General features: G+C 47.5%; 44 protein-coding genes. 24 read left to right on the forward strand and 20 right to left on the reverse strand.

Going from position 1 to position 53,393, the window contains the following annotated elements; genetic code table 11:
• On the reverse strand, positions 1–782 hold a 782-nt coding region (locus tag F458_RS0117955; protein ID WP_018983175.1), incomplete at its 3' end, for a transposase.
• A gap of 603 nt (positions 783–1,385) precedes the next feature.
• A complete protein-coding gene (moaA, locus tag F458_RS0117960; protein ID WP_018984831.1) occupies positions 1,386–2,354 on the reverse strand; it encodes a GTP 3',8-cyclase MoaA in 969 nt (322 codons plus the stop codon).
• 270 nt (positions 2,355–2,624) lie between these two features.
• On the opposite strand from moaA, the gene F458_RS0117965 reads away from it, so the two are divergent.
• From F458_RS0117965 to F458_RS0117980, 4 genes are all read left to right on the forward strand, one after another.
• Complete coding sequence (locus F458_RS0117965; protein ID WP_018984832.1) at positions 2,625–4,598, forward strand: acyltransferase family protein; 1,974 nt, start codon at positions 2,625–2,627, stop codon at positions 4,596–4,598.
• Positions 4,599–4,661: 63 nt separating this feature from the next.
• Positions 4,662–6,449, forward strand: a complete 1,788-nt coding sequence (locus F458_RS0117970) for an ABCB family ABC transporter ATP-binding protein/permease (protein ID WP_018984833.1) — start codon at positions 4,662–4,664, stop codon at positions 6,447–6,449.
• Positions 6,446–6,661 (forward strand): DUF3820 family protein, encoded by a 216-nt coding sequence (locus F458_RS0117975; protein ID WP_018984834.1) that lies wholly within the window; start codon positions 6,446–6,448, stop codon positions 6,659–6,661. Before F458_RS0117970 ends, F458_RS0117975 begins: the two co-directional genes overlap by 4 nt.
• 72 nt (positions 6,662–6,733) lie before the next feature.
• The gene (locus tag F458_RS0117980) at positions 6,734–7,096 is read left to right on the forward strand and encodes a hypothetical protein (protein WP_018984835.1); all 363 of its coding nucleotides are present in this window, start codon (positions 6,734–6,736) and stop codon (positions 7,094–7,096) included.
• Positions 7,097–7,108: 12 nt separating this feature from the next.
• Here the strand turns inward: F458_RS0117980 and F458_RS0117985 are convergent, their stop codons facing one another.
• From F458_RS0117985 to azu, 5 genes are all read right to left on the reverse strand, one after another.
• Positions 7,109–8,449: a class II 3-deoxy-7-phosphoheptulonate synthase gene (locus F458_RS0117985; RefSeq protein ID WP_018984836.1), complete on the reverse strand. Its 1,341-nt coding sequence runs from the start codon at positions 8,447–8,449 to the stop codon at positions 7,109–7,111.
• 126 nt (positions 8,450–8,575) lie between these two features.
• Positions 8,576–9,319: an ATP-binding cassette domain-containing protein gene (locus F458_RS0117990; protein ID WP_018984837.1), complete on the reverse strand. Its 744-nt coding sequence runs from the start codon at positions 9,317–9,319 to the stop codon at positions 8,576–8,578.
• Positions 9,316–10,284 carry a FecCD family ABC transporter permease gene (locus F458_RS0117995; RefSeq protein ID WP_018984838.1) on the reverse strand — a complete coding sequence of 323 codons (969 nt, stop codon included), beginning with the start codon at positions 10,282–10,284 and terminating at the stop codon, positions 9,316–9,318. The genes F458_RS0117990 and F458_RS0117995 overlap by 4 nt, the downstream gene beginning before the upstream one ends.
• Positions 10,281–10,748: a low molecular weight protein-tyrosine-phosphatase gene (locus F458_RS0118000; RefSeq protein ID WP_018984839.1), complete on the reverse strand. Its 468-nt coding sequence runs from the start codon at positions 10,746–10,748 to the stop codon at positions 10,281–10,283. The genes F458_RS0117995 and F458_RS0118000 overlap by 4 nt, the downstream gene beginning before the upstream one ends.
• Before the next feature lie 228 nt (positions 10,749–10,976).
• The gene (azu, locus tag F458_RS0118005; RefSeq protein WP_018984840.1) at positions 10,977–11,432 is read right to left on the reverse strand and encodes an azurin; all 456 of its coding nucleotides are present in this window, start codon (positions 11,430–11,432) and stop codon (positions 10,977–10,979) included.
• Positions 11,433–11,630: 198 nt separating this feature from the next.
• Here azu and pepE point away from each other — a divergent pair, with 198 nt between their 5' ends.
• Positions 11,631–12,344, forward strand: a complete 714-nt coding sequence (gene pepE / locus F458_RS0118010; RefSeq protein WP_026294785.1) for a dipeptidase PepE — start codon at positions 11,631–11,633, stop codon at positions 12,342–12,344.
• Here pepE and bioD read toward each other — a convergent pair.
• The 4 genes from bioD to bioB are packed head-to-tail and all read right to left on the reverse strand — an operon-like array spanning position 12,324 to position 16,012.
• Positions 12,324–12,992 (reverse strand): dethiobiotin synthase, encoded by a 669-nt coding sequence (gene bioD / locus F458_RS0118015; RefSeq protein WP_018984842.1) that lies wholly within the window; start codon positions 12,990–12,992, stop codon positions 12,324–12,326. The genes pepE and bioD overlap by 21 nt on opposite strands.
• A 1-nt stretch (position 12,993) precedes the next feature.
• The gene (locus F458_RS19895; RefSeq protein ID WP_018984843.1) at positions 12,994–13,764 is read right to left on the reverse strand and encodes a methyltransferase domain-containing protein; all 771 of its coding nucleotides are present in this window, start codon (positions 13,762–13,764) and stop codon (positions 12,994–12,996) included.
• The gene (gene bioF / locus F458_RS0118025) at positions 13,761–14,924 is read right to left on the reverse strand and encodes an 8-amino-7-oxononanoate synthase (protein WP_018984844.1); all 1,164 of its coding nucleotides are present in this window, start codon (positions 14,922–14,924) and stop codon (positions 13,761–13,763) included. Before bioF ends, F458_RS19895 begins: the two co-directional genes overlap by 4 nt.
• On the reverse strand, positions 14,924–16,012 hold the full coding sequence (bioB, locus tag F458_RS0118030) for a biotin synthase BioB (RefSeq protein WP_018984845.1): 1,089 nt from the start codon (positions 16,010–16,012) through the stop codon (positions 14,924–14,926). Before bioB ends, bioF begins: the two co-directional genes overlap by 1 nt.
• A 98-nt stretch (positions 16,013–16,110) precedes the next feature.
• On the opposite strand from bioB, the gene bioA reads away from it, so the two are divergent.
• The 3 genes from bioA (at position 16,111) to F458_RS0118045 (ending at position 18,487) form a co-directional block, all read left to right on the forward strand.
• Complete coding sequence (gene bioA / locus F458_RS0118035) at positions 16,111–17,376, forward strand: adenosylmethionine--8-amino-7-oxononanoate transaminase (RefSeq protein WP_018984846.1); 1,266 nt, start codon at positions 16,111–16,113, stop codon at positions 17,374–17,376.
• Between the two features lie 34 nt (positions 17,377–17,410).
• The gene (locus tag F458_RS0118040) at positions 17,411–17,935 is read left to right on the forward strand and encodes a DUF2937 family protein (RefSeq protein WP_018984847.1); all 525 of its coding nucleotides are present in this window, start codon (positions 17,411–17,413) and stop codon (positions 17,933–17,935) included.
• Between the two features lie 270 nt (positions 17,936–18,205).
• Complete coding sequence (locus F458_RS0118045; RefSeq protein ID WP_018984848.1) at positions 18,206–18,487, forward strand: hypothetical protein; 282 nt, start codon at positions 18,206–18,208, stop codon at positions 18,485–18,487.
• A 24-nt stretch (positions 18,488–18,511) separates the two neighbouring features.
• Here F458_RS0118045 and F458_RS0118050 read toward each other — a convergent pair whose 3' ends face one another.
• Both F458_RS0118050 and F458_RS0118055 read right to left on the reverse strand, forming a co-directional pair.
• Positions 18,512–19,630 carry a GNAT family N-acetyltransferase/peptidase C39 family protein gene (locus F458_RS0118050; RefSeq protein WP_018984849.1) on the reverse strand — a complete coding sequence of 373 codons (1,119 nt, stop codon included), beginning with the start codon at positions 19,628–19,630 and terminating at the stop codon, positions 18,512–18,514.
• The gene (locus F458_RS0118055) at positions 19,630–21,096 is read right to left on the reverse strand and encodes a RimK family protein (RefSeq protein WP_018984850.1); all 1,467 of its coding nucleotides are present in this window, start codon (positions 21,094–21,096) and stop codon (positions 19,630–19,632) included. The genes F458_RS0118050 and F458_RS0118055 overlap by 1 nt, the downstream gene beginning before the upstream one ends.
• A 291-nt stretch (positions 21,097–21,387) precedes the next feature.
• Here F458_RS0118055 and F458_RS0118060 point away from each other — a divergent pair, with 291 nt between their 5' ends.
• Positions 21,388–22,362, forward strand: a complete 975-nt coding sequence (locus tag F458_RS0118060) for a calcium/sodium antiporter (protein ID WP_018984851.1) — start codon at positions 21,388–21,390, stop codon at positions 22,360–22,362.
• Here the strand turns inward: F458_RS0118060 and F458_RS0118065 are convergent.
• The gene (locus F458_RS0118065) at positions 22,359–22,661 is read right to left on the reverse strand and encodes a hypothetical protein (RefSeq protein WP_156824294.1); all 303 of its coding nucleotides are present in this window, start codon (positions 22,659–22,661) and stop codon (positions 22,359–22,361) included. The two genes, F458_RS0118060 and F458_RS0118065, sit on opposite strands and share 4 nt — an antisense overlap.
• Positions 22,662–22,983: 322 nt before the next feature.
• On the opposite strand from F458_RS0118065, the gene asnS reads away from it, so the two are divergent.
• The 8 genes from asnS (at position 22,984) to F458_RS0118105 (ending at position 35,292) form a co-directional block, all read left to right on the forward strand.
• On the forward strand, positions 22,984–24,381 hold the full coding sequence (gene asnS, locus F458_RS0118070) for an asparagine--tRNA ligase (RefSeq protein ID WP_018984853.1): 1,398 nt from the start codon (positions 22,984–22,986) through the stop codon (positions 24,379–24,381).
• 192 nt (positions 24,382–24,573) lie between these two features.
• Positions 24,574–25,722: a paraquat-inducible protein A gene (locus tag F458_RS0118075; RefSeq protein WP_018984854.1), complete on the forward strand. Its 1,149-nt coding sequence runs from the start codon at positions 24,574–24,576 to the stop codon at positions 25,720–25,722.
• Entirely contained in the window at positions 25,715–27,361 is a 1,647-nt protein-coding gene (pqiB, locus tag F458_RS0118080; protein WP_018984855.1) for an intermembrane transport protein PqiB, read from the forward strand. Before F458_RS0118075 ends, pqiB begins: the two co-directional genes overlap by 8 nt.
• Positions 27,358–27,951: a PqiC family protein gene (locus tag F458_RS0118085; protein WP_018984856.1), complete on the forward strand. Its 594-nt coding sequence runs from the start codon at positions 27,358–27,360 to the stop codon at positions 27,949–27,951. Before pqiB ends, F458_RS0118085 begins: the two co-directional genes overlap by 4 nt.
• 117 nt (positions 27,952–28,068) lie before the next feature.
• The gene (locus F458_RS0118090; protein ID WP_018984857.1) at positions 28,069–29,220 is read left to right on the forward strand and encodes an efflux RND transporter periplasmic adaptor subunit; all 1,152 of its coding nucleotides are present in this window, start codon (positions 28,069–28,071) and stop codon (positions 29,218–29,220) included.
• An 11-nt stretch (positions 29,221–29,231) separates the two neighbouring features.
• Complete coding sequence (locus tag F458_RS0118095; protein WP_018984858.1) at positions 29,232–32,375, forward strand: efflux RND transporter permease subunit; 3,144 nt, start codon at positions 29,232–29,234, stop codon at positions 32,373–32,375.
• A gap of 124 nt (positions 32,376–32,499) precedes the next feature.
• Positions 32,500–32,982, forward strand: a complete 483-nt coding sequence (locus F458_RS0118100) for a GNAT family N-acetyltransferase (RefSeq protein WP_018984859.1) — start codon at positions 32,500–32,502, stop codon at positions 32,980–32,982.
• 177 nt (positions 32,983–33,159) lie between these two features.
• Complete coding sequence (locus F458_RS0118105; protein WP_018984860.1) at positions 33,160–35,292, forward strand: M3 family metallopeptidase; 2,133 nt, start codon at positions 33,160–33,162, stop codon at positions 35,290–35,292.
• Between the two features lie 237 nt (positions 35,293–35,529).
• Here F458_RS0118105 and F458_RS0118110 read toward each other — a convergent pair whose 3' ends face one another.
• Positions 35,530–36,846 carry a TrkH family potassium uptake protein gene (locus F458_RS0118110; protein WP_018984861.1) on the reverse strand — a complete coding sequence of 439 codons (1,317 nt, stop codon included), beginning with the start codon at positions 36,844–36,846 and terminating at the stop codon, positions 35,530–35,532.
• Positions 36,847–37,536: 690 nt separating this feature from the next.
• Between F458_RS0118110 and F458_RS0118115 the strand changes: the two genes are divergently transcribed.
• Positions 37,537–37,962, forward strand: coding sequence for a Dabb family protein (locus F458_RS0118115; protein ID WP_018984862.1), 426 nt, complete (start codon positions 37,537–37,539; stop codon positions 37,960–37,962).
• 187 nt (positions 37,963–38,149) lie between these two features.
• Here the strand turns inward: F458_RS0118115 and F458_RS0118120 are convergent, their stop codons facing one another.
• Positions 38,150–38,458 carry a hypothetical protein gene (locus F458_RS0118120; protein WP_018984863.1) on the reverse strand — a complete coding sequence of 103 codons (309 nt, stop codon included), beginning with the start codon at positions 38,456–38,458 and terminating at the stop codon, positions 38,150–38,152.
• Positions 38,458–39,006 carry a YaeQ family protein gene (locus tag F458_RS0118125; protein WP_018984864.1) on the reverse strand — a complete coding sequence of 183 codons (549 nt, stop codon included), beginning with the start codon at positions 39,004–39,006 and terminating at the stop codon, positions 38,458–38,460. Before F458_RS0118125 ends, F458_RS0118120 begins: the two co-directional genes overlap by 1 nt.
• Positions 39,007–39,778: 772 nt before the next feature.
• Between F458_RS0118125 and F458_RS19900 the strand changes: the two genes are divergently transcribed.
• From F458_RS19900 to F458_RS0118140, 3 genes are all read left to right on the forward strand, one after another.
• The gene (locus F458_RS19900) at positions 39,779–41,692 is read left to right on the forward strand and encodes a TonB-dependent receptor (protein ID WP_026294789.1); all 1,914 of its coding nucleotides are present in this window, start codon (positions 39,779–39,781) and stop codon (positions 41,690–41,692) included.
• Positions 41,680–42,609, forward strand: coding sequence for a TonB-dependent receptor domain-containing protein (locus F458_RS20270; RefSeq protein ID WP_026294790.1), 930 nt, complete (start codon positions 41,680–41,682; stop codon positions 42,607–42,609). The genes F458_RS19900 and F458_RS20270 overlap by 13 nt, the downstream gene beginning before the upstream one ends.
• A 68-nt stretch (positions 42,610–42,677) precedes the next feature.
• The gene (locus F458_RS0118140; protein ID WP_018984865.1) at positions 42,678–44,624 is read left to right on the forward strand and encodes a glycoside hydrolase family 97 protein; all 1,947 of its coding nucleotides are present in this window, start codon (positions 42,678–42,680) and stop codon (positions 44,622–44,624) included.
• A gap of 147 nt (positions 44,625–44,771) precedes the next feature.
• On the opposite strand, the gene F458_RS0118145 is transcribed toward F458_RS0118140, so the two are convergent.
• The 3 genes from F458_RS0118145 to F458_RS0118155 all read right to left on the reverse strand — a co-directional run bounded on the left by F458_RS0118145 (position 44,772) and on the right by F458_RS0118155 (position 47,862).
• Positions 44,772–44,978 (reverse strand): helix-turn-helix domain-containing protein, encoded by a 207-nt coding sequence (locus F458_RS0118145; RefSeq protein WP_018984866.1) that lies wholly within the window; start codon positions 44,976–44,978, stop codon positions 44,772–44,774.
• Positions 44,979–44,992: 14 nt separating this feature from the next.
• Entirely contained in the window at positions 44,993–45,595 is a 603-nt protein-coding gene (locus F458_RS0118150) for a hypothetical protein (protein WP_018984867.1), read from the reverse strand.
• A gap of 278 nt (positions 45,596–45,873) precedes the next feature.
• Positions 45,874–47,862: a hypothetical protein gene (locus F458_RS0118155; protein WP_018984868.1), complete on the reverse strand. Its 1,989-nt coding sequence runs from the start codon at positions 47,860–47,862 to the stop codon at positions 45,874–45,876.
• A 363-nt stretch (positions 47,863–48,225) separates the two neighbouring features.
• On the opposite strand from F458_RS0118155, the gene F458_RS0118160 reads away from it, so the two are divergent.
• From F458_RS0118160 to F458_RS0118170, 3 genes are read left to right on the forward strand one after another with little or no spacing between them, the layout of a single operon-like run.
• Positions 48,226–51,591, forward strand: a complete 3,366-nt coding sequence (locus F458_RS0118160; protein WP_018984869.1) for an ATP-binding protein — start codon at positions 48,226–48,228, stop codon at positions 51,589–51,591.
• A 15-nt stretch (positions 51,592–51,606) separates the two neighbouring features.
• Complete coding sequence (locus F458_RS0118165) at positions 51,607–52,092, forward strand: hypothetical protein (RefSeq protein WP_018984870.1); 486 nt, start codon at positions 51,607–51,609, stop codon at positions 52,090–52,092.
• Positions 52,093–52,151: 59 nt separating this feature from the next.
• Positions 52,152–52,673 carry a hypothetical protein gene (locus tag F458_RS0118170; protein ID WP_018984871.1) on the forward strand — a complete coding sequence of 174 codons (522 nt, stop codon included), beginning with the start codon at positions 52,152–52,154 and terminating at the stop codon, positions 52,671–52,673.
• The last annotated feature ends 720 nt before the right edge of the window (positions 52,674–53,393 follow it).

Raw genomic sequence — 53,393 nt, forward strand, 5'->3', positions numbered from 1 at the left:
CTCGAAGTGTCGAAATGACGGGCGGTATCCTTCACTAATTGAAGATAATCCTGTAAACAGAAAGGTATTGCATGGCCTGTGCGCTGGTTCTTCGGCCCGGTAAACGGGAACAGGTCACGGGGTTGCTTATGCAATCTTGCCGCTTCGATACGTTTTTGAATACTGGTGTAATCTGATTGTTCCGGATTAGCGGCTATATTCGCGCGTACAGGGTTTAAGTCCACATACACCATGCAGGCGGCCAACGCTGTTTCATCCATTAGCGCCTGAGACTTAAAGCGCCCCTCCCAGAAACGACCGGTACAATCGTCTTCTTTATTGGCCTGACGAGCTATATATTCATTTAGCAAACGCATAAACCAGCTGATATCGTAAAGACGTTCCCGGTATATCTTTGCGCTTTGTCCAACCGTTTTTATCTCAGCTTCTGACATTGTCTGGCGTTGCGACAAACTCAAAAACTTGCGGGTCAAAATTGTTCCCCGGTGCAGCATATGCCAGCGATGCAATACTTCTTCGGTCGTCCAGCTCAGCGCTTTGTGTTTATCAACATGTAAGACAACATGGGTGTGATTACTCATCACTGCGTAGGCGCACACATCGATGGCAAAAACCTTTGCCAGTTTGAGCAGTCTTTGTTCAACCCACCCGCGTCGGTGTTCGTAGCTTTGACCGGTGAATTTATCTGTGCCACACAGAAAAGCCCGGCGTACACACCGGGAAACGCAGTGATAGTAGGGGGTCTCAGCTAAAGAAATTTGTGATTTGCGAGGTGTGGGCATTTTCATTTCACATACAAAATCTACATCAGGTTACTTTGCCCGAAGTCTCAAAATGTGAATACTGTACCCAGGAATAGTCGTGCCTGTACAAAATTAGGTTGCGGGGAGGGAATATTATGGCTGTCCAAAATGAGGTCTTGTTGGGTGTCCGGACTGATATGTGTCTTTGTATAAGCGAGCGCCATGGCTTGTAGTCGCTACGCGCAATGCCTGGCGTCGCGGCCGCATGAGCAATAACATCGCAAAAATCACGGCGTGAGGCTCGCCTCCAGTGATTCTTACTTTAGATGTGCCCATCTGTGCAAACGCTGATATGAGTGTCTGAATTTCTTCTATGAATCCTGTACCCAGGAATAGTCGTGCCTGAACAAAATTAGGTTGCGGGGAGGGAATTTTATGGCTGTCCAAAATGAGATCGTCCAAAATGAGATCTTGTTGGGTGTCCGAACTGATATTGCGAACTGATATGAGCTGATATCGACTGGGATCTGTAAGAGGTTCTTCTCCTACAGATTGTAGAAAGTTGCAGTTCTTCGCAAATTATAATTGTTCGGACGAATATCACTGACTCATAGGCAGGCCACTATCTATATTCGGTGAGAGCTACCCTCCCAGCATCGCCAGATTTCTGGTGGCACCGGTTTTTCCTTCTTGCAAGAAGTGAGAAACACTTTTGTCTGACAGTGCTTCGGTAATGAATTGCTTAACACCCTGAACGTCACCCTGAGCAAGGTAAGGCCGGATATCCAGCCCTTGCTCGCTGAACAGACACAAATGCAATTTGCCATTGGCCGCGACACGAAGACGATTACAGCTTTTACAGAAATCTTTACTATACGGCATTATCAGCCCAATACGGCCGGCGTAATCAGGATGGTAATACTCCTGTGCCGGGCCTGCATTTTTTTCACGCAGTAAAGGCTGCCACCCTTCTTCTATCAGCTTGCGGCGAATCGGTTCTCCCGAAACATGCTGGCGGGCAAAAAACTCATGATGATCACCGGTCTCCATCAACTCTATAAAGCGAAGGGTGACTGGCGTTTTTTTCAGCCAGGCAAGAAAGCGGTTTAATCGATTAGCATTGAAATCCTGCAGCAAAACTGTGTTTATTTTGACCTTTATTCCGGCTTCCACTGCGAGATCAATGCCTTTGAGAATTTGCTGAAGTTTATCCTGCCCTGTAATAGAGGCAAACTGATTGGGATCCAGGCTATCAATACTGATATTTACCTGGTCCAACCCGGCGTCGGCCCACCGCAGTCCGTCTTTGAATAAGCGCGCGCCATGGCTCGTAGTCGCTACACGCTCAATGCCTGGCGTCGCGGCCGCATGAGCAATAACATCGCAAAAATCACGGCGTAAGCTTGGCTCGCCTCCAGTGATTCTTACTTTAGATGTGCCCATCTGTGCAAACGCTGATATGAGTGTCTGAATTTCTTCTAACTGCAAAAATGCACTATTTGGCGGCCCATCGTAGCCATCTGGTAAACAGTACTGACAGCGAAAATTGCAGGCTTCCGTTATTGACAGTCTGAGGTAATGAAAACGCCGACCATAACTATCTTCTAACAAAGCAACCTCTCTTTCATATTCTTACGCTCACTGTGCCACGGCCACCAGATAAAAAAAAGCAAATCGAACGATAGTGTGGCTATTAATATTCTGATACGTAAGCCGTCACGTTAAGATTACCCGCCCCTTACCCTTGCCTTCTAAATAGCCTAAAACGTGATGAACAGACTCTGGCACTATACCTGCTAGGAATACCCGAAAGCACATTAAAGTGTCTTAGCAAATAACATCGCTATTAGGGCGTTTTATTCAGCGAGGAATACAGTATACATGGAACACAGGTATTTTGGTGCAATTGACGGAGTGCGCGCGCTCGCTGTTCTCTCAGTAATGTTGTTTCATCTGGAGCCGACACTTCTTCCCGGCGGTTTCACTGGTGTAGATATATTTTTTGTAATTTCCGGTTATGTAGTTGCCCGATCTCTTGTTAACCATTCTCACAGCCATTTTTTCGCTTACATTGTCGCATTTTACCAACGCCGGATTTTACGCTTATTTCCGGCATTACTTGTCTGCCTGTTTATAACATCTGCAATTGTCGTTTTATTTATTCCCCAGGCGTGGCTGAGTCAATCTATCGCCGAAACCGGCTTAGCAGCATTTTTAGGCTGGAGTAATATTGCGTTGGCCGGTAACAGCGAAACATATTTTTCTCCGTCGGTAGAATTTAACCCCTTTGTTCACACCTGGAGCCTGGGCGTTGAAGAGCAGTTTTATGTTATTTTTCCAGTCCTGTTTTATTTTTACCTTAAAGGTAAAAGCCGTCTTACGCTTGCTGGATTGGCTGTCATCTCGTTTATTCTTTCGGTGAAACATAGCAGCTCTGATGCAAACGCGGCGTATTATTTGCTCACGAGTCGGTTTTGGGAGCTGGCCGCCGGTGCGCTTTTATGTCAATGGCATGGTAGTCAGCGTTTTCGCTATGGCGGACACGGGAATATAGCAGCTGCATTAGGCCTTATGCTTGTTGTCACAGGTTTTGTATTTGCCAGCAAAACAGCCTTTCCGTTCCCCTGGGCCCTGTTACCTGTAACAGGTACTTTGCTATTAATCCACCACATTACATGCGCTAAATCAGCAACCTTTACAAGCCAGTTATTTGCTATCTCCGGAGTTCGCTATGTTGGCAAGCTATCTTACTCGCTTTATCTGTGGCACTGGCCAGTTTATACGTTTTTCCGCTGGTCGATTGGGCTGCAAACTCCGTTAGAGTGGTCTGTGGCTGTCTTCATCACGTTTATTATGGCGCTGATATCTTATCACTTGGTTGAGCAGCGTCTGGGGAAACTTTCGAGTATCACTGCAACATCGGCCGGCCGCACTGTAGGTTACGGTATGATAACTATTTTGGTGAGTTACGGCACTGCCACCTATGCCTTTGATCATCAGAAATTGTTAAGCCAGAGCGTTACCAACAATCGCTATGTGTGGTATCCCTACTACTCTCATTCGTCACATCTTGAATCCGGTAACAGTCTTTCCAACCGTACAATTTATGTTATCGGCGACTCCCATGCCGGCGCTTATGGAACTATGCTACGAATGCTGGCAGATGAAACAGGTATAAAAACCCAAATACATAGCCAGGGCGGCTGTGGGGCGGTAAACATGCGAGAACCTGTACTTACCCAGGATAGTCGTTGTGCTGATAAACTTGAGCAATGGTTACAGAGCATTGAGCAACACGCTTCCCCTGACGATATAATATTCTTCGCTACTTTAAAGGCCTACCGGCTGACTAACCAATACCGTATGTACCCGCGCAGTAAAACAGAGCTTCTGGCCCAGGTAGAGAGCGAAGCCGCCAGACATAATCGCCAGGCAGCGTATACCGAAAGTGTGGTCATCATTGAGCGCATGAACAACATTACGCCTAATATTATTACCGATGCCCCAAAACCGGTATTTTCTTATATTCCGTTTCGTTGTAGCGACTGGTTTAACCATACCAATCCAACGTGTAAAGGTGGCCCGTGGCAAAATCGTCAGTATATGGAAACACTACGCCAACCTGTTATGGAGAGCCTTCACAAAGTAAAGCGCACTGTGCCTAATCTGCATATCTGGGATCCGCTTTTGCAGTTATGTGATAAGCAGCGATGCCCGGTTTACGACGGCAATAAAACCCGCTATTTCGACGGCGATCATTTATCAGCGCATGGCAATCGTTTGCTCTACCCCTCGTTCAGAAAAGCTGTGCTTTCGTTAATAGAGCCGACACAGGCCGCGGGAGCAGCCCGATAAGTAGCAGCCTTGCGTCTTCTGCGATACCATACGCCGGTTACTTTATTCACCGTCGGTCGAATCATGCCCCCTAGCCGTTTTAATGTATCCGCAGACGCGCCCGTGCGCTGGCAGACAGTTTCGCAGTTACTGCCTTACTTACTGGAGTTTAGAGGCCGGGTTGCGCTAGCGATGTTTTGTCTGATACTGGCCAAACTCGCCAGTATCGGGTTGCCCTACGCAATGAAATACACGGTGGACAGCCTTGATGTCGATGACCTTTCCACTGTGGTACTGGCGGTACCGCTGGCTCTGGTCGTTGCATATGGTACATTGCGATTTTTAAATACCATTTTAAGTGAGGTACGTGACACACTCTTTGGCAGAGTCACCGAACGGGCAATGCGCCGCCTTGGCCTCAAAGTCTTCAGACATTTACATGCTCTGGATGTAGGGTTTCACCTTACCCGGCAAACCGGTGGTCTTTCCCGGGATATTGAACGTGGAACCAGTGGCATCAGCTTTTTGCTAAGATTTCTGGTGTTTAACATTTTACCCACCTGCCTGGAAATCGTCATCGTCGTCGCCATACTTCTTACGCAATATGGCGCTTCGTTTGCGGGAATTATCCTTGCTGCTGTGGTGCTCTACGTAGGCTTTTCAATAAAGGCCACCAACTGGCGCACCCGCTACGTACATGAAATGAATCAGGCCGACTCAAGTTCTAACACCAGAGCCATCGACAGCTTACTTAACTTCGAAACGGTCCGGTATTTTAACAATGCTGAATATGAATCCCGCCAGTACGATGAGTCGCTGGCCGCCTGGGAAAAGAGCCGTCGCCGAAACCGTCTGTCCTTATTTGCCTTGAACGGCGGTCAGGCACTGGTTATCGCGCTGGCCGTTACCGCAATGATGCTCAATGCCACACTAGGTGTCATAAATGGCGAGATGACGCTGGGCGATTTTGTGCTAATTAATGCCTTTACGATGCAGCTATTCATTCCTTTAAACTTCCTTGGTTTTGTGTATCGCGAGATCCGTGGCGCAATGGCAAATATCCACAACCTGTTTAATCTTCTTGAAATAAAACCATCCGTTACAGACGCGCAAGATGCCACTAAACTAGCGGTGACAGACGGCCATGTCCGGTTTGACAATGTAGTCTTCAGCTACGAAAAAGAGCGGCCTATTTTAAAAGGCGTGTCCTTTGATATTCCTGCGGGAAAAAAAGTAGCTGTGGTAGGCAGCAGTGGTGCGGGAAAATCGACCATTGCCAAGCTACTTTTCCGTTTGTACGACCCGGTGAATGGCTGCATCACCATTGATGGTCAGGATATCAAAGGGGTGACGCAGTCAAGTTTGCGCGATGCGCTGGGTATAGTTCCGCAAGACACCGTACTATTTAACGATACGCTATTGGAAAATATCCGCTATGGGCGGCCAGATGCCAGTGACGAAGAGGTCGAAGAAGTCATCCGGCTGGCTCATCTAACAGCCTTTGTGTCCAGCCTTCCAAGCGGGGTGAATACCCAGGTGGGCGAACGCGGCCTTAAGTTATCCGGCGGTGAAAAACAGCGCGTGGCTATTGCCCGGGCTTTACTTAAACATCCTTCCGTAATGATTTTTGACGAAGCAACATCTTCTCTGGACAGTCAAAGTGAAAGTGCTATTTTGCAGGCGTTACGGGATGCGGCGCGCGCCCACACAAGTTTGGTTATTGCACATCGGCTTTCTACTGTAACCGATGCTGACACCATATTGGTACTTCACGAGGGGCAAATAGCAGAGCAAGGCACCCACAGCGAGCTACTTGCACAAGAAGGCCGCTATTATCGTTTATGGATGGCGCAACAGGATGGCAATCAATGAACCCTAACCAGGTTAAGGAAGCAGTCAATCAGATCATGCCGTTTGGTAAATACGCAGGCCGGCGCTTGTTTCATCTTCCGGAACCGTATCTGGTTTGGTTCCATAGTCAGGGTTTTCCGCCCGGCAAACTAGGAGAGCAGCTCGCGTTGATGTATGAAATCAAGCTCAATGGACTCGAACAAGTAGTAGCTCCACTTCTTGCGGCAGAATAATTAACGATTCTCTTTACGTAACGACGGTTGTCAGCATAAGCACAAATACTGTACACTTATACATAGGTAACTATGAAACAGTGTGCGCTTATGTTTGTCAGACCTAAACGGCAAAAACAAGTCATTATCGACCGCCAGATCCTACATTTACACCGTGTGATGGCAGAAAAGTGCCTGGCTAATCCTGACTATTTCACAGGTATCCAGATAAATCTGAACCAGCGCTTTGAAGAAGGTATGCTCAGTTATGGTAGCTATTTACTCTGGCAAGGCATACTGGAAGCAAGACAGACCCCGGATACTTTCCGGCAACTGTTATTGTCAGACGATACGAGAACTCGCGCTTTGCGCCGTAAAACGGTATTCACAGGGATACTAACTGAACAGGAAAGAGAGGCTGCACTGACGACATATATCGCCAGTGAAATGGCCTGATAAAGTGATGGATCAGTTGCGTAAGTGGTCGGCGACTAAAAACGCCATTTCCAATACCTGATCTGCATTAAGTCGTGGATCACATTGTGTTTTGTATGCCTGCGCTAAATCATCATCACTGATTTTATAAGCACCACCAGTGCATTCAGTTACGTGCTGGCCGGTCATCTCAAGATGAATGCCACCAGCATGGGTGCCTTCGGCAGCATGTGCTGCGAAAAACTGGCGAATTTCGCCTAAAATCGCGTCAAAGTTGCGCGTTTTATAGCCATTGCTCGCTTTAATCGTATTCCCGTGCATAGGATCAGAGCTCCACACCACGTGTTTTCCTTCCTGTTTCACCCGGCGCAGTAAACGAGGCAAGTTTTTTTCCAGATTTCCTGCCCCCATACGCGTAATGAAAGTCAGGCGCCCGGGGTCGTTTTCAGGGTTTAACGTGTCAGTCAGCCTGATAAGTTCGTCCTCGTCCATCCCGGGTCCGACTTTGACCCCAATGGGATTATGGATACCACGGAAAAACTCTACATGCGCGTGGTCAAGCTGTCTGGTCCGCTCTCCAATCCAAACCATATGCGCTGAACAGTCATAGGGTTTACCGGTTAACGTATCAACACGTGTCAGCGCCTGCTCATAATTTAGCAATAATGCTTCATGCGAGGTAAATAAAGATGTTTCATGCAATGCCGGTGTATTGGTGGCATTAATACCAATCGTATCCATAAACTGCAAGGTATCCTGAATACGGCGAGCGATATCCTGATACCGTTCTTTCAACGGATTGTTTTCTACAAACGCCATATTCCAGCGATTAACCTCATGTAAATCTGCCAGGCCGCCCTGGGCAAACGCGCGCAGTAAATTCAACGTTGCAGCACTTCGGTGGTAAGCATCCAGTAATCGATTAGGATCGGGGCGACGGGCCGCAGCGGTAAACTCGAGATTGTTGATAATATCGCCACGGTAGCTCGGTAGCGTCACGCCGTTAATGGTTTCTTCGTTGGAAGAACGTGGTTTGGCATACTGTCCGGCCATACGTGCTACCTTGGTGACCGGACAACGCCCGGCAAAGGTCAGAACAATAGCCATTTGTAGAATAACTTTGAACGTATCGCGAATTTTTGGCGCGTTAAATTCGTCGAACGACTCAGCACAGTCTCCGCCCTGTAATAAAAAGCCCTTTCCTAAACTAACATCGCCAAGTTGTCTGCGCAGTTCACGGGTTTCAGCAGCAAATACCAGCGGCGGATATTTACTCAAGGTGTCTTCTACAATGGCGACCTGGGCTTTATCTTCATATTCTGGTTGCTGTAAGATCGGCTTTGATCTCCAGCTATCGGGCTGCCAATTATCCACGCGGGCTCCTCAACTTATGCTTTAATATTTGTGTGTGTCCGAATCGGCTGAATGTATTTTCGATGCGATTTATGTCTGAATCAGAAATAATACCGACCGGATTGGGTCAGCTTACCATAATTCTATTTATGCAGAAGGCCATTGGGGCTGTATTTGTAAAGCGTTTTGGTTATTTGTTATGTCAAAACCAATATTAAAACATGCTTTGAGCTTTGCAGCGGTCAACGTGGTCTCAACAGGACCGGAGGCAATGCAGTTCCCCGCTTTTAACAACACAACCTGATCAGCAAAGCGAGCGCTTAAATTGAGATCATGGCTACTCATCAAAACGGTATTCCCCATTTCACAAAGGGTGCGTAAAAACAACAGCAGGCTTTGCTGATGGCGCACATCAAGCCCTTGTAAAGGCTCATCCAGACAGAGCATCGCTTTTCCATTTTCCAGCGCCGACCAGACCTGTCCCATGCATCGCACCAGATTGATTCGTTGTTGTTCTCCGCCGGACAGTTGGCTTACCGGCCGGTGAAGTAAATGCGCTATGTCCAGCGCGTTAGTCAGCCGCTTGTCCAGGGCTCCATTATCTGAATAGAAGTCGATATAGTCACCAGCCGGTATATCAAATGCTGTTGTATTTGCCTGCTCATGAAAGCCACGCAGCGTCGCCAACCGGCTTAAGGGTATTGCATCAAGTGGTTGACCATGAAATTTGCAAGCGCCGGTTTCACTGTCGAGCAGCCCCGCACTAACCCGTAACAGCGTAGATTTACCCGCGCCATTTTCACCCAGAATGTGGCAACTGGTGCCAGCTTTGACGTATAAATTTTTGATTTGCAAACGGCGATTTACGCGCACGTCAGATAAGATAATCATGACATTTTCCACTGGCCTTTATACAACGCCAATAGCAGTAACGGTCCGCCAATGGTTGCCGTCACCATGGAAACCGGCAGCGTCATCCAGCTGGTAAGTTCACTACACAGCGCAACCAGCAGCAACACAAGTGCACCCGTTAGAGCGCAAGCGGGCAACAAAGTACGATTATCATAACCAATCAGCATCCGCAAAAAATGCGGCACCAATAAACCTACAAATGCAATGGAGCCGGCAATTGAGACGCAAGCGCCAACGCCCAACGCACACACGATAAGATTATTGCGCACCAGGCGGGATGGCTCAGCACCGGCAGCCGCAGCAAGGGTCGCCCCGCCATATAACCAGTTCAGTGTTTTCGAATGAAAAATTTGATAAGACAGGCTGAGCAGAATAATCGGGCCGGCCACAGCAAGTATCCACCAGTCAGTTTGATGCAAACTGCCCATCAGCCAGAAGGTCAGGTTACGCAGCGCCTGCGCATCAGCAAGCAAGTACAGCCAGGCTATCGCCGCACCAGCGACTGTGGATATGGCAATTCCGGCCAGTATCACTGCGGTAGCTGACGCCTGCAAACGACGCGCTACCATATAAATCAGCCAGGTCGAGCACAGCGCTCCGATAAAGCAGGCTACGGGGAGTAAATAAAAATAATTGATATCGCTTGAGGGAAATAGCAGTAATACCACCGCCGCCATCAGGCTGGCACCACTGGAAATACCGATGATACCAGGATCAGCCAGAGGATTATGAAGGGTGACCTGCAAGGTGGCAGCACTCACCGAGAGGCCGGCGCCCACCAGCGCAGCGGTCAAAATGAGCGGAAGCTGCAACTGGACCATAATATGCCATAATGTCTGATGAGCGAGTTCGCCGTCTAAACTGTCTTTGGCCAGAATAATGACTGCAACCAGCAGGCAAAGCCCCACAAGGCTTGATAAAACTGCGCGGGGAGAAGATGTCACAGTTTGCTCTTTATATCCTCTATCAGCCCTTCACTGGCTTGCTCAATCAACTCCAGAACTAATTCGAATCCTTTTTTACCGCCATAATAAGGATCAGGCACTTCATCATAAGTACTGTCGGCGAAATCCAGAAAAAGTTTTATTTTCTCATGATAAGCCGGCTCACTCACTTTTTTTAAGTTCTCAAAATTACTTTTATCCATCGCCAGAACATAATCAAATTTTTCAAAATCAGACGCGGCTACTTTACGACAAGAAATTCCCGTAAAATCGTACCCCTTGGCTTTACCCGCCGCTTGCGAGCGTTTATCCGGTGGATTACCGATATGATATCCATGCGTGCCGGCCGAATCGATACCGACAGAAATACCTGCTTCTTTAGCTTTTTGACGAAAAACGGCCTCGGCCGTGGGTGAGCGGCAGATATTGCCCAGACATACAAATAAAACCGAGGGTGTACTCAAAACGTCATCCTTTTTACTGCTATTGTCGTTCAAACCGGACTATCAAAAAAACACCGGGGTAGCTGACAAGTATTGACACATCGGCCGTCAGAAATTGCCCCAGGTATTAGCTTGCCATATCAGATAGCTTTCATAAATCATTTCTGGCGGATGCTGCGATTTTTTTCTGATTTAAAAAGAAAAAAGGCAGATAAAATCTGCCTTTTTTACTAATAAAATTGCACGCTCTTATTGCACTTTAAGCGTTCCCTTCATCAGGCTGATGTGGCCTGGGAAAGAACAGAAAAATGTATAATCTTCAGACTTATTTAAGTCGCTTACCGAAAAAGTGACCGAAGACTCACCGCCACCGCCAATCAAATCGGTATTGGCGATGATACGCTCATCATCAGGCTTTAGATAACCATTATCAATGCCGGCTGCCATGCCATCTGTAGCTACAGCTTGCGCCTCACCGGACTCTGTCAGTACCCAGTTGTGACCCATAACCGCCTTTTCCATCTTGCCGGTATGGGTCAGCGTGAGCGTAAATTCCTCACATGAAGCCGGTACCACAATCTCTTTTTTGTTGTACTGCATAGCATCATTGCTTTCAATGGTGGTTTCGCACTCGTTAGACTGCGCGCTGACTGCTCCTGACGCTAACAGCGCTGCACCGGCAAATAAACTAGCTATTTTTTTCATTACAGTTCCTCTTAATTCACATGTAAAAATGTAGGGTACAAACCAAACAGGTTTGGCTGTCCATTAATACATTCACTTACGAGTAATTCAGACGATAGGCTCATTTTACCCGGCAATTCTGACGCAGGTTTAATGGTTTGCAGATATACTGGTGAGCAGCAAAATGAGATAGTCTTTATCACTTTTACGGAGGCAGTAATGCACGCACATGTATTGATGTTAAGCAGTTCACGGGCAGGCAGCGAAGACTACCTTGAGCATGCAAAATCTTTTTTGTTTGGCCACCTTGGCGATAATCGCGAGATCTTATTTGTCCCCTATGCTGGGGTAACTGTGAATTGGGACGCCTATTGTGAAAAGGTTGCCCAAGCGCTACCTGAATTCAATATCAGGGGTTTGCATACTTATGATGATCCTGCAGCTGCGCTGAATCAGGCAAAAAATAACCATCAGGCGATTGTGGTCGGCGGCGGTAACACCTTCAGTCTTCTTCATACTCTATACCAGCAAGATCTGATGGGGACATTAAAAAGCGTGGTAACCAATGGCACCCCATATATAGGCTGGAGTGCTGGTGCCAACATTTGTGGTCTGACAATTCGCACCACCAATGACATGCCTATTATCGAACCGCCATCGTTTGAGGCCCTGGGTTTTATCAACTGCCAGCTAAATCCGCACTACAGTAATTTTGCCCCCTCTGGTCACAATGGTGAAACCCGGGATCAGCGCCTGGCCGAGTTTACTGCCCTCAATCCCGAGACAGCAGTTATCGGTATTCCAGAAGGAACAGCGCTCAGTCTGACAGAAGGCAGACTCACGCTGCTGGGTGATGTGGAAGGATTTGTGTTTGTAGGTGAGGAAAAAACCGCTATACAACCCACTGCTGATTTAAGTGAGTATATTCGTTAACCGGGATCGCGTGGTGAGCTCATCATCATAGGGTATTTCAGCCAGTAGCGGGGCGTCGATAGCTTGTTTTAAGGTGTTCAGATTGTCCTTATAATACGGCATCGGTGTGGCTGACAGGCAATTAGCCACCCAGCCGTGAGGGGATAAGCCAGTCTGAGCGATGGCCTGAACAGTCAGTAGTGCATGATTCAGACAGCCAAGGCGCATTCCTACAACCATAATGACCGGTAGCTCCAGCACCTTTACCACGTCTGGCATCCAGATGCCGTTTCCCAAAGGTAACTGCCACCCTCCGGCTCCTTCCATTAATAGCAGGTCAGGATTGAAGCTGGCCAGAGTCTGATAACCGTCAATGAGCTGCTGCACAGTCAATACTATACCGGCCTCAGCAGCAGCAATATGCGGCGCAATAGGCGGCAGCAACGCCACGGGATTAACCTGCCCTAGCGTAGCACCCACATTACTAGCCTGCCACAGCGCCTGTGCGTCTTCATTGACAGGAACGTTATCGATAATGTCGCATCCGGCTGAAACCGGTTTATATCCGACGACCCGCTTGCCCGCAAAGCGCTGGGTTTCCAATAGCTTGGCAGTAAAATAGGTTTTACCAACCTCGGTGTCGGTGCCGGTGATAAAAAAAGACTGCATGTTATTTCTCCAGGGTCAGGTGGGCAATGCGATACGTTAGTGGCAACTTACCTGAAGGGGTAAGATATTTTTGATAGGCCTGGTTCAGCGCACGCAGATCCTGTCGCGTTAATGTATTCACAGTGACTGCCCCGGATCGGGCCCCGGCACCCACCGCCTTTATGGAGCGCAACAAGCCCAGAATATCGTTAAACTCATCCACGTATTCTTCGCATCCTGCCAGGCGAACGGTAAAGCCTGCCTTGTGCGCAGCATTTACCCATTCTGTGAAGGATGCCATGAGATTGGTGGTCACCGCTAACCCACAACGCTGGCGGCTTTGATTAAGCTGAGTAAACGAACCATCCACCATAATACTTAGTGCTGCAGTACCGCCAGGAACCAGCACTCGATTAATTTGGTCCATGACTGTATCGCTATTGCTGCACCACTGCAGTGCCATGCTGGAAAAAATACAGTCAAAGGATGCATCACAAAATGGCAGATGCTGCGCATCGCCGACGCTGAACACAAGCTCAGGATAGCGTTCCTGCGCTACCTGGACCATACCCGGTGCTATATCGATACCCTGAGCGGTGAAACCCATTTTATCCAACTGTGCAGTATTTTTTCCGGTACCACACCCCACATCCAGCAAATGTCCTGAGCTCAACGGCAGTAACTGCATTGCGTGTGATGCAATCCGCTGTTGTATGTGAGCAATGTCATCATATTGAGTGGCCGCGTGGCTAAAATTTCGCGCTACCTCGCTACAAGCGGCTTGTACGTTCATGACAGATTCGCCCTGGCTAGTATCAGCGCATCCACTAATGCATCAATATCCTTTGTCGTATGCGCAGCGCTTAGTGTCACCCGCAGCCGGTCGGTTCCCTTAGGAACGGTTGGGTAACGAATGGCGGGTACCCACATCCCGCGGGTTTGCAAAGCATAGCTTAACGCCACGGCTTGCTGGGGGCCTTCGGTCATAATAGGCTGTATCGCAGTTTGCGAATCGCTGAGCTGCAGACCACATTGTTTAGCCTGGCGCCTGAAGTGTTGAACATTTCTGCGCAACTGTTGCTGGCGACGTCCGTCCTGCAGCTGTTCCAAAGAATACAGTGTAGCCACGGCCTGGCCCGGCGGCATGGATGTGGAATAAATATAGTGGCGCGCGGTATTGATTAGTAGCTCTATGAGCTGTTGGGACCCGGCGACGAATGCCCCGGCGGTGCCAACCGCTTTGCCAAATGTACCCATCAATACTGGCACATCCTGTTGGCTTAGCGCACTGGCCTGCGCGCACCCCAGTCCGTTATCACCAAGAATGCCAAAACCATGGGCATCATCGACCATCAGCCAGCTGTTGCTCTGACGGGCCATCTCACAAAGCTGGAGAAGCGGCGCACTGTCACCATCCATACTAAAGATGCTTTCTGTGGCAATCAGCCGGTTAGGCTGTTGGGTGTTTTCCAGCAACGCGTGTAAATGGTCAAGATTATTATGCCTGAAACGTCGAAAAACAGCATTGGACGCCATCGCCCCGTCAATGAATGATGCATGCATAAACTTATCAGCCAAAATGGTGCCCGGCTGACTGAATAACGCCTGAATTATTGCCTGATTTGCGGCAAAACCGGAATTGAACAGTAACACAGCATCACGCTTAAGGTGTGTGGCCAGATAAGTTTCAAGGCCACTGTGGGCCTGGGTATAGCCGGTGACAAGCGCAGAAGCGCCACTACCTCCACCAAATTGCGCCAGCCCCTCCACCCAGGTTTGCTGTAAACCCGGATCATGACGCATACCAAGGTAATCGTTGCTGGCAAAATTCAGATAATGCTGACCTTCAATACAGACAATGCCATCTTTTTCGTAATCTACCGTAACCCGTTGGCGCTGGTAGCCCTGATGCGACAGCTGCGCCAGTTTTTCAGGGATCCAGTCAAATGCCATCAGATATGCGCTGCCGGCGTTTTAGTTGCATCATAGAATAAGTCTGCAGTATTACGTTCAGCAATCTCTTCGTGCAATGTTTGCGCATGGGCTTCATCGGAATAGTCCCGCGTACGCTCTGTATTGATGCCTAGCTTTTTAAACAAACGAACGTCCTCATGGGTGTCCGGATTAGATGTAGTTAACAGTTTGCAGCCATAGAAAATAGAATTCGCACCGGCCATAAAGCATAGAGCCTGCATTTGCTCGTTCATATCTTCCCGGCCTGCAGATAAACGAACATGAGAAGCCGGCATCATAATTCGCGCAACGGCGATGGTGCGGATAAACTCAAACGGCTCCAGATCATCAACGTTATCCAAAGGCGTTCCTTCCACCTTTACCAGCATGTTGATTGGCACACTTTCGGGCTGTTGTGGCAGATTGGCCAGCGCAATCAATAGCCCGGCGCGATCCTTGCCGCTTTCGCCCATACCGACAATGCCACCAGAACATACATTCATACCGGCATGGCGCACGTTGTCCAGCGTGTTAAGGCGATCCTGATACGTTCTGGTTGTGATAATATCGCCATAGTACTCTGGCGAGGTGTCCAGATTATGGTTGTAATAGTCTAACCCGGCCTGTTTTAAAGCTGTCGCCTGTTCGCGTGAAAGCATCCCCAGGGTCATGCAGGTTTCCAGCCCGAGTTTTTTGACCTCTGAGATGAGTCTGGTGACATATGGCATATCCCGTTCTTTGGGATTACGCCACGCAGCGCCCATGCAGAAGCGGGTTGAGCCTGCTGCCTTTGCTTCTTTTGCCCGTTCGATGACCTTTTCCACTTCCATCAAACGCTCTTTTTCAAGCCCGGTATCATAACGCGCGCTTTGCGGGCAATACTTGCAATCTTCCGGGCATGCACCAGTTTTGATCGACAGCAAAGTCGATACCTGCACCTCGTTAGGGTCAAAGTGGGCACGATGCACTGTTTGTGCCTTGAACAATAAATCGTTAAACGGCATCGCAAACAACGCTTCTACTTCGGCGGTTGTCCAGTCGTTGCGAATCTCCCGGGCTGACGAGACAAATTGTGGTGCAGCAGTCATGACCTGTCCTTTACTATTGATATTTGCTGGCTTAGTCTATGCACACCGACGGAGTTGTCAACTCTGACCATTTTTAAACCTTTACTGCTGGCTATATTTTGAACAATATTGATTTTGATAAACGCCACATCTGGCACCCTTACACCTCGGCGGTTAACCCGCTGCCCTGTTATGAGGTCACTGGAGCAGCGGGCACAGAAATCCATCTGGCTACCGGCGAGAAACTGGTGGATGGTATGTCCAGCTGGTGGGCGGCCATTCACGGCTATAATCACCCGGCTCTCAACGCCGCAGCCCATCAACAGATTGATAAGTTTTCCCACGTTATGTTTGGGGGGCTGACGCACGAGCCTGCGATTGATGTTTGTCAGCAATTACTGGCCATGGCCCCGGCAGGACTTGAACGCGTATTTCTGGCCGATTCCGGCTCGGTGTCCGTGGAAGTTGCATTAAAAATGGCACTGCAATACTGGGCCTGCCAGGGGCGGCCGGATAAGCATAAAATTGTCACGCCACGCAATGGTTATCATGGCGACACGTTTGCGGCTATGTCAGTGTGTGATCCGGTTAACGGCATGCACAGTTTATTTTCCAATATGCTTGCACCGCAACTGTTTGCACCCGCACCCCAGACTCAGTTCGGCCAAACCTTCAGCGAAGATGATATATTGCCCCTGGAAGAGTTGTTTGACAGTCATCATCACGAACTGGCTGCGCTGATAATTGAGCCTATTGTTCAGGGTGCCGGTGGAATGCGGATTTACCACCCTGAGTATCTGCGGCGCTGCAGACAGCTGTGTGACCAATACGATGTGCTGCTTATCTGCGATGAAATCGCCACAGGCTTTGGTCGCACTGGCAAACTGTTTGGGTGTGAGCACGCGCAAATAAGTCCGGATATAATGTGTGTCGGAAAAGCACTGACCGGCGGGTACATGACACTGGCTGCAACGATGTGTACTGAAGATGTTGCGCTGGGGGTGTGCCAGGGAGAGCCTGGAGTATTTATGCACGGCCCCACCTACATGGGTAACCCTCTGGCGTGTTCAGTGGCAGCGGCCAGCCTCAACATTATTGCGCAGAATAACTGGCAAAAACAGGTCGAGGCAATTGAAGCGCAGCTCAAAGCAACCCTACCCGATTGTTTGTCTCTGGCTGCGGTTAAAGATGTCCGGGTGCTGGGCGCTATTGGTGTGGTAGAGACTCATCACTCTGTTGACGTAGCCCGTCTGCAAAGACATTTTGTAAAAGCAGGCGTCTGGATTCGACCTTTTAATAAACTGGTTTATATTATGCCACCGTATATTATTACGCCAGACGCGTTAACACGCCTGACCGATGCGATTTATGATGCGCTAAGTTAACAGTAGCGCGCCATTTTTCATCACGGGGACCTGCATGAAAGTTTTAGTTAATGTAATTGATAAAATTATTTTTGCCGCTGTTTTTATTCTAGCGCTGCAGGTTCCTATTCTGGCTGATCACTATCGGCAGTATCTGGCCGGTTATCATGATGCGACAGCCCAAAGTGTCAAGGCATATCGTCAGCTTGCTCAGCAATACGGCTATGACAATGTCGATGCGATGATCGATGAACTGCAGAACAACCAGGAACCTGTCGTCAGAGAAGATGCGGCAAATAAAGCCAGACAATTACAAGATCTGATCTCACTAAAACAGGGAATAGAAACACTCAGCCAGGGCAATTATTTTACCCAGGCCTGGTATATGTTCACCCCCTCCCGTTTTGCTACACTGCGGCGCGTTGCAGACAACTTTTCACCTTCTGTACCATTGGCACCTGCTGCTGTGCTGTTCAGCCTGATAACGGCTATCGTGATTAATTTGCTATTCTGGACGCCGGCCTTATGTGTCAGGGGTGTTCGAAAGTTGCGCAAAAAGCCAATCCGATTTGCCAGGTAATCCTTTCATATTTTCAAACTACCAGGAAAATTGTGCGCGTCAGCTTGTCAGGCTTATTTATAGTACTTTTGTATCAGCCTGGTATGTTTAAGTTTTTCAGTCGGTTATGACAGTATTGTAATAAAGCCTGCAGCACCGGTACTTATTTTGCAGTTTTAAACATGAGTAAGACCTTTAATGGCCGGCCCATGAGCCAAGATACAGTTGTGCCGAACTCATTGACCATTAATTAAAGGCCTATTGATTTACTGCGGAAAAACAGGTTGTACTATGAAAGAAAACAACACGCTATTAATCGGTCAGGTGTTGCAATTAAGAGACAAATTGGTTGCTAAACGCCATGCTATTCCCTCATCAATGCTGGGCGAATGGTCGAATCTACAAAAACGCACTTCAGAATTTGATATCAGCCGTTCGTTTGATCGGGCAGTGAAAGGTACGCATTTTACCAAGCCTTCCGTTTATAGCGGGCAGGACGATGAGCTAAGTGAACTGGTGAGCTCACTGAAAGAATTCAATCAGCGTATTACCCAGCCTCGAAGCCATCATTAAACGGCATGCATTGGCTCTGCCTGATCAGGCAGATCCAATGATAACAGCGGTTCTTATCTTGCGTTTGCCGTACACACTCAGGCGCAGGAAATCTTCCCGGGCAATGGGTATGTGCTGAACTTCAACATGCTCTTCATCCTCAGCCGGATCCGGGTCGTGGATGTAAACGCACTGCGCATCAATGCCGGTTATAACAACCCAGTGGGGGGCTTTGCGTTTATCAAACGAATAGGTGCTGATGAGGCACAGTACTGCGCACTGTTTACCTAGCGCCTGCTCAATATCCTCTAATTGCCATTGATATTCTCTAATGACTGTTCCAGCTGTACTAGCCTGTAGGACGAAGTCATTTTCCACTAGCGCAATGACTTGCTTTTTGTGTTCACTTCTTACCCCGTCGGTGAACACAGGGAAAGGTTGGTTTACCCATACTTCAGCGTCAAAACCTAAGTTCTGAGCCGCCAGCGCCATACCCAGTGGGTGACTGCCGCCATGTCCTGACGTCATATAGATAGTGGTGGCCTGTCGCCACAACGACAGTTCCAAATGTTGCGTCATTGCTAATCCGGGAGTCAGCGAGGCCATCCCCATCATCAGCGCTGCCGGACCACAGGTGAATTCCGTTGTCTGCTGATACCAGGGGTACGGCGACTTCCCTTCAAAGCCCGGTGAAAGATGCAGGGCTTTTTGCATACGAAGCGCATCTCCGGCGTCCTGATAATAATGGGTATATAAACCAAACTGCTTAAACCCAAGCTTTTCATACAGCGCAACGGCGACCTGGTTGGAGACCGCTACTTCCAGGCGTATAAACGGCTTTCCCCGCAAAAGCGCCCGACGCTCAAGTTCACCTATCAGCTTTGCCGCTATCCCCAGACCACGGGCGTCCGGTGCCACAGCGATAGAGTAAAGACGGGTAAGCAATGTACCCCGCCGGCACAATAGCAACCCGTAGCCATATATGTGTTCACCACTTCTGGCCACGATAAATTCAGCATGACCCGCATCAATATAAAATCGCATCCGACGCTGACTTAACCGATCGGTGGAAAAACAGCGGGTTTCCAGTTGCCAAAGCTTTTCCACATCATGCATCTCAGCATTATCCAGAACAATCGCTTCTGGTTGGATAACTGCGTTCATCAGCGCCCCCGCTTTTCAAGTCGGTCCACAAATTCCTGCATGATGAGCTCGTACAATGCTTTGCCCAGGTACTTATCCTCTACACCAGAATCGATACTCGGGTTGTCATTGACCTCTATCACATAAACCTGTTGTCCATTTTGTTTAATATCGACACCATACAACCCATTACCTACTACTTTTGCGGCTTTAACTGCAGCTTTCAGCACAGGCTTAGGGACTTCAAACGTTGCCATAGTGGCAAAGTCACCGGAGTCGGTGCGTTCACCGTCGTGATGATAAATTTGCCAGTGATTGCGGGCCATAAAATATTTGCACGCATAAATTGGCTTGCCGCCAAGTACGCCAATTCGCCAGTCGTAGTCAGTAAAAATGTACTCCTGGACCAGCACCAGTGCCGAGGTTTCCAACATATCTGCAAGCTTTGCCTGTAAATCGTGACTATTTTCAACTTTGTATACGCCACGACTGAACGAGCTTTCAGGTAACTTTAATACCAGCGGTAAACCCAGTGCACTGATCAAAGAATCACAGGTCTGCGCGTCGGCACTTCTGACAAAACGGCTTTGCGGTGCCGGAATATGCTGGTAGGTAAACGCATCTTGTAAAAAGACCTTATTACAGCAACGCAAAATTGACTGAGAGTCGTCCATCACCACCAGACCTTCACGCTCTGCGGCGCGGGCTAACTGATAGGTATGATGTTCTATGGCCGTGGTTTCGCGCAGAAACAATGCATCGTAGTGACCAATATCAGCCGGTTTCAGCTCATGCACTATTTGCGCATGAATACCAACATTTTCCGCGGCTTTAACAAAGTGTTTCAGTGCTTTTTTATCACTTGGCGGCGTAGTTTCATTTGGATCGACCAGGATCGCCATGTCCCAGCGCATTTTTTTACCCGTCGTCGGCGCTCGCCAGTCAGATTCTGCAAATGCCACCACACTGGCAATAGCATCTTTATGAAATTCAGCCGGCAAAGCGTCAATACCCACCGGTCGGCATTCTGCATAGCCTATTCGTGTGGTGCCTTCAGTAACCACGTGTAATTCAAGTTCTAATACCGGACATGGATAAAGCGTAAATGCGCGCTGAGCAATAGGCGCAAGTATCTGATCCTTCGTTTGACCGAACAGTACATAAAAGGTAGTTCTGCCGGCAAACAGCAATGACCAGTCAAATGCGTCAGGTAAAGTAACCCGTGGCGGCATCGTTGAATCCAAAGCCATGCGCATGTCGTTGATGGTATTGACCGCGGGTAACACACGGTGTTTTCGGGCCTGGGCCAGAAGCGAACAATAGTAACCGTGACTCAGGTACCGGCTGGTATCGCATAAATTGATGACACGGGTCTTCGGTTCGTTAAGTTTTGGAAAATTTGCCAGATAGTCGTCAAATGTCATCACCGTAAGCCCGGTGTTAGCAAACATGTTTGTGTTATCGGCGATAATCAGTGTTTTGTGCATGGGTTCTCTTAAGCTTTGGACCAGCCGCTACATAGCAGCCGAAGTCTGCGCAGTGTACGACAGGGCCACCAATTGAAAAGAGATTTCGTGGCGGGAAATTTTCACCCTTACGATAACTAAATATGATACTCAGATAACCGGGTTGTGGGCGGGCCAGCTATTTTTAAAATGCAGATAAACGTAAAGAATATTAAGGCCGTAGTGTAGAATGCAATATATCGAATACGAGTGCATAGTTGTCGTACAGTCGGTGCTGCGTTCAGCGTTTCTAATTTTGGTGTAGGAGTAGTTATGGAATTAGCAGTAGTTGCGATTTTAGTCGGGCTGCCCGTTTTATTATTCAGCGCAAGTAAATTTGTCGATGGTGCGTCTGGGGTGGCGCGTCACTTCAATGTTTCTCCACTAATCATTGGTATGCTTATCATTGGTTTTGGGACCTCTGCACCGGAAATTATTGTTTCCGTGTTTGCCGCGCTTGAAGGAAACTCAGGAATCGCGTTGGGTAATGCATTTGGCTCAAATATAGCGAACATCGCGCTGGTTTTAGGTGTAACTGCACTGATTAGCCCCATCGCCGTGCGCTCAGAAATCATCAAGCGCGAACTGCCCATCATGCTGGCAATTGTGTTTATTGCTGCCTGGCAATTATTGGATTTAAGCCTGTCTAAAGATGACGCCTTTACCTTGTTGGGGCTATTTATTCTGTTGTTGAGCTGGAGCTTCTGGCAAGGCATGAAAGGCGACAGCGATGCTCTGGCTGAGGAATATAAAGAACAGATAAGCAGTGATAAAACATCAGTCAAGATGAATCTGGTATGGCTACTTGCCGGTCTGGTATTACTGGTCGCCAGTTCTCGCATCCTGGTCTGGGGGGCAATTGAAGTTGCCGGTTATTTTGGTGTCAGCGACACTATTATAGGCTTAACAGTAATTGCTGTGGGTACTTCATTACCCGAGCTGGCTGCGTCGCTTATGGCGATTCGTAAAAAAGAACATGACCTTGCCCTGGGCAATGTCATCGGTTCGAATATGTTTAATACGTTAGCTGTGGTCGGTTTAGCCGGTATTATTCATCCTACGAGTATTGAGCAAAGCTTCTTCTACCGCGACATTGTTATTATGCTTATCTTATCAGTGGCGCTGTTTATATTCTGTATCGGTCTGAGAGGACGTCAGGGCCGGCTGAACAGGCTCGAGGGCGGTATCTTTGTTGCTGCCTATATCGCTTATACATGGTACCTGATTAACTCTGCATTTATCGGCTAAGTAAAAGACAGCGTTAATACTAATAACGAGACCAGTCCCAGGATCACCAATAAATACAAGTTGATTCCATAGTTGTCCGACCGGCGCCGGTTGCGCCGGATTTTGAGCAACATTGTAGACAACGTCAGAATCAAGCATGCTTTGACCAGCATAAAGAGTGTTGTGACATGCTCCTGGGACCAATTGGTGTTGCCCGGTATTCCCCAGAAACGCTGTACCCCTGAGATAAAATCAGGCCGGGCAAAATGCAAGACTACAAACGCCGCCAACAGCATGCTCCAGGCAAGTACGTTAATCACTATGATAATCTTGTAAAGACCATCGCGCACTCGCGGTTGGCTGCGGCGGTTTTTTACTGTTCGGCTTTTATTTTTATACTCCAAATGGCTCAATGATCTCTGGCATCCGTTTTTGGTTTAAGTATACTAACGCCTGTTAATACGTTAGAAATCTGACTTTGTCTTAAACCGGCTCATCTGCGGTTGACCATCGCCTGATGGACTCACGCGAAATCCTTTGCCTTAGGGCTCTCATTCGGTTTACTCAAAATAAGTGCACATCTCTGTGTCGCTTTATCATGATTTCTGACCTGATACTTAAATTAAAGACGGAGAATACATAATGACGCATGCGCCCGTAGTCGACGTGCTTGCCGGCAAGTACGCGGTTGGCGAAACGGTGACAGTAAAAGGTTGGGTAAGAACACGCCGCGATTCAAAAGCAGGCTTGTCTTTTATTGCACTGCACGACGGAAGTTGTTTTGATCCGGTGCAGGTTATCGCGTTAAATTCTCTGGCAAATTACGAAGATATTCAGCGCCTAACCACAGGCTGTTCAGTAAGTGTAATTGGCACCGTGAAAGAGTCACAGGGCCAGGGGCAGGCACTTGAACTGGACGCACAATCCGTAGAGGTTGTGGGCTGGGTGGAGAATCCTGACACCTACCCCATGGCGGCTAAGCGACACTCTATTGAATATTTGCGTGAACATGCACATTTGCGTCCGCGTACCAATGTAATCGGTGCTGTCACCCGCATCCGCAACTGCCTGTCCCAGGCTATTCACCGTTTCTTTCATGAGCACGGTTATTTTTGGATAAGCACACCGATAATCACCGCCAGTGACACTGAAGGTGCGGGCGAGATGTTTCGCGTATCCACGCTGGATATGATGAACCTGCCGCGCACTGAAAAAGGCGACATTGATTACAAAGAAGACTTTTTCGGCAAAGAAACTTATCTGACCGTGTCTGGACAGTTAAACGGCGAAACCTATTGTACAGCTATGTCGAAGATCTATACCTTTGGGCCTACCTTTCGGGCTGAAAACAGCAACACCTCACGGCATTTGGCTGAGTTCTGGATGATTGAACCTGAGGTGGCATTTGCCGACTTATCGGATATTGCACAATTATCTGAAGACATGCTCAAGTATGTATGCAAAGCCGTGTTGGAAGAGCGCGCCGACGATATGGCATTTTTTGCGCAACGTATTAATAAAGATGTAATCAACCGTCTGGAGAAACTGGTTTCTTCTGACTTTGTTCGGATGGATTACACCGATGCTATCAATATACTGCAAAATGCTGACAGAGAGTTTGAGTTCCCGGTTGAATGGGGCGTAGACCTTTCTTCTGAGCATGAGCGCTATCTGGCTGAAGAGCATGTTGGTGCACCGATTATTATGCAAAACTACCCCAAAGATATTAAAGCGTTCTATATGCGCTTGAACGAAGATAATAAGACGGTAGCGGCAATGGATGTATTGGCGCCAGGCATTGGTGAGATCATAGGCGGGTCCCAGCGTGAAGAACGCCTGGACGTGTTCGATGCCAGGCTTGAGGAAATGGGACTGGATAAGGCAGATTACGGCTGGTATCGCGACCTGCGTCGTTACGGCACAGTGCCTCATGCAGGTTTCGGCCTGGGCTTTGAACGCCTGGTGGCCTATGTGACCGGTATGCAGAATGTACGTGACGTCATTCCCTTCCCGCGTACGCCAGGCAATGCAGCCTTTTAAGCGTTTATTTACGATAAAGCCGGCTATGCCGGCTTTATCTTTTCACGCCAAATCAAAGCTGGTGGCGTGTGCTCGTCGCGGTTTTGTTTTGCTAAGATAATGATCTTCCTCGAGGTTTAAAGGATATTCTTTATTGTTAAGTAATTAGAAGCGTGTGACGCACAAACAATCATTTTTGGCCGAGCAATACTCATGCAATCCCAGGGGCAGCCCGTTACTATTACCTGTGAGCAGTGTTATACAGATGTGACAATTCCTGCGCTGGCGCATTGTCAGCAAGCAGTCTGTCCGACATGCCACCATCATCTTCTGACATTTCGCCAATTCGGGTTTGAGCATAGTCTTGCCTTTGCTGTGTCTGCACTTATTTTTCTGCTCCTTAGTCTGCCGTTTAATTTTCTGGTTTTCAAAAGCAACAGCCAGCAACGCAGTATTCATATCTCTGATACGCTTAACGTTATGATCCAGCAAGACTACATGTTTCTGGCCATCATCACGGCGTTGGCAATACTTATTATTCCCTGTATTGTTTTAATCGGAATTGTCATTCTTTCAGCCAGTTACATCACCAGACGTCGCAGCGCATCGCTGATGCGATGGTATGTTGTGGTTAAAACTCTGAGCCAGTGGAGCATGGCTGAAGTATTTATGGTGGGCACGCTGGTCAGTCTTATCAAAGTAACCTCAATGGCAGAGGTGAACTTTGGAATGTCCTTTTTTGCATTTATCGGTTTTGCAACCTGTCTGACCATGAGCCTGGTGAATTTTGACAGAAACCGGCTTGGCCTATGGTTATTCAGCGGCCAGCTTCCGGCGCCAAAACCCTTGTCACAGGCAGTGGCTTCAGTAAGTATTCAACGTACCTGGGCATTGCTGTTTGCCGCAGCCATATTGTATATACCGGCAAATACCTTACCCATTATGCATACAGAGCTGTTTGGTAACACTGAGCCAAATACTATTATTGGCGGTGTAATTTCGTTATGGCAGTCAGGCTCTTATCCGGTAGCCATCATTATTCTGATTGCCAGCGTGATTGTCCCTATTGGTAAAATTACTGCTTTGGGCTGGCTCAACTTTACCGTTCAACAACAGCACTCGCGGGGCAGACGAACCCGGGCGAGATTTTACCGGCTGACTGAAGCTATCGGTCGCTGGTCAATGATTGATGTATTCGTGGTCGCGATACTGGCAGGACTGATACGATTAGGGAATACTATCTCCATATACCCTGGTTCAGCCGCACTGGCATTTTGTGCCGTCGTTTTTATAACAATGATTGCAGCCATAACCTTTGACAGCAGGCTGATTTGGATAGACAGGAAAGCATTAAATGAGTGAGCAGGCACAACTTCAGTCAACGCGTCGTATTTCAAAAATCTGGCTGGTGCCCATTTTAGTGATTATTGTAGGCGGTTGGATGGTATATACGCAGTGGCGCGATCAAGGCCCGTTGATCACCATCGAGTTACAATCAGCCTCAGGCATTGAAGTGAACAAAACGCCTATCAAAGTTCGCGATGTAGACGTCGGTCAGGTAAAGAAAATCGAGCTCAAGCCAGACTTAAATGGCGTACTGGTCACCGCCCGGATGGAGGCCAGTGCGGCCCGTCTGCTTACCAATAAAACACAATTTTGGGTAGTCTCCCCCCGCATAAGTTTTTCTGAAGTGTCAGGTTTGAGCACACTTATTTCCGGTAGTTATATTGCAATGTCGGCTACCGATAAGGGGCGCGAACAACGTCAGTTTGTGGCACTGGAGCGACCGCCAGCAACCCCTTTGGGTACACCGGGTTTGCACCTAACGTTGAAAAGCGATGATCGCTTTGCCTATAAAGCGGGCGATCCGGTCATATACAAAGGTTATAAGGTGGGCGAATTTGAAGACTCGGAGTTTAATATTGATGAGCGCAAAGTCTATTATTCTGCATTTATTGAGGCGCCCTACCATAAGCTCATCACTTCTAATACGCGATTTTGGAATGCCAGTGGTGTTAAATTGCATTTAAGCTCCAGCGGGGTTGAGGTTGAAACCGGTAGTCTGGAAACATTGCTGGCCAACGGTATCACCTTTGGTATCCCGGAAGATTCTCCGCCCGGCGAGCAAATTACCGGTGAATCAAGTTTTAGTATTTATGAAGATGAAAGTGCCGCTTACAACACACGCTATACCATTGCTGCGGAATACCTTTTGCTTATCGACGAAACTGTCAGAGGTTTGGAGGTAGGCGCGCCGGTAGAGTACCGTGGTATCGAAATCGGTGAAGTCAGCCGAATTAATGCCACCGATCTGGTTAATGGTAATATTCTGGATGAAGATTATCCGATCCCTGTTATGATTAAAATCTACCCGGGCAAGGTTCGTCAACAGGACAATCAGGAAAGCCTTGAGTTTGTCAAACAAACCCTGCGCGGCTGGGTTGAGCGGGATCTCAGGGCCACGTTACGTATGGGCAATTTACTCACTGGCGGCTTGTATGTTGACTTGCATCATACGCAGACGAACGCAGCGGCGAGCATGCGCACAATTAATGGCTATGAAGTTATCCCTACTGTGTCTAACGAGTTTACTCAACTGACTCAAAAAGCCGATGCAATTTTAGATAAAATCAATCAGTTGCCACTGGATAGTCTGGTCGGTGACACACGGCAGGTTATTGAAGATATGCAGAGCGCTGCCAACGCACTGGAACAAACCAGTAATGATGTGGGAATTGTATTGGAAGACTTGGATACCAAAGCGCTAAACCGAAATCTCAACCAGGTGCTTAATGACGTGTCTACGTTACTCAGAAACTACTCTGAGGGCGGCTTAAGCGAGGGTGAAATTCAGGATACTGTGGATGAGATGCAGGAGACATTAAGAAACCTGCAGCCTTTGCTTCTGCAGTTGAACCAGCGCCCCAGCAGCTTTATATTTCCCCGAGACCCAGGCACCGAACCGCAGCCCAAGGCGCGAGCCAGAGAGCGTGAAGAATGATCAGACACTATTTTATTATTATCGCGATATTACTTTTATCAGGCTGCGCCTCCGATCCGGTACCGCTTAACTATTATCTGCTACATTCGCCGACCCACGAAGGGACGGACGATGAACACACCGTAAAGGGCAGGCTGAGAATTGATAAGTTAACCTTACCCGATTATCTCAAACAACGGGGCCTGGCTATGCAAACCGGACCAGCCACCCTTTTCTTTTCTTCACAGCATGTTTGGGCAGAGCCTTTATCCAGCGATATCCTGCAAACCCTATCCACCAGCTTATGGCACGATGAAGGGATGGAGGTTTACACGCAGAATATTTATGACCGAGCACAAACCACTGGTGTTACCCTCGTTGTTGACGATTTTATTGCCACTCATCAGGGAAACATTGTGTTGAGGGGACAATACTGGTTGTTTCCCGAAAACGGGCCGCCGGTAAGCAAGCGCTTTAATTTGCAGACCCCACAGCAAGAAGATGGTTTTGAGCATACCGTGATCCAAATGCGGGGCCTGGTAGTCAGGTTGGCAAATGAGATTGCTGAGTCTGCGCTGGCGTTATCTGATAGCGGCGCACAGCAGGATTAATCCGACCTATCCTTCGGGCACATTATTTAAACGTTAATATATCGTTACATTTCTATAAGGATTGTCTTAATATTGCGAGGTAAGATAACGTCAAACCTTCTTTAGAAGCGATACAATATGAACTGGTTAAAAGTAGCAGCACCTATCGGGGTGCTTCTTATCGGTATAGCTGCAACCTACGCGGTAGTAGCCACCGCCCCGGATGAAAAAACGACCGAACAAATAGATACGCGTCCGCTGGTGACTATCGAAAAGCTCGAACCGCAGGATTACACCGTCACCCTCACATCTTACGGCGAAGTCACGCCACTGGAATCTACCCAACTGTCCGCGCAAGTGACTGGTGAAGTGATCAGCTGGAGCGATGGGTTTGTGCACGGGGGCATAGTGCGCCGCGGCGATATCCTTTTCACCATCGAAAAAGATGCCTACGAAGCCGCATTACTGGAAGCAGAAGCCAATCTCAGCGCCGCGCAGGCGCAATTAATTCAGGAGCAGGCCCAGGCCAGAGTTGCTGAGCAAGAAGCGACGTTGATGCCGGACACCCAGGTGAGCGAATTGTATTTGCGTAAGCCCCAGCTGCTAAGTGCCAATGCAGCGGTTAAGTCAGCCCAGGCAAGACTGAAAATCGCAAAGCGAGACCTTGAAAACTGTGAAATAACCGCCACCTACGACGCCCTTGTTGTTTCCCGTGAACTGGGCGTTGGCGAGTATGTCACGGCCGGCACCCCCGCTGCCACATTACACAATATTGAAGTCGCCGAGGTTACCTTTCCCATTGCTGGGTTTGATCGTCACCTGTTGCCACAAAATCTTACTCAGTTACCGGTAAATGTTCATGTGGACGGTACAAATGATGAACCGGTGAAAGGCTATATTCACCGCGATTCGGGTATGGTCGACGCCGCTACCCGCCAGTCCAGCCTGGTGCTTCGCATAGATGATCCCTACGGCATAAATGGCAGTGAGCACAATATAAAGTTTGGTACGTACGTTAATATTTCGTTTGCGGGTAAAACCCTGAATAACGTATATCGGGTACCCCAGGAGCTGGTGACGAACAATAGCATCTGGCTTATGAGCGATGATAATAAACTCATACCAGAAAATGTTGAGGTGGTTCATGAAAGCGGCAGACATTTTATCATTCGAGCGGATCTGACAGGTGAGAATATTGTTTTAACCTTACCTGAGTATCCTCAGCCAGGCATGGCGGTACGCCTGGCCGGTGCGGGCAACAGTGACAATCTTGTTGCACAAAAACAATAAGGTCGACACTCATGACAATGCATATTGATACGCATCGCGGGCTTATCGCCTGGTTCGCCCGAAACTCGGTAGCCGCCAATTTATTGATGATTTTTATCCTGTTGATGGGCATCGTCAGTTTTTCAAGCATTCAACGTCAGATGTTTCCCAATATTGAACTTAACTACATCAATATTTCTGCTCAGTATCCCGGCGCTTCGCCACAGGAAATAGAAGAAAGTATCCTGATAAAAATCGAAGAAGCCGTGAAGGATGTCACTGAAATTGAGCAGGTCGTTTCCCGTGCCTTTCGTAATTCAGGAAGGGTCACACTTGAGATTGACAAAAAAGCCGAGCTTACTGACGTCCTTGATAAGGTCAAACTCAGAGTTGATGGTATAGCAACCTTCCCTGCTGATATGGAACCGGTAAATATCTCTCAGCAGGAGTTTGAACAAACCGTTATCGAAATGCCGTTAGTGGGCGACGTACCGCTTAGTGAACTCAAGCCTTTGGCGAAAGAAATCGAAGATGAATTGCTACAGCTCGGATCAATTTCACTGGTTGATGTGGGCGATCCTCCTGATGAAATAGCCATTGAAATTCAACCCGACATGCTGCGCAAGTATAACCTTAGCATTGATGATGTTTCCCGTGCCATTCGCGGATATTCAGCGAATATATCGGCCGGCCAGTTACGCACAGAAGCGGGTCTGATTTCGGTCAGGGTTGAAAATCAATACTACCGTGGCAGTGATTTCGGCCAAATCCCGGTCAAAATTGGGGCCAATGGCTCCCGTGTATTGTTGTCAGATATTGCCATCATTAACGACGGCTTTACCGAAGGAGAGTGGTACTTCAGCTATTCCGGTAAAAACTCTATCTACATGGCAGTCAAAGCAACCCGTACCCAGGATATGGTGCCGGTAGCTGAAACTGTGAAAAACTATATTGAAAGTAAAAACAAAACCCTGCCGGATGGTATTGAGCTGAAAGTGTTGGTGGATATGACCTATTACCTCAATGCCAGACTGGAAATGATGTTGATGAATCTGGCTGAAGGTGCGCTTCTCGTCGCGCTGTTACTGACACTCTTTTTACGTTTCAGACTGGCATTCTGGGTAATGCTGGGGCTACCAATCTGCTTTCTGGGTGCATTTATGCTCATGCCGCTGTTTGGTGTGACGGTCAATATCCTTTCTTTATTTGCCTTTATCATGGTTCTGGGCATCGTAGTGGACGATGCTATCGTCATTGGCGAGAGTGCCTATACGGAAGTAGAAAGTAAAGGGGACGGTGTGGATAACGTTATCCGCGGCGCGCGCCGGGTCGCCACGCCAGCCACCTTTGGGGTGCTGACGACCATCGCTGTATTCGCCCCTTTTACCATGAGTAGTGGCCCCGAGGGCGCTTTTTTCTACAATATTGCGGTGGTGGTAATATTGTGTCTGGTGTTTAGTCTGATTGAATCCAAGCTTATCCTGCCAGCCCACATCGCCCATACTAAATTTCCTCCGGTCAAAAAAGACTCCTGGCGGGCCAGGTTTAACCAGCGTTTTAATAATTTTGTTCATGGTCCTTACAAACGACTGGTAGAGCGGGCAACCCACTGGCGGTATGGCGTGCTGGCATTGTTTACGGTAGTTCTGATGATCAGCGTGGGACTCATTGTGGCTAATTATGTTCGCAGTGTGCCAAATCCTAAAGTGCCCCACGATTACCCGCAGGTCAGAATTGAGATGAACGAAACAGCCTCTGATACAGCGGTTATCGATGCATTAAAAATCATTGAGAAAACAATCTGGTCAGTTGATGCTCAGGTAAAACAGGAAACCGGCCAAAATATGGTGCGTGACATTCTGGCATTTAATCAGGAGCGTACCAGCGGCCGTGTGGTGGCACCTTTAGTGGAAGAAGATGCCCGCCCATTTAATACCTTTGAGCTGGCTCGACGATGGCGCGAAGCGATGCCTGAAATTCCGGGGATGAAATCCTTCTCTATTCAGGATGATGTCAATGGTGGCGGCGGTGACGGCGAATTCGGATTTTTGTTGTATGGGGCAGATATTGACGCACTGAATGCAGCAGGAAGAGCTTTCATCGGTATGTTGCAGCAACAAAAAGGGTTATACGATGTCAGCTCCACTATCGACCCGGCCAGTAAAGAGGTACAAATGACATTGCGTCCTGTGGCCTATGATTTGGGCATTACGCTGTCGGATATTGCCCGTCAGGTGGGGGCTGGCTTCTACGGCGGTGAGGCCCAGCGGGTTATCCGTGGCGGTGAAGAGGTACGCGTGATGGTCCGATACCCGAAATTAACCCGTGAACAGTTTTCTGAGCTTAAATATTCGGTTATTCAAACGCCGGCAGGCCAGGACGTGATGCTCGGTGACGTGGTTAATCTTGAAGAAGCACCCGGTATCAGTTACATCCGCCGAGAGGAAGGGTATCGCAGTGTTTATGTCTGGGGTGCCATCGATGAAGAGGTGGTAGAACCTGATGCTGTAGTTGAAGAAGTCAAAGAGACCCTTTTACCCAGGCTTAAGGAAGACTATCCATCGGTGCTGACACAGCTTGGCGGAGACATTGAGGAACAACAGGCGCAGCGCAATGAACAACAGATGTTCTTTATTGCAGCCATGATCATGGTTTATGTGCTGCTCGCAGTGCCACTGAAAAGCTATGGACAGCCACTGATAATAATGTCAGTGATTCCCTTTAGTATGACCGGTGCGATTTGGGGGCACTTTTTACTCGATTTAGATCTGTCAATGATGTCCTTTTTTGGCATCATCGCTGCGGCAGGGGTGGTGATCAATGATTCACTGGTAATGACCGATTTTATCAATCAATCCCGCAAAGAGGGGTTCAGTATTGCAGAGTCAGTGATCAGAGCCAGTACCGCCCGTTTCAGAGCGATTACCTTAACTTCAATCACTACATTTGCCGGCGTACTGCCCATTCTGTTTGAGACCAGTCTGCAGGCAGCGTTCGTCATTCCTATGGCAGCTGCGCTGGGCTTTGCTGTGATGTATGCCACGCTGGTCACGCTGATCCTGGTCCCTTGTCTCTATATGATACTTGAAGATCTCAACCGACAACTGGCCAAAATCTTTCGACGTAACCGTCAGCGAGAGGTTAGACAGGATCCACAACCTGCACCCCATAATTAGCGATAAGCCTAACCCCGCCGCTGGCGGGGTTTTTTATGCAGCCAGTCTAAAAGTACCTGCTTTATCTGGCTCTAAAATGCTAGTCTTTAACACACGTTAAGCACATGTATAAGATAAAAAAACCATGAGAAATTACACTATTCGCCAGGCGCGAGAAGCTGATGCCGCACTGATTCTTGATTTTATTATTGAACTGGCTAAATACGAAAAAGCAGAAAATGAAGTCGAGGCCACTGAACAAGATATCGTTAATACTCTGTTTGGCGCTCAGGCGACATCCCATTGCCTGATATGTGAAAATAATGACAAACCGGTTGGCTTTGCTGTGTATTTTTACAATTATTCAACGTGGCAGGGACAAAACGGGCTTTATCTGGAAGATCTCTTTGTCAGTCCTGATGAAAGGGGCAAAGGTGCAGGCACGGCATTATTAAAGTATCTGGCGAATCTTGCCCTTGAGAAAAGTTGTGGGCGCTTCGAGTGGAGCGTACTGGACTGGAACAAGCCAGCCATCGATTTTTACGATTCCATCGGCGCACAACCGAAAAATGAATGGCTGGGATACCGGTTAAGCGGTGATGCACTTACAGCCTTTGCTAACAGTTAATTTTCTAATAGCTGGTGTGATAATTTTATCAGATACAGACGTTCACATCTCTAGCTTCCCTGGCACAGGGCAAAAACACCAATGCGTAAGACAAGACAGATTTTGTTTGCTGATTTGCGTGCTAAGGTGGTGATCTAAAAAACAGCTGACGAATGAATCAGTATAACGGAGTAATAAATGCAAAAAACACTATTAGCTGCGGCTATCACAGCGGCTATGACGCTTTCAGCATGCACAAGCAGTCAACATTCAGATAACTCTCAGACAATGCGCGAAAACCAACAAGCCAAATCTGAAAATGTTCTTATGCGAAAAAGTACGCTGCCCTACCAGACACCGGAATTTGATAAGATCAGCATCAAGGATTACGAGCCAGCATTTGAAAAGGGAATGGCCGAACAAAGCGCCGAAGTAGAAGCGATTGCCAACAGCGCTCAACCTGCCACCTTTGAAAATACGATTCTGGCACTGGAAAATAGCGGAGAGCTTATTAAGCGTACCTCTAATCTGTTCTTTAACTTGTCCAGTATTGCTTCCAGTGATGAGGTACGGCGCATCGAGTCTGAGATGTCCCCTCGCCTCACGGCGCATCAGGACAATATCTTTTTAAATAAGGCCCTATTTGAACGTGTTAAAAATGTGCATGAAAACAAGGCTCAGCTAAGCGATATTGATCAGCGACTGACTGAATTTTACTATAATCAGTTTGTACGCGCCGGTGCCAATTTGTCCAAAGCAGACAAAGCCACAATGCGTAGTCTTAATGAGCAAATTTCTAAGCTACAAACGCGTTTTTCACAAAATATTCTGGCTTCGTTTAAAAACGATACCATTTTGATCACCGATGAATCAAAGCTCGCCGGCCTGTCGGAAAAGGAAAAAAACAACCTTAAATCCGCTGCCGAAGGTGCCGACAAAGAGGGTTATCTGATTTCGCTGGTTAACACTACCCGTCAGCCTATTCTGTCCAGCCTGGAAAATCGCGAGCTGCGTAAGCATATCTGGCAAAAATCTGCCAACCGGGCAATGGATGTTAACGCACCGATTATTCTTAAACTGACCAAGCTGCGTGCGCAAAAAGCAAAATTGCTGGGCTTTGCTAACTGGGCTTCGTATCAGACTGACGACCAGATGGCCAAGACACCAGAAAATGTGTTCGGTATCTTAGACGACCTTGCGCCAAAAGCTGTTGAACGTGCTCAACGCGAAGCTGCGGATATTGAGCAGATTATGCATGACGAAGGCGTCCGGGGATCAGTACAACCCTGGGACTGGGCGTATTACGCTGAAAAAGTTCGCAAAGCAAAATATGATCTTGATGATAGCCAGGTGAAACCGTACTTTGAGCTTAACAGCGTGCTGGAAGATGGCCTGTTTTTCGCAATGAATAAGCTTTATGGCATCCGGTTTGAAGAGCGTAAGGATCTCCCCACTTACGTTGACGATGCCAGAGTATTCGAAGTATTCAACGATGACGATTCCAGTATCGGCCTGTTCTTTTTCGATCCCTACGCCCGGGAAGGCAAAGCCGGTGGCGCGTGGATGAGCGAATTTGTTACCCAAAGCTTTCAGAATAACCTTAAGCCAGTGGTATTTAATGAGCTGAACATTGTAAAGCCCGCCGAGGGTGAACCCACGTTGTTATCCTTTGACGAGGTGAGCACCCTGTTTCATGAATTCGGCCATGCAGCACATGGCTTATTCTCGCAGGTAAAATACCCTAGTCTGGCAGGCACTTCCACGGCCCGGGACTTTGTTGAGTTTCCTTCACAGTTTCATGAAGATTGGGCCATCGATCCTACAGTGCTTGAGAATTACGCCAATCACTATGAGACCGGCGAGCCGATTCCTAAAGCACTGCTTGAGAAGATGCTAAAAGCGGTGAAATTTAATCAGGGCTTCAATACTACCGAGTATCTTGCTGCGGCGCTGTTAGACATGGAATGGCACATGCTTGATGCGGATGCCAATATCAATAGCGTTAAGGATTTTGAGCAAAAAGCACTGGCGAAGCATGATATTGATTACGCGCCGGTTAAGCCCCGCTACAAATCAAACTACTTCAGTCACACCTTTGCCGGCGGCTACTCTGCCGCTTACTATGCCTATTTATGGACAGAAGTACTGGCTGCTGACGCATTTGCTTATATGGATGATAATGGCGGACTAAGCCGTGACAACGGGGCACGTTTTAGAAAAGAAATATTGTCTAAAGGAAACAGTGAAGATCTGATGCAGAACTACATTGATTTCAGGGGCCAGAAGCCCACGGTGGATGCGTTGTTAAAACGCCGTGGTTTAGATGAGTAAGTATTTACTTAAATAGACAAAAGCCCGGTCAAGCCGGGCTTTTTAATTAAGAGTGCAGCTGACACTACAATCCGCAGTATAGGTTTTCCCTTAATGGCGCTTGGTATTTTGTAGATATCCAGCTCAATTAAAAACTGTAATATTCTTCTTTTAGATGAATATAAAGCCTGCAGGCCCTGAATTTTTTATTTCATTCTCGTGCACACTGTTTACTGAATATTGCGAAGGAACAACCGTCTAAACTACGAGATCGTCGTCTTTTTCTTCCTCAGGACTTTCATCATGCATCGCCATTGCTATGCCGAAGGTGAGAATACCAACTCTTCCCATCAGCATAAGTAAGATAATGATCAGTTTACCAAGCACGGTTAAATCTCCGGTCAGTCCCATGCTTAAACCAACCGTGCCAAGCGCCGATATTGCCTCAAACAAAATCACATCGAACGCCGCATTTTCTGAGGCCAGTAGAAGTATCATCGCTGCTGTAAGTACTACCATATAAAATGCAAAGCTTGCGGTAGCGATTTGCAGGCGCTCCTGTGACAACTCCCGTTTATGAATACGAACTGTTTCACGCCGTTTGAGGGTACTTTTGATAAGCCCCAGTAACGCCGCCAACGTGGTCGACTTAAGCCCACCGCCAGTGCCTGAAGGCGATGCACCGAAAATCATGAACACATACATAAGCATGATAATAGCCGCCGACAGTCCACCGATATCAATAGTGTTAAAACCCACTGTGGTACTGGCTGTCATCACTTGAAAAAAAGACGCCATGAGACGCTGCCAGGGTGGCATAGACTGAACAGATGGTTCGATAACAAAAAGTAATATGGTGCCGACTACCGCAAACCATAAAGTCACTTCCAGAATAATTTTAGTAGTGAAATGCAGATACTTTTGTTTACCCGTCAGGCGTTGCCAGATATCAGTGGCGACTATGAAGCCAATGGCACCCATATAGGCCAACGCTGCTATGACAAAATTGAGCATCGGATTATCAACAAAGTCCATTAAGCTATTATTGTTCAGGCTGAAACCTGCTGTACAAAAAGCAGATATGCTATGAAAAATTGCACTCCAAAGCGCGCCATCGACATCATCCCCGAGAAAAATTATATATAGGGCTATCGCGCCTATCGCTTCACAGACAAGAGTAAATATCACCACCATTTTGATAAAGCGACCAATTTCAAAGTCAGCGGGTAACGCGAAAGCGCTCTTGGTTAAACTTGTACGAAAAGACGACATTTTATGGCGAGTAGAAAGAATGACAAAAGAGCCAAATGTCATATAGCCGATACCGCCAAGTTGGATTAGAAATAAAATAACTAACTCACCAAAAAAGGTGTAACTTAGACTCGGATCAACTGTTACCAGCCCGGTAGTAGAGACCGCCGAGGTGGCAGTAAAAAAATTGTCTATATTGCTAACAGGTACACTTTGACTAAGGGGGAGGCTCAAAAAAAACCATCCCAGTACCACATAACTTGCATAGCCCAGCAAAAGAACCTTGGCAGGATTAATGGTTTCTAATACACGCAGAGACGACACTGTTGTTAACTCCAATACAAAATATCATACATGATTGCTACCCTTTCAGAATACAGCTACTGCACGTAAACTGAACAAGAACACAGATCCGGACTTACTAATAAAAATGTTTAATTTCTTAACTATAAACTTTTGCTAAGCAGCAAAAAATATAGCCCCTAAACCCGGGGCATAACTATACGGACTCACCGAGCCAAAACGCCAGAGACCCCTTACTGTCGGAGGAAACACAATAAGGGACAACGCTTACTCATAAAACATCTCAAACGCATAACCTAACTGCAACGCGCCCAAAAACCAAAACGCTGAGCTAGTATCACTTTCCTGGTTTCGTTTTCGAAAAAGGCAAATGTCATGACGTTTTGGCGTGCAGGTTGAAATAACCGGCCTGAACGGACCACCTGCTTTTACCCTGGCACTGACGCTACGCAATCTGCATGTAGCAGGAAACGATAATAAGCAAATGTGCATGTTTTTTTAATACATGAAATTTCATTAATCGCATCATTATCAGGATAGAAAAATGTTGTCTGACCATTATTAGCTCTGCTTTTAGAGATATTAATGTCACCAAACTAGTACCTGCCTGAAAAAATGTATATCTTGGCAGCTTCATATGATGAATTATTCAACACTCGGGCGATAACGCTGCGTTGTGACTTTTGCAGAATCAACGAAAAGGAACAGAATATGAAACAGTCAGACAGACGTAAATTTTTATCGTTTGCCGGTATGGCAGCAGGAACATTGTGCGCCGTGACCGCACTTCCGGTAAGCGCACACGGCTCAACGGCCTGTACCGAGGTATCGCCAATTGTTCATATGGTTTATTTCTGGCTCAAAAATCCGAACTCTGTTTCAGATCAGCAGTCTCTGATAAAAGGATTGAACAACCTGCGTGAAATTAAACACATTCAGGCCCTGCATGTGGGTGTGCCTGCTGCAACTACGTCCAGAGATGTTATCGACAGTAGCTATCAGGTTTCGGAAATGATGATGTTTAACAGTGTTGATCAGCAGAATGCTTACCAGAACCATCCGCTTCACAAAAAATTTGTCGAAGACTATAGCCACCTTTGGAAGAAAGTGGTGGTGTACGATTCTGTGAGCGCATAAACAGGTAAATAGAACAACACTAGGTCAGGCAGATAACACGAAATAGCATAAATACCGAGCTTGCGGTGGATTTTTTGGCCAGTCTGCCTATTTCCACCTCGTCTGGAATTGACCCAACACTATGCCTTTTTGTTTCTGAACTTTTTATCAGGCGTTTTGTTGTTTTCCTCAGTTTATGTCCTGCCTTTCAATCCTCAGGCCCGGCCAATGTAAAAATTAGATGCCTGCGCTTATCTTTAAATACAACACCTCTTTTGAGCAATGCGGCTCTTAAGCGCTTTTGCCATTTTTTTTCGTCGGGTTCGGCGGCAGCTAACGCTGCTTCATCTTCAAATTGGAAGCGTAGCAATAGCGAGCCGGGAAATTCGTGATACTGCACGTCAAACCAGCATTGCACCATGCCATGAAGTTCTTTACGACCTTGCTCTTCAAGCTTATCAGCTACGCTGAACACCAAAGCTTGCTGTTTAAGTTGTACTGCCGATAGTTTTTTCATTACTGGTGTTTCTCAATGGCGACTTCCAGGCTTTCAGTAATATCAGCCCCCTCAATGGTTAGCCATATCTGGCCATCCTGAATGGTCACCTGAATTTGCATGGAACGCTGCACAGCATTAGCCAGTGTGGTGGAAAGTACCTCGGGCACGGTAAATACCGACAAGTTCTTTCTGCTTTGTAACCTGGTCTTTTCTTTCTTCCACCATGCATCAAAGCTGTTGTCGGCGTATGAATAAATCATCATTTGCTGGCTTTGATTACAGCCTTTTTTAATACGCTGCTCTGAAGGCTGGCCCAATTCAATCCATCGTTCTATTTCATCACTAAAACTTTTTTGCCACAGATCAGGCTCATCATCATCAGATAGGCCCTTTGTGAAAATCAGACGCTCATGTGCATTTACGATAAACGCGAGAATTCGAAGCATCATACGCGCATCGTTTTCAGAAGGATGTCGCGCTATCGTCAGGTTGTGATCGTTGTAATAATTGCGATCCATATCGCTAATCGATATGTCAGCTTTAAAAATAGTTGCTTTAAGTGCCATGGTGTTCCTGGGTAATAAAAGGTGCGCAGCGACATCCGATATTTGCGCAAGTGTCGCCTGGCAGCGTTGAGGGGCATATTACCAGCTTTTTCTGTCGTTCGGGAGCAACCGTGCCAACCGCCTGTATTCCTTTGCATCGATTGCCAGCCGTATTTGATACCGCGTGCCCGTTCACTATTCCGATGACACCCATCCCAAGACGCTGAGCAAATGAATCTACAAAAGCTCTACTATCAAGGAAATATGCCGTTGCTTCAAAATTGGTATAAAACCTCAACATTCAGTGTTATTAAACTTTGACTGAATCGCGTATTGAATCACTTCCTGCAATCAAAAAGCCAGATAAGCATCTATCTCGATGCCTGATTCTACAGTTAGGCTGATACCCGCATTGTTAAATATTAATGGAGTCGATTCAGGCGCCTTCTGCATCACATGTGCCCAGGGCGTGAGGTTGTTAATCGTAAGCGAGGGCTAATTTCTACCAGGGAGTTTCATCTTTATTAAGCTTCGTTCGCGTCCCCGCAGACGATGTTAATGATACTGGGTCTTTTAACATCACCTTATCGGCTTACCAACTCATCCAACCTGTACAAGTGTTAATTTTATGCGTTGACAGTTAACACGACGTTAGCGTAGCGTTATTTGTAATACAATATTACTGTATATAAGAATTTTCTATCTTGCAGAAAATCCTGAACAGCGCCGTGTCTTACCCGCTAATTCTGTTGTTCAGTCATGAATCGATTAACCCGTCAGAATAGGTACCATCATGACACTCAGTCACAGTGCAATTCCTCATCAAAAAAACACCAAGTTAATACGTCTTTCACTCACAGCCGTTTCAATAGCACTGGGGTTTGGAAGTCTGAGCGTGCAGGCTCAGGATCAAAGTACAACAGAAGAACAAGATGTAGAAGTTATACAGGTAAGTGGTATCAGAGGTAGTTTACAACGCTCTGTATCTGTCAAAAGAAACTCCAATCAAATCGTCGATGCAATTTCTTCTGAAGATATTGGTCAGTTTCCCGATACCAACCTGGCAGAATCGTTACAACGTATCTCCGGCGTCGCCATCGATCGAAGTGGTGGTGAGGGACAATCTATCACCGTTCGTGGCTTTGGTCCCGAATTCAATACTGTGCTGCTTAATGGCAGACGGCTAGCCTCTGACACTGGTGCCAGGTCGTTTAATTTTGATGTTCTGCCTGCCGAATTGGTGTCTGCCGTAGAAGTTTACAAATCACAACCCGTGCATCTGGATGAAGGCGGCATTGGATCAACGGTAGTGATGCGAACTCCTCGTCCTTTAGACTACGATGGCTTTAAAGGGGTAGCGTCAGTTAAGGCACAATACGAAGAGCTCTCTGGCGAAACTAGCCCGCAGTTTTTTGGCATGGTAAGTGATACCTTCAACGAGGGTACTGCAGGTGTATTACTGTCACTGACGCACCAGAAGCGCAAAAATCAGATCAATCGCTTTTTAACGGATGGCTATCTGGTATTAAACCGCGACGACATGCCGAATATTGCTGATGATCTTGCCCAACAGGGATATGGACAGGATGAGCAGTTCTTTTTTCCACAAAACCTCAATATAAGCCCCATTTACGAAGAACGCGAACGTACTACGTTTAATTCAACCCTCCAGTACCGCCCGTCTGAGGATGTAGAGTTTACCCTTGATGCGATGTACAGTGACTTCGAAGTAGATTCACGAACCAGCAATGTCGGGATTTACTTTACGCCAACCCTGATATCGGGAGTGACATTTGATAACAACAATGTGGCCACCAGCGTCACTGAAAACAGAAATGCTGACGCGACCGAAGCACAGCTTAACCGCCCGACTAATCTTTATGCGGTAGGCTTCAACGCCGACTGGTGGCTAAACGACCACTTTAATTTATCCTTTGATACATCCTGGTCAAAAGCGGATTCAGGCGGCGCTGAAAATACTGATGTGGTAGTCGCCGGCATTGGTATCCAGGATGAAAATTTCAGTACCGTGTCATACGACGAGAATGGCTACCCGACCTTCAGCGGGGTAAGTGATGCAGCGCTCAGTGACCCGAGCCTCGCACGCGCCCACTTTACATTGCGCGGTACCGGTGGTGGCGTATTTGGGGGTGGCCAGGATTTTGAAGACGAGGTATTCCAACAACGGGTCGATGCTACCTGGACATCGAATATGGACCATCTTGTGGAAGTTTCGTTCGGTGCGCAGTACTCAAAACAAGATCAATCGCTAACAGTCAGATTATCGCAGGATAATATTTTGTGCGCGTACTGCGGTTTCCAGGTGGACGTGCCCGACTCGCTGTTCTCTCAGACCGGTATCAGTGATGACTTTTTGGGTGGCGTCGGTAATCTGCCATCAAGTTGGGTATCTTTCAATATCGACGAGTTTATCAATTACTTAGAATCTGATGAGGCCATGACAGCAAGAGATAACGCCCTGGGACTGGACTTTGGCACCACTGCTGCGCTGCTGGAGCAGACAAGTGGTTTTGATTTGGCGGTCAGACCCACGTCATCTGAAGTGGAAGAGGAAATAATGGCTGGCTATATCAATGCAGTATTTGAAGGTGAATTAAGCGGCATGCCCTGGACCTGGAACGTCGGGCCCGTTATGTTCATACAGAAACCACTGCCATTGGTGTATCACAAGTTTTGCAGGATTTAACGTTTGCTGCCGCCGATTTATACACGCCGGTCCTTTCTGGTGAAGAAGAGGTCTCCCAAACCAATAAGTACAACTATTTCCTGCCAAGCACAAATTTCAAGCTCAATATTACTGATGAACTTGTTGGCCGCGTAGCATTATCCAAGACCATGACCCGTCCTCCGTTGGGCTCACTATCGCCCAGGACCACCATTGGAGCAACGCGCCCTGGTAACCTGTCGGCGAATAGCGGCAACCCGGATCTTCGCCCATTTGTGGCCGATAATCTTGACGTTACCCTCGAATGGTATTACAGCGAAAGCGGCTATCTCACTGCCGGGTACTTCAAAAAGGACGTGGAAAACTTTTTGGTCAGTACCGTAGAGAACAGAAGTTTTCCAATCGCTGATTCACAGGATCTGTTCGAAGGCGACCCTGTGTTTGAGGTCAGTTTGGTGGACAATGCAGAAGAAGCCACCGTAGACGGCATTGAGCTGGGTGCCCAGTATACGTTCGACTCACTACCAGGCTTCTGGAGTGGATTTGGGGTTACCGCCAATGCCACCATGGTAGACAGCAACGCCGAGCTGGATGTGGGTGATACGACACAAACATTCGCGTTAGTTGGCTTAGGCGATACGTACAATTTTATCGCGTTTTACGACAAAGGGCCTTATCAGGCACGGGTCGCATGGAATCGCCGCGATCGATTCCTGCAAACCGCGCGCGGGTTTGGTGGAGAGCCTACCTATGTCGCTGAGTACGACCAGGTAGATGTTCGCTTCAGCTACAACATCAATGATGATATGCAGGTTTTTCTGGAAGGCATCAACGTCACTGACGAGAAAACCAGAAAAGAAGGCCGCTACAGTAATCAGATTCTGTTACTTGAAGAAACAGGTCCGAGATATACGCTGGGTTTGACTGCTTCTTTTTAGCCTACAGGCCAAAGCCACAGAGTAACCCGATAAAACGCATTCTTTGTATTGCTTTAAATAGGATTATCATGAGTAAACTTTTAACCGGATTAGTATTTACCTTTAGTATAGGTTACGCCCACGCCGAGCTCCCCGTCACTATCGCCAGTCCAGACGGTAACATTAAGGTGGTCGTAGATAGCGCCAGTCAAAGCCCTGATTACACCGTTGAGCTAAATGACGAGACCTTTATTGAACCATCGTCGCTGGGGCTGATGACATCATTGGGGGATTTTTCAAAAAACCTGAAGTATGTTGCACACAAAAATACGCAACACGACGAAAAATATGAACTAACCCATGGCAAGGTGAGTCAGGTTCATTATCAGGCGAATGGCGCCACTATCACATTTAGCGGTAATGACGATGTTCAACTGGAGATAGAATACCGGGTCAGTAATCGGGATGTTGCGTTTCGCTACAGGTTGTCAGGACCGGAATCGCTGACCAGAGTCAAAGTATTGGGTGAGGCAACCAGCTTCAACCTGCCCGATAACGCGACCACGTTTATTACACCTCAGGCATTACCTGAAACGGGCTGGATGCAAACCAAGCCCAGTTATGAGGAGCCCTACACATTTGATGCGCCAGTGGGTAAAGCCTCTGCTAACGGGGTTGGCTATACCTTCCCGGCGCTGTTTAAAAATGCCCAGAAAGGCTGGATCTTACTTTCTGAAACCGGCGTTGACAGTACCTATCTGGGCTCTCGTCTGGGAGAAGGTAATCAGAATGGTGAGTACCCGCTTGCTTTTCCACAGGAAGGGGAAAATTCGGGAATTGGCGGCACCTATGCGGCGATGTCGATGCCTGCGGTGACGCCGTGGCGTACCATTACGCTGGGCGATACCCTCGCCCCCATTGTGGAAACCACTGTCTCGTATGATCTTGTTGAACAGCAGTATCAGCCTTCTCAGGATTACGAAATGGGAAGAGCAACCTGGAGTTGGATTGTCTGGCAGGATGACAGCATCAACTATGAGGACCAGCTCAAATTTATCGACCTTGCCGCCGAGCTGAATTTTGAGTTTGTGCTTATCGATAACTGGTGGGATCAGCGAATTGGCAGAGATAAGGTCGAGAAGCTGGTTGATTACGCCAGTCAAAAAGACATTGGCATTATCCTCTGGTACAACTCCAACGGATGGTGGAACGATGCACCGCAGACTCCTCAACATAAAATGAACACAGCGCCGGCACGGCGCGAAGAAATGGCGTGGCTACAAAAGATTGGTGTGAAAGGGCTTAAGGTTGATTTCTTCGGCGGCGACAAACAGCAAACCATCAAACTTTACGAAGATATTTTCACCGACGCCAATGATTATGGCCTTACCATAACGGTTCATGGTAGTACGTTACCCCGAGGCTGGGAGAAAATGTATCCCAACTTTGTTACTTCTGAAGCGGTGTTGGCCTCTGAAAACCTTGTTTTTGAGCAAGACGCATTAGATAAACACGCCTATAACGCCACGATGCTGCCATTTATCCGCAACACCGTTGCGTCGATGGATTTTGCGCCGGTTTTTCTCAATGACCGTCTCTCCAGAGACCAAAAAACGGGAACAATAAGAAAAACCACGGACACCTTTGAACTGGCGACGGGCGTACTTTATTTCTCTCCTGTTCAGCATTTCGGGTTAACGCCCAACAATGTTGAGGAACAACCAGACTATGTACTGAACTTACTCAGAAAGATGCCTACTGTCTGGGATGACACCAATTATATTTCCGGACATCCCGGTGATCATGCAGTATTGGCGCGGAAAAAGGGCAATAGTTGGTATGTGGCAGCGGTGAACGGTAAGGACGAGAGCAAATCTTTTGATATCACTCTACCGATGCTGAAAGGCAAAAAGGTAACGGTCTATTTTGATGATGCTAACGGTGAGACTAAAATGAAACAAGCCACGATTAGCAAGAACGGTAAGTTTGCCTTAGACCTGCATCCGCAGGGCGGCGCCCTTATTGTTTCACAGTAACGACACCGGTTTTGTGCACTGACTGAGCAGCAACAAATAGGCTGTTGCTGCTCATCTTATTATTAAATACAGAATAAAAACGCCAGCCGCTAATCCTGAGTCGTCATTCACTATCAACGCTTTAATCGCTAAACCTGAACATTGAAATTAACCCTTAAGATACTCTAGTAAATCACCCGGCTGACAATCAAGCTCTCGGCAAATCGCTTCCAGCGTACTAAAGCGTATAGCTTTTACTTTTCCTGTTTTTAACAACGATAAGTTAGTCATAGAGACCCCCACCCTGTCGGAAAGCTCTGTCAGAGACAGCTTATTGCGGGCCATTTCTATATCCAGATTAATACGAATCGTCATCACATCTTCACTCTTCAAACTACTTCAATATTGTTTTCACCCAGAAAAAAGTGAAAGGAAACTATCAACATAAGGACTGGAAACAATAAAAGATTAGCCACGGAAAAAACCACGCTCAGTTGAATAATAGCCGTAACTGCTGCTACCACCGCGAAAACTTTAACTAACGCAGACAATCTTGGAAACTGAGCCAACAGCACAACACTGAGGGTAAGTAATGTTAGGGAATACAGAAAAAGAACAATAAGTACCGCCAACGCCATCACATCCAGAACGCCGGTAGAGGCCTCAACCATGCCCAGGCCAATAGTAACATCTATAAGCAGCGAGCTATGAAAAACAGCCACCAGCAACGCCATCACCATTAACAATACCGACGCCCAGCGACCATCTATCTGGTGCCGAAAGTAGCGGCTAAGTCCGATATACACAACAATTTCAAGCGTACCGATTATGAGAAAGACCAGATCCCAGGCATCCAGACTCATGAAGTCTTTGCGCCAGGCCATCTGCGTATCATCAAGACTAAATCCGATAGCGCCGATCCAGTATACCGGAAACAGTACCGCCAGCAGCAATGCTGCGAGACCAAAAATTTTATGAGAAGTGGAAGTCATCAATTATCCTTTTTTCAAGTCCAGCAATGATTATAAAATAATCAATTATTTTACTCTTTACAATATATTTTTTATGATATTCGTAAAAAATTGCGAAGATTAGCTTTTGCATGACATAACTCGGTTTTGTCGGGTGGCCGGCAAATGATGAAATGCGCCTTGAAGGATAGGTAATAATGCGGTGCTATGCTTCCGGCCAACAGCGATATGACATTTGTTGACTGTTCCCGTAATGATTTAGAACGTCTTGCGGTCGGTTGCCCTGCACAGAGATTGCTTCAGGCGGTTTCTGTATCCTTTACTTCATAAATTTCCAGCCAGTCTGCTGTTTCGGTTATTGATTGTGCGGTTAATTCACGAAGTAACCCCTCTACCTCTTTTAAGGTTAACGCCGCCGTGCCCAGCGATGATATTTTACAATGATAACCAAGCAAAACCTCCCGGGCACTAAGGCTTCGCTGCGCCGATATTTCAAACTCGGCGTGATTGCGAATAGCAAATGCCGTTGTACCAATAACAGGTAACCACGCAGCCAGCAGTCCACACAGTTTTGAAATTATATAAAGGCCAGGTAAATACTGAGTAAGCAAAATTTTGGCGGCGACAACGATAATTGTCGCGATAAACATCCCTTCGCTAATTTTGGCCAGTCGCCTGCCCATTTGCTTCATAGCGATAGCATTGTGTGTATGATAGTGATATTGCTCGCTAATCCAGTGCTTTTGGGTAAAACCAAGTGCGTCGGATAAATATTTTCCCTCTATTTTACGCCCGGAGAAGCCTGTCCATCGTAAGACGGTTTCGGTGTAAAGATATGCCCAGCAGCGCTCCGGACCGCCGTGGCCCAGAAGATTTCTACCCAACACCTCTTCACTGTCTCGAAACCGGCGCATAGGAAAATGGCTGCTAAATAGCGATAGAAACAGCGTCGGACGTAAAAACTCGGCAATACAGCGGTACTCAAGCCATCGGTCGTGCAACCGGGTATAGTGATCTCGTTTGTAAAGCATGTAGATCAGTAGCAAAAGCACCATTTCTATCAGAGCGCAGAAAAGTGCGGTTTTGCCATACATGTCCGGATCAGAAAACGCGATAGCCAGTGCTGCCACCATCAACGCAGCAGCGCCGAAAAGATAAATGTACATAAACGTACTGCGGTGCATGGATGCATAAAAACCAGCGAGTCTATCAGCACGTAAATAAGCCGCGAAATAGGCATGACTGGCTGGGCTGTGGAGTTGTTCCGCCGGAAGCGGGCCCTTTTCTTCAGTAAGTTGCGCTGATTGTGGCAATTGTTGTTTATGTAGAAAGGCTTCTTGCCTGATTTTTTTTGGTGAAATGAGCAGGCGTCTCAGACACGCAAAACCATTGTGTAACAGGCTACTGCGCCCCCTGGTCATACTTATTGGTCCGCGGTCATTAAAATTCGGGGCTATTTCAGAGCTTAGCGATAGTCCCGGCTCACTGGCAAACATGGTAAAACGTTGCAAAATACGCCAGGTGAGGTCATTTTTCTGCGTAGCCTCAGGGTCGCTTAGCAATGTATCAAATAACAGAATATGGCCCAGCCATTCATGCAGGGCCGATTCGGTGAATGGTTCAGTGATGGTTTTACCATTTTCTGTGTGCAGAAAATATAAATGGTTGGGGTGCTCCGTATCAATCCAGATTACCGGAATCTTTTCGGTAAGTGCCAGTCTGGTCGTCCAGGCGGTGCCATAGCCTGCTTTATCTTTACCATCGTACAGCGCGACCAATACATCACAGTTTTTTACCAGCACCTCAGCACAATCCCGATAAGCAATATCGGCCTTATCCCGCCTTCCATCAAGCTCGAGGACTTTAGATTCAGTTGTCTGATAATGCGCTTTTTGCAGTAACTTAAAAAAAGCCGCCTGGCTGTCTGCATCAAAATCCCTGGCATATTCATGCGCATCAAATGGCAATATGCAGGCCAGTTCGTAATGTTCTTTGACCAGCGCAGGTTCCAGCAATAAACGATCTGCGCCATCTGCCATGGACGAGGTCAGCCTCAACACAGGGTCTGCTTTTGCGTACAAAGTTTGCGCATGAACATGCTGATAACAGCGCTTCAGCTGCGTGTGTATCTGACTATAAAGCGTAGTAATTTGCTTTATGAGTACGTCATTATTCTGATTGATACTAGCATGCTCACGGTGACCGGCAACACCTACTCTTAAGGTCATCGGAACTAATGGCGAATCAACAAACTGTTGATAAATTGAAGTAACGTCAGGATCAGACATAATCAGTGTTCATAAAATATTTTTTGCTCACCGGTAGTAGATTTGCGCGCTGACCGTCTTGTTTTTGCTAAACATCGGTAGTCGATACAACGCAAGGTTGGCGGGTATAGCCACCTCCTGCCAACAGATGCCCTTTGCGACAGTCAAGCCCATCAATGCGCGAATTCAGCCCGGTTTAATAGTACCCGCCCCACTATGTTACGCCGCTGCAAAGTCGCGCTTCATCTAATCAGGATAAAAACCTGTTTAGCGTAAAAGTGCTGTGGCTGGTTAATTTTTGAACTAAACTGTAAAACATTATCATAGTTGAATATAACTCATATGCCCACCTGCAATATTTTTGTATCCTCGCCAGGGGACGTGGTGCTCGAACGTGCGCTGACAGCGCGGGTCGTTGAGCGGCTGCGAAAAATATTTGGTCACCGCAGCGAACTCGATGTAACGCTATGGGAAGAGCAGCCACTGGAGGCCAGAGAGTCATTCCAACCTCAACTCCCCGACCCTGCCACGGCTGATTTGTTTATTCTTATTTTATGGCAACGAATGGGGACTTTACTGCCTGACTCCGCCATTCCCGCGCCATTTGAAGGCCCGTTAACCGGCACAGAATACGAATTTGTCGTTGCCCGCAAGGCGCAACAGACTACCGGTAAACCTGCCATGATGGTTTATCGCCGTACAGACCGGGCCGGCGAAAAAGCAACGAGCGTTAATGCATTTTTTAAGCAACATTTTACCGACGGTCAGCAACGCTTTAGTAAGGCATATCATCAGTATAAAACCATAGGTGAATTCGAATTTTTACTCGAGAAGCATTTACACCGCTGGCTCGATAATGTCCTTCCCACGCCCAGCGAAACAGAAATGATAAATGAGCGGGCCTGGTATAGCGGCAATCCATTTCAGGGGCTGAAAGCCTTTCGATTTGAGCATGCTAATGTATTTTGCGGACGCGATGACGCCATCGCAGAAGCGCTGGAAAAACTGAAATATAAAGCAGCAATGCATCAGCCGTTTCTGTTAATTGTGGGCATGAGTGGGTCGGGAAAATCAAGTCTGGCCCGGGCCGGAATTTTACCGGCACTTTATAATCCAGACCTGTTACCAGGTGGCGGACCAATTCTTCGCGGGGTGATGCGTCCGGCCGATATTGAAGGCGATCCGTTTCGGGCTTTAGTGTCAGCGTTAGCCGCCAATAGCGCGCAACAGCTTGTGCCCATCGATCAGATAAATGCTACAGCGAAGCGGGCCCGGGACGACAAAGACGCCTTCATCGCTCAAATCCGTGAATCCTTGCATGCACAACCACCAGCGTCCACGCTGGTTATTCTGATTGATCAGCTGGAAGAGCTTTACACGTCAGCGGCAATTTCCGATGTTCAGCAAAAACGCTTTGCAGAACTTATCGCCGCGCTGGTCGAAAAACTGGATATTTTTGTTATTGCAACATTGCGCAGTGACTGCTATCACCATCTTTGCGCAACACCTGATTTTCTTCGCCTTAAGCAGCATGGTGGCCAGTACGATTTATCTCCGCCAGCGCTGTATAACATTCGTCAGATGATTACCGTTCCGGCCAACGCTGCGCATTTGCACTTTGAAGAAGGAGAAAAAGGTCAGCCTCCTCTGGATGAAGTCATTGCCGATCGTGCCGCACAGTCTCCCGAGAGCTTGCCCCTGCTTGAGTTTACCCTTACCCAGCTCTACGACATGCGGACACCCAGTGGCATGTTAACGTTTGAACATTACGCGCTGCTTGGCGGCATTGAAGGCGCGATAGCCAGTCATGCTGAGGCCGTATTCAAACGCCTGAGCAAAAGGGTGCAAAAACGCTTTTCTCATGTTTTCAACCAGCTGACCAGCTGCGACCAAAACGGACGTTATTTAAGAAAATGGGCCATCCGATCCCAGCTTCAATGCGACCCAACCGCTCGTCAGCTAGTGGATGCTTTCTTACAAGCCAGATTGCTGGTAAGCGAACGTAACCCCGATGGGATAGAGATTGTCACCCTGGCCCATGAATCACTATACATTCACTGGCCAAGACTGGTGAGCTGGCTGCAGATAAACCGGTGGTTACTGAATGTGCGCAATCAGATGTCCGATCAGGTCGAGCGCTGGCTAAAGGCAAACCGCGATCCTGCCCTGCTTCTTAACGCCGGTAAGCCGCTTGATGACAGCAAGGCGCTACTTAGCAGTGAACTGACCCTGACCGATGAACTGGCTGACTTTGTAAAAGCCTCTGAGCGTCGCGCCCGACGTGCTCAGGGTCTTCGCTATGGGGCAATAGGCGCGCTTATTGCCACGACCTTATATGCCACAAGCGCGTCATTCTCGGCCCGGCAAAGTCAGCAATCGGCCGAGCGCAGTCTGGCCAAGAGTCAGGATCTTATCGAGTTTTTAATTGGTGATCTACATTCAGAGCTGGAGAAACTGGGCCGGCTGGATGTAATGCAATCGGTTGGCGAGAAAGCCTTGACTTATTTTGTTGAACTTAATGATACAGAAACCAGCGATGCAAGTTTGTTAAACAGAACCAAAGCCCTGTATCAGATTGGCAGCGTATACATGGATATTGCTCAGTACGACAAAGCAACCCAGGCATTTGAGCAAAGTCTTGTTCAGGCCCGAAAGCTGACCACACAATCACCGAACGAATTTGATTATATTTACGAACAGGCCCAGGCCGAGTTCTGGTTAGGTTATGCAAACTGGGTAGCCAATGACTTAGATAAGGCAGAACATCAATTTCTGGCTTACCGCAATGCCGCGCTCAGGCTAAAGGAGCTCGCTCCCTCGCGCGCCACGGCCATGATGGAGGTAGCCTATGCAAACTCAAACCTGGGCACGCTGGCTGATAGTCGCGGCAATATTGATGACGCTATCGCGTATTTTCTAAAAGCTGCTGAAGTAACCATGCAGGTCGTCTCGATGGCGCCGGATAATCTTGATGCTATTGCAACCTTGGCCGACGTATATTCCTGGCTTGGTTCTGCCCATCAAAAGCAACTTAAACTGATGCAGGCGCTCAGTTTTTATCGCAGCGAAAAGCAACTTTTTGAACAAATCGCCCGTTTGGAAAAAAGTTATCGCGCCCGCGTCAATGTTGTGCTGGCCAACAACCGCCTGGCAAAAGTCGAAGTTTACAGTGGCAATCTCGAAAATGCCGTTGCAATTTACCAGGCACAAAAAAGAACGGTAGAAGAACTGGTCCGTCACGACCAGGAAAATACACGGTGGAAGGAAATTTTAGCCTCCATTCACGCTTATCTGGGCGAAGTGTATTTGCTGGGTAACCAATTCCCCCTTGCCGAACAAAGTTTCGAGAACAGCTTTAACGTCGATGCCCGGCTTCCTGACCAGGGTGGAAACTACTGGACAGAAACTTACTATCATCGTCATTACTGGTATTGGCGCTTATTAAAGGCGCAGGGCAAACATAACAAAGCGCAGTCTTTTGAAAAAACACTGTTGTCAGCTGACCTCCCGGCGGCCAGGCTCTGGCGCTTTCGGGTTGCCAGCTTTCTTAAACTACCGGACATCGAGGTGCCTGCCAATTTACTGGGCCCGGGAGCATTAATCGCGCTACTTGAAAAAGCCTTAGCTGAGCAGGATCACGAAAAACTGGAGGAATTAGTTTCAAAAACACCGGATCTTATCTGGCAGTATCCGGAACTTGCTGCGCTACAAACGGATATCCAAACCGCGCTGGCGCTAAACTCACTATGACATGGAGAAAAAACTATGTCAGTCGACGAGCTTACTACCCCAAACAACAGGAACAGTGTTGATGTCACGCTTAAAGCTGAAGATCCCGGGCATCCTGAAATATTGACGTTATATCAGGGAGATACGCCCATACAGGAAGTTAATTTTCCATCAGATAAGCGCTTTATCCGGTTTACCTTCCCCGATAACTATACAAACTTTGATATTCGTGTATTTGAGATAAGTGAAAAAGCCAGTAAAACGAAGATTATGACAGCCTATCGGGAGGATCCTTCAGCCGGCCTGCAACTGTTTGCCTCACAATGGGATGGGCAGGCTTCAAGCGGTAAAAACAGGCGTGAATTTAAACGTCATCCACCTCAGTCTCAGATGATGGTAATCAGGGATAAGGATACTGATGGTACCGAGGCCGGTACGTTGCACGACTATATTTTGAAGTTCACCTATAACCGACAAACCTATCTGCTGGACCCTAGCATCAGAAACCGACAGGTTCACTAAATCTCAACTACAACAACGACAATTTCCACGGCTGTATTAACCATGTAGAGGAACAACAAATGAAAAATAACTACGTATGGGTCACTCTGGCACTCACAGGAATGCTATTGGCTGCAGCAGCAAATGCTAATCCTAATGCTATTGATGTTGAGTTCAGAGCCGATCAGGGAGCACCGGATAATCTCACACTCTATCAGGATGACCAGCCTATCGATGTTATCGACTTTCCAGAGGACAAAAAATTTATACGTTTTCACTTTCCCGCTGGCTACGCGGATTTTGATCTGAAGGTTTTCGAACAGAACGAAATAGCGGAAAAACAGAAGATCATGAATGCCTACGCAACTGACAGTTCAGCGGGCATCGACTCTTTTAATTCATTATGGCGGGGACATGCATCAAGCGCACAAAATTCAAGAGAGTTCCAGGTACGAACCGTTGCCCGCAAATTATTAGTTGTGCGCAATAAAAATGTCGATGGAACCCCTGAAGGTGTGCTGCATGATTATATTATTCGGTTCACGGTTGGCGACAGAATCTATTTACTAGACCCAAGTATTCGCAACACTCGGGCAAATTGATGATTTGTAATAGCGATTCAGTTATTGCAACGACCGTCAGCTTTAAGCATTTATCTGTAAAGCGAAATGTAACAGGCTGGCGTTAGTCCTGTGTTGCATCGCCTCCACCCGAATGTGGTTGCGATGTAAAAGAGCCTGAAAGGTGCGCCTGTCAAAACAATTACGGTGAGTTTGGTAACAGTGTTAGGCATCTATTTCAGTGATTTGTAGAATGATAGTATGCAAAACAACGCTGTGGTTATTCTCCAAACATTTTCAGGAGTAAGCCCTAATGGAAATTCTGATTTGGGATAACACGCCCCTCAATGGTTACCATTGAGCCTGAAGGTCATTCTGTTGACTTTATACCACCGTTTTGTACAAGCTTATGATTGCGTATATCGCACTGTAGACCTGTCACGACAAAGCTCTACATGAGGCTGAGACGCTACGATGTCTGGCGGCCAGAGGGAATCACACGCGCCTTCCATGGCGCTTGCCCGGGCAGCTTAAAGCTGCGCAAAACGGCATTCCTGCCATTTTGTCGAACCAGAGGGTTCACATACCGCTTTTTCCAACAGAAATAATAAAGCCCTGTACAAGGCAGGGCTTTATTATTTAAATCTGGCAGAGAGAGGGATTAATTAAAAACGCATTCGCGTTTTTGACCCTTCGGGCTTCGCGGACAAGCCGCTCGTTTCAAGTTGCTCTACCGCAACTTGTCGAACCCTGTTACTCGGC

Source organism: Salinimonas chungwhensis DSM 16280, from assembly GCF_000378185.1.
In the GTDB taxonomy this organism is placed as follows: Bacteria; Pseudomonadota; Gammaproteobacteria; order Enterobacterales; family Alteromonadaceae; genus Alteromonas; species Alteromonas chungwhensis.

Coding starts and splice junctions, on each gene's coding strand:
- F458_RS0117965 (WP_018984832.1), top strand. CDS start 2,625: ATGGAACACAGGTATTTTGGTGCAATTGACGGAGTGCGCGCGCTCGCT.
- F458_RS0117970 (WP_018984833.1), top strand. CDS start 4,662: ATGCCCCCTAGCCGTTTTAATGTATCCGCAGACGCGCCCGTGCGCTGG.
- F458_RS0117975 (WP_018984834.1), top strand. CDS start 6,446: ATGAACCCTAACCAGGTTAAGGAAGCAGTCAATCAGATCATGCCGTTT.
- F458_RS0117980 (WP_018984835.1), top strand. CDS start 6,734: ATGAAACAGTGTGCGCTTATGTTTGTCAGACCTAAACGGCAAAAACAA.
- F458_RS0117990 (WP_018984837.1), bottom strand. CDS start 9,319: ATGATTATCTTATCTGACGTGCGCGTAAATCGCCGTTTGCAAATCAAA.
- azu (WP_018984840.1), bottom strand. CDS start 11,432: ATGAAAAAAATAGCTAGTTTATTTGCCGGTGCAGCGCTGTTAGCGTCA.
- pepE (WP_026294785.1), top strand. CDS start 11,631: ATGCACGCACATGTATTGATGTTAAGCAGTTCACGGGCAGGCAGCGAA.
- bioD (WP_018984842.1), bottom strand. CDS start 12,992: ATGCAGTCTTTTTTTATCACCGGCACCGACACCGAGGTTGGTAAAACC.
- F458_RS19895 (WP_018984843.1), bottom strand. CDS start 13,764: ATGAACGTACAAGCCGCTTGTAGCGAGGTAGCGCGAAATTTTAGCCAC.
- bioF (WP_018984844.1), bottom strand. CDS start 14,924: ATGGCATTTGACTGGATCCCTGAAAAACTGGCGCAGCTGTCGCATCAG.
- bioB (WP_018984845.1), bottom strand. CDS start 16,012: ATGACTGCTGCACCACAATTTGTCTCGTCAGCCCGGGAGATTCGCAAC.
- F458_RS0118040 (WP_018984847.1), top strand. CDS start 17,411: ATGAAAGTTTTAGTTAATGTAATTGATAAAATTATTTTTGCCGCTGTT.
- F458_RS0118045 (WP_018984848.1), top strand. CDS start 18,206: ATGAAAGAAAACAACACGCTATTAATCGGTCAGGTGTTGCAATTAAGA.
- F458_RS0118050 (WP_018984849.1), bottom strand. CDS start 19,630: ATGAACGCAGTTATCCAACCAGAAGCGATTGTTCTGGATAATGCTGAG.
- F458_RS0118055 (WP_018984850.1), bottom strand. CDS start 21,096: ATGCACAAAACACTGATTATCGCCGATAACACAAACATGTTTGCTAAC.
- F458_RS0118060 (WP_018984851.1), top strand. CDS start 21,388: ATGGAATTAGCAGTAGTTGCGATTTTAGTCGGGCTGCCCGTTTTATTA.
- asnS (WP_018984853.1), top strand. CDS start 22,984: ATGACGCATGCGCCCGTAGTCGACGTGCTTGCCGGCAAGTACGCGGTT.
- F458_RS0118075 (WP_018984854.1), top strand. CDS start 24,574: ATGCAATCCCAGGGGCAGCCCGTTACTATTACCTGTGAGCAGTGTTAT.
- pqiB (WP_018984855.1), top strand. CDS start 25,715: ATGAGTGAGCAGGCACAACTTCAGTCAACGCGTCGTATTTCAAAAATC.
- F458_RS0118085 (WP_018984856.1), top strand. CDS start 27,358: ATGATCAGACACTATTTTATTATTATCGCGATATTACTTTTATCAGGC.
- F458_RS0118090 (WP_018984857.1), top strand. CDS start 28,069: ATGAACTGGTTAAAAGTAGCAGCACCTATCGGGGTGCTTCTTATCGGT.
- F458_RS0118095 (WP_018984858.1), top strand. CDS start 29,232: ATGACAATGCATATTGATACGCATCGCGGGCTTATCGCCTGGTTCGCC.
- F458_RS0118100 (WP_018984859.1), top strand. CDS start 32,500: ATGAGAAATTACACTATTCGCCAGGCGCGAGAAGCTGATGCCGCACTG.
- F458_RS0118105 (WP_018984860.1), top strand. CDS start 33,160: ATGCAAAAAACACTATTAGCTGCGGCTATCACAGCGGCTATGACGCTT.
- F458_RS0118115 (WP_018984862.1), top strand. CDS start 37,537: ATGAAACAGTCAGACAGACGTAAATTTTTATCGTTTGCCGGTATGGCA.
- F458_RS0118120 (WP_018984863.1), bottom strand. CDS start 38,458: ATGAAAAAACTATCGGCAGTACAACTTAAACAGCAAGCTTTGGTGTTC.
- F458_RS0118125 (WP_018984864.1), bottom strand. CDS start 39,006: ATGGCACTTAAAGCAACTATTTTTAAAGCTGACATATCGATTAGCGAT.
- F458_RS19900 (WP_026294789.1), top strand. CDS start 39,779: ATGACACTCAGTCACAGTGCAATTCCTCATCAAAAAAACACCAAGTTA.
- F458_RS0118140 (WP_018984865.1), top strand. CDS start 42,678: ATGAGTAAACTTTTAACCGGATTAGTATTTACCTTTAGTATAGGTTAC.
- F458_RS0118145 (WP_018984866.1), bottom strand. CDS start 44,978: ATGACGATTCGTATTAATCTGGATATAGAAATGGCCCGCAATAAGCTG.
- F458_RS0118150 (WP_018984867.1), bottom strand. CDS start 45,595: ATGACTTCCACTTCTCATAAAATTTTTGGTCTCGCAGCATTGCTGCTG.
- F458_RS0118155 (WP_018984868.1), bottom strand. CDS start 47,862: ATGTCTGATCCTGACGTTACTTCAATTTATCAACAGTTTGTTGATTCG.
- F458_RS0118165 (WP_018984870.1), top strand. CDS start 51,607: ATGTCAGTCGACGAGCTTACTACCCCAAACAACAGGAACAGTGTTGAT.
- F458_RS0118170 (WP_018984871.1), top strand. CDS start 52,152: ATGAAAAATAACTACGTATGGGTCACTCTGGCACTCACAGGAATGCTA.